This window comes from Flavobacterium phragmitis, from assembly GCF_900112575.1.
Lineage (GTDB): Bacteria > Bacteroidota > Bacteroidia > Flavobacteriales > Flavobacteriaceae > Flavobacterium > Flavobacterium phragmitis.
The window spans coordinates 1-57,671 of sequence record NZ_FOMH01000002.1 but is presented as its reverse complement, the minus strand read 5'-3'; the positions used below and the strand labels follow the sequence as shown (position 1 = coordinate 57,671).

Annotated in this window: 48 protein-coding genes (1 of these 48 running past the window's edge); 23 read left to right on the top strand and 25 right to left on the bottom strand. The window is 35.9% G+C overall.

Annotated elements, in window-relative coordinates; translation table 11 throughout:
- From BM289_RS03160 to BM289_RS03105, 12 genes are all read right to left on the bottom strand, one after another.
- On the bottom strand, positions 1 to 105 hold the 5' end (the start) of the coding sequence (locus tag BM289_RS03160) for a hypothetical protein (protein ID WP_091490786.1). Its footprint begins 531 nt before the window's first position; only the first 105 of its 636 coding nucleotides appear in the window; it begins with the start codon at positions 103 to 105; its stop codon lies beyond the left edge, outside the window.
- A gap of 10 nt (positions 106 to 115) precedes the next feature.
- On the bottom strand, positions 116 to 730 hold the full coding sequence (locus BM289_RS03155; RefSeq protein WP_091490784.1) for a hypothetical protein: 615 nt from the start codon (positions 728 to 730) through the stop codon (positions 116 to 118).
- Positions 731 to 746: 16 nt separating this feature from the next.
- A complete protein-coding gene (locus tag BM289_RS03150; RefSeq protein WP_091490782.1) occupies positions 747 to 1,430 on the bottom strand; it encodes a conjugal transfer protein TraI in 684 nt (227 codons plus the stop codon).
- A gap of 12 nt (positions 1,431 to 1,442) precedes the next feature.
- Positions 1,443 to 3,911 (bottom strand): TraG family conjugative transposon ATPase, encoded by a 2,469-nt coding sequence (locus BM289_RS03145; protein ID WP_091490780.1) that lies wholly within the window; start codon positions 3,909 to 3,911, stop codon positions 1,443 to 1,445.
- Positions 3,912 to 3,945: 34 nt separating this feature from the next.
- Entirely contained in the window at positions 3,946 to 4,563 is a 618-nt protein-coding gene (locus BM289_RS03140; RefSeq protein WP_208610226.1) for a DNA cytosine methyltransferase, read from the bottom strand.
- Between the two features lie 23 nt (positions 4,564 to 4,586).
- Positions 4,587 to 4,901 (bottom strand): DUF4133 domain-containing protein, encoded by a 315-nt coding sequence (locus tag BM289_RS03135; RefSeq protein ID WP_091491525.1) that lies wholly within the window; start codon positions 4,899 to 4,901, stop codon positions 4,587 to 4,589.
- A gap of 13 nt (positions 4,902 to 4,914) precedes the next feature.
- Positions 4,915 to 5,253, bottom strand: a complete 339-nt coding sequence (locus BM289_RS03130) for a DUF4134 domain-containing protein (protein ID WP_091490778.1) — start codon at positions 5,251 to 5,253, stop codon at positions 4,915 to 4,917.
- 126 nt (positions 5,254 to 5,379) lie between these two features.
- Positions 5,380 to 5,841 carry a hypothetical protein gene (locus BM289_RS03125; protein WP_143102031.1) on the bottom strand — a complete coding sequence of 154 codons (462 nt, stop codon included), beginning with the start codon at positions 5,839 to 5,841 and terminating at the stop codon, positions 5,380 to 5,382.
- Between the two features lie 248 nt (positions 5,842 to 6,089).
- Positions 6,090 to 6,284 carry a YqaE/Pmp3 family membrane protein gene (locus BM289_RS25825; protein ID WP_091490775.1) on the bottom strand — a complete coding sequence of 65 codons (195 nt, stop codon included), beginning with the start codon at positions 6,282 to 6,284 and terminating at the stop codon, positions 6,090 to 6,092.
- A 70-nt stretch (positions 6,285 to 6,354) separates the two neighbouring features.
- The gene (locus tag BM289_RS03115) at positions 6,355 to 7,491 is read right to left on the bottom strand and encodes a hypothetical protein (RefSeq protein WP_143102030.1); all 1,137 of its coding nucleotides are present in this window, start codon (positions 7,489 to 7,491) and stop codon (positions 6,355 to 6,357) included.
- A 78-nt stretch (positions 7,492 to 7,569) separates the two neighbouring features.
- The gene (locus BM289_RS03110; RefSeq protein WP_091490771.1) at positions 7,570 to 8,457 is read right to left on the bottom strand and encodes a helix-turn-helix domain-containing protein; all 888 of its coding nucleotides are present in this window, start codon (positions 8,455 to 8,457) and stop codon (positions 7,570 to 7,572) included.
- Positions 8,458 to 8,758: 301 nt separating this feature from the next.
- Entirely contained in the window at positions 8,759 to 9,442 is a 684-nt protein-coding gene (locus BM289_RS03105) for a hypothetical protein (RefSeq protein WP_091490770.1), read from the bottom strand.
- A gap of 335 nt (positions 9,443 to 9,777) precedes the next feature.
- Here BM289_RS03105 and BM289_RS03100 point away from each other — a divergent pair, with 335 nt between their 5' ends.
- Together BM289_RS03100 and BM289_RS03095 are read left to right on the top strand one after the other, a co-directional pair.
- On the top strand, positions 9,778 to 11,472 hold the full coding sequence (locus BM289_RS03100) for a helix-turn-helix domain-containing protein (RefSeq protein ID WP_091490768.1): 1,695 nt from the start codon (positions 9,778 to 9,780) through the stop codon (positions 11,470 to 11,472).
- 70 nt (positions 11,473 to 11,542) lie between these two features.
- Complete coding sequence (locus BM289_RS03095; protein WP_091490767.1) at positions 11,543 to 11,719, top strand: histone H1; 177 nt, start codon at positions 11,543 to 11,545, stop codon at positions 11,717 to 11,719.
- Positions 11,720 to 11,986: 267 nt separating this feature from the next.
- On the opposite strand, the gene BM289_RS03090 is transcribed toward BM289_RS03095, so the two are convergent.
- The 3 genes from BM289_RS03090 to BM289_RS03080 all read right to left on the bottom strand — a co-directional run bounded on the left by BM289_RS03090 (position 11,987) and on the right by BM289_RS03080 (position 15,335).
- The gene (locus BM289_RS03090) at positions 11,987 to 12,997 is read right to left on the bottom strand and encodes a hypothetical protein (protein ID WP_091490765.1); all 1,011 of its coding nucleotides are present in this window, start codon (positions 12,995 to 12,997) and stop codon (positions 11,987 to 11,989) included.
- A gap of 2 nt (positions 12,998 to 12,999) precedes the next feature.
- Positions 13,000 to 14,856 (bottom strand): AAA family ATPase, encoded by a 1,857-nt coding sequence (locus BM289_RS03085; RefSeq protein ID WP_091490764.1) that lies wholly within the window; start codon positions 14,854 to 14,856, stop codon positions 13,000 to 13,002.
- A gap of 257 nt (positions 14,857 to 15,113) precedes the next feature.
- Positions 15,114 to 15,335: a helix-turn-helix domain-containing protein gene (locus tag BM289_RS03080; protein WP_091490762.1), complete on the bottom strand. Its 222-nt coding sequence runs from the start codon at positions 15,333 to 15,335 to the stop codon at positions 15,114 to 15,116.
- 602 nt (positions 15,336 to 15,937) lie between these two features.
- Between BM289_RS03080 and BM289_RS03075 the strand changes: the two genes are divergently transcribed.
- The 3 genes from BM289_RS03075 to BM289_RS03065 are packed head-to-tail and all read left to right on the top strand — an operon-like array spanning position 15,938 to position 22,932.
- On the top strand, positions 15,938 to 18,862 hold the full coding sequence (locus tag BM289_RS03075) for a SusC/RagA family TonB-linked outer membrane protein (protein ID WP_244165311.1): 2,925 nt from the start codon (positions 15,938 to 15,940) through the stop codon (positions 18,860 to 18,862).
- 11 nt (positions 18,863 to 18,873) lie between these two features.
- Complete coding sequence (locus tag BM289_RS03070) at positions 18,874 to 20,265, top strand: RagB/SusD family nutrient uptake outer membrane protein (protein ID WP_091490759.1); 1,392 nt, start codon at positions 18,874 to 18,876, stop codon at positions 20,263 to 20,265.
- A 9-nt stretch (positions 20,266 to 20,274) separates the two neighbouring features.
- Complete coding sequence (locus tag BM289_RS03065) at positions 20,275 to 22,932, top strand: S9 family peptidase (protein ID WP_091490758.1); 2,658 nt, start codon at positions 20,275 to 20,277, stop codon at positions 22,930 to 22,932.
- A gap of 57 nt (positions 22,933 to 22,989) precedes the next feature.
- On the opposite strand, the gene BM289_RS03060 is transcribed toward BM289_RS03065, so the two are convergent.
- The 3 genes from BM289_RS03060 to BM289_RS03050 form a co-directional block, all read right to left on the bottom strand.
- Positions 22,990 to 23,256, bottom strand: a complete 267-nt coding sequence (locus BM289_RS03060) for a DUF6520 family protein (RefSeq protein WP_091490756.1) — start codon at positions 23,254 to 23,256, stop codon at positions 22,990 to 22,992.
- 89 nt (positions 23,257 to 23,345) lie between these two features.
- The gene (locus BM289_RS03055; protein WP_091490744.1) at positions 23,346 to 24,878 is read right to left on the bottom strand and encodes a MauE/DoxX family redox-associated membrane protein; all 1,533 of its coding nucleotides are present in this window, start codon (positions 24,876 to 24,878) and stop codon (positions 23,346 to 23,348) included.
- Between the two features lie 215 nt (positions 24,879 to 25,093).
- Entirely contained in the window at positions 25,094 to 25,381 is a 288-nt protein-coding gene (locus tag BM289_RS03050) for a hypothetical protein (protein ID WP_091490743.1), read from the bottom strand.
- 307 nt (positions 25,382 to 25,688) lie between these two features.
- Here BM289_RS03050 and BM289_RS03045 point away from each other — a divergent pair, with 307 nt between their 5' ends.
- The 4 genes from BM289_RS03045 (at position 25,689) to BM289_RS03030 (ending at position 30,871) form a co-directional block, all read left to right on the top strand.
- Positions 25,689 to 26,078 (top strand): plasmid mobilization protein, encoded by a 390-nt coding sequence (locus BM289_RS03045; RefSeq protein WP_167365380.1) that lies wholly within the window; start codon positions 25,689 to 25,691, stop codon positions 26,076 to 26,078.
- Complete coding sequence (locus tag BM289_RS03040) at positions 26,066 to 27,376, top strand: relaxase/mobilization nuclease domain-containing protein (protein ID WP_091490740.1); 1,311 nt, start codon at positions 26,066 to 26,068, stop codon at positions 27,374 to 27,376. The genes BM289_RS03045 and BM289_RS03040 overlap by 13 nt, the downstream gene beginning before the upstream one ends.
- A 17-nt stretch (positions 27,377 to 27,393) precedes the next feature.
- Complete coding sequence (gene mobC / locus BM289_RS03035; protein WP_091491524.1) at positions 27,394 to 29,379, top strand: conjugal transfer protein MobC; 1,986 nt, start codon at positions 27,394 to 27,396, stop codon at positions 29,377 to 29,379.
- 256 nt (positions 29,380 to 29,635) lie between these two features.
- Positions 29,636 to 30,871 carry a competence protein CoiA gene (locus tag BM289_RS03030; RefSeq protein WP_167365379.1) on the top strand — a complete coding sequence of 412 codons (1,236 nt, stop codon included), beginning with the start codon at positions 29,636 to 29,638 and terminating at the stop codon, positions 30,869 to 30,871.
- A 196-nt stretch (positions 30,872 to 31,067) separates the two neighbouring features.
- On the opposite strand, the gene BM289_RS03025 is transcribed toward BM289_RS03030, so the two are convergent.
- Complete coding sequence (locus tag BM289_RS03025; protein ID WP_091490736.1) at positions 31,068 to 35,336, bottom strand: NACHT domain-containing protein; 4,269 nt, start codon at positions 35,334 to 35,336, stop codon at positions 31,068 to 31,070.
- Between the two features lie 298 nt (positions 35,337 to 35,634).
- Between BM289_RS03025 and BM289_RS03020 the strand changes: the two genes are divergently transcribed.
- From BM289_RS03020 to BM289_RS03000, 5 genes are all read left to right on the top strand, one after another.
- A complete protein-coding gene (locus tag BM289_RS03020) occupies positions 35,635 to 36,405 on the top strand; it encodes an HNH endonuclease (RefSeq protein ID WP_091490734.1) in 771 nt (256 codons plus the stop codon).
- 160 nt (positions 36,406 to 36,565) lie between these two features.
- Positions 36,566 to 36,844, top strand: a complete 279-nt coding sequence (locus BM289_RS03015) for a hypothetical protein (protein WP_091490732.1) — start codon at positions 36,566 to 36,568, stop codon at positions 36,842 to 36,844.
- Positions 36,841 to 37,296 carry a PIN domain-containing protein gene (locus tag BM289_RS03010; protein WP_091490731.1) on the top strand — a complete coding sequence of 152 codons (456 nt, stop codon included), beginning with the start codon at positions 36,841 to 36,843 and terminating at the stop codon, positions 37,294 to 37,296. Before BM289_RS03015 ends, BM289_RS03010 begins: the two co-directional genes overlap by 4 nt.
- A gap of 134 nt (positions 37,297 to 37,430) precedes the next feature.
- Positions 37,431 to 39,662, top strand: a complete 2,232-nt coding sequence (locus BM289_RS03005) for an AAA family ATPase (protein WP_091490729.1) — start codon at positions 37,431 to 37,433, stop codon at positions 39,660 to 39,662.
- Position 39,663: 1 nt separating this feature from the next.
- Positions 39,664 to 40,605 (top strand): hypothetical protein, encoded by a 942-nt coding sequence (locus tag BM289_RS03000; protein ID WP_091490728.1) that lies wholly within the window; start codon positions 39,664 to 39,666, stop codon positions 40,603 to 40,605.
- 7 nt (positions 40,606 to 40,612) lie between these two features.
- On the opposite strand, the gene BM289_RS02995 is transcribed toward BM289_RS03000, so the two are convergent.
- Both BM289_RS02995 and BM289_RS02990 read right to left on the bottom strand, forming a co-directional pair.
- Complete coding sequence (locus BM289_RS02995) at positions 40,613 to 40,822, bottom strand: hypothetical protein (RefSeq protein ID WP_091490726.1); 210 nt, start codon at positions 40,820 to 40,822, stop codon at positions 40,613 to 40,615.
- A gap of 67 nt (positions 40,823 to 40,889) precedes the next feature.
- Entirely contained in the window at positions 40,890 to 41,264 is a 375-nt protein-coding gene (locus tag BM289_RS02990; RefSeq protein ID WP_091490725.1) for a hypothetical protein, read from the bottom strand.
- A 485-nt stretch (positions 41,265 to 41,749) separates the two neighbouring features.
- On the opposite strand from BM289_RS02990, the gene BM289_RS02985 reads away from it, so the two are divergent.
- The 9 genes from BM289_RS02985 to BM289_RS02945 all read left to right on the top strand — a co-directional run bounded on the left by BM289_RS02985 (position 41,750) and on the right by BM289_RS02945 (position 51,559).
- Positions 41,750 to 42,070, top strand: a complete 321-nt coding sequence (locus tag BM289_RS02985; RefSeq protein ID WP_244165310.1) for a single-stranded DNA-binding protein — start codon at positions 41,750 to 41,752, stop codon at positions 42,068 to 42,070.
- Positions 42,071 to 42,175: 105 nt separating this feature from the next.
- Complete coding sequence (locus tag BM289_RS02980; RefSeq protein WP_091490724.1) at positions 42,176 to 42,535, top strand: DUF7222 domain-containing protein; 360 nt, start codon at positions 42,176 to 42,178, stop codon at positions 42,533 to 42,535.
- 29 nt (positions 42,536 to 42,564) lie between these two features.
- Positions 42,565 to 42,918, top strand: a complete 354-nt coding sequence (locus BM289_RS02975) for a Cas9 inhibitor AcrIIA9 family protein (protein WP_091490723.1) — start codon at positions 42,565 to 42,567, stop codon at positions 42,916 to 42,918.
- On the top strand, positions 42,915 to 44,231 hold the full coding sequence (locus tag BM289_RS02970) for a PcfJ domain-containing protein (RefSeq protein WP_091490722.1): 1,317 nt from the start codon (positions 42,915 to 42,917) through the stop codon (positions 44,229 to 44,231). The genes BM289_RS02975 and BM289_RS02970 overlap by 4 nt, the downstream gene beginning before the upstream one ends.
- Positions 44,232 to 44,700: 469 nt before the next feature.
- Positions 44,701 to 45,549 (top strand): hypothetical protein, encoded by an 849-nt coding sequence (locus BM289_RS02965; protein ID WP_091490721.1) that lies wholly within the window; start codon positions 44,701 to 44,703, stop codon positions 45,547 to 45,549.
- 853 nt (positions 45,550 to 46,402) lie between these two features.
- On the top strand, positions 46,403 to 46,600 hold the full coding sequence (locus BM289_RS02960) for a hypothetical protein (protein WP_091490720.1): 198 nt from the start codon (positions 46,403 to 46,405) through the stop codon (positions 46,598 to 46,600).
- Between the two features lie 590 nt (positions 46,601 to 47,190).
- A complete protein-coding gene (locus BM289_RS02955) occupies positions 47,191 to 47,898 on the top strand; it encodes a hypothetical protein (protein ID WP_091490719.1) in 708 nt (235 codons plus the stop codon).
- Between the two features lie 8 nt (positions 47,899 to 47,906).
- The gene (locus BM289_RS02950) at positions 47,907 to 48,137 is read left to right on the top strand and encodes a hypothetical protein (RefSeq protein WP_091490718.1); all 231 of its coding nucleotides are present in this window, start codon (positions 47,907 to 47,909) and stop codon (positions 48,135 to 48,137) included.
- 179 nt (positions 48,138 to 48,316) lie between these two features.
- Complete coding sequence (locus BM289_RS02945) at positions 48,317 to 51,559, top strand: DEAD/DEAH box helicase (protein WP_091490717.1); 3,243 nt, start codon at positions 48,317 to 48,319, stop codon at positions 51,557 to 51,559.
- A gap of 158 nt (positions 51,560 to 51,717) precedes the next feature.
- Here the strand turns inward: BM289_RS02945 and BM289_RS02940 are convergent, their stop codons facing one another.
- The 4 genes from BM289_RS02940 to BM289_RS02925 all read right to left on the bottom strand — a co-directional run bounded on the left by BM289_RS02940 (position 51,718) and on the right by BM289_RS02925 (position 56,889).
- Positions 51,718 to 52,827, bottom strand: coding sequence for a hypothetical protein (locus BM289_RS02940; protein ID WP_143102029.1), 1,110 nt, complete (start codon positions 52,825 to 52,827; stop codon positions 51,718 to 51,720).
- A gap of 17 nt (positions 52,828 to 52,844) precedes the next feature.
- Positions 52,845 to 53,930: a hypothetical protein gene (locus BM289_RS02935; protein WP_208610225.1), complete on the bottom strand. Its 1,086-nt coding sequence runs from the start codon at positions 53,928 to 53,930 to the stop codon at positions 52,845 to 52,847.
- A 255-nt stretch (positions 53,931 to 54,185) separates the two neighbouring features.
- Positions 54,186 to 54,506: a hypothetical protein gene (locus tag BM289_RS02930; protein ID WP_091490714.1), complete on the bottom strand. Its 321-nt coding sequence runs from the start codon at positions 54,504 to 54,506 to the stop codon at positions 54,186 to 54,188.
- 7 nt (positions 54,507 to 54,513) lie between these two features.
- The gene (locus tag BM289_RS02925; RefSeq protein WP_091490713.1) at positions 54,514 to 56,889 is read right to left on the bottom strand and encodes a PHP domain-containing protein; all 2,376 of its coding nucleotides are present in this window, start codon (positions 56,887 to 56,889) and stop codon (positions 54,514 to 54,516) included.
- Between the last annotated feature and the right edge of the window lie 782 nt (positions 56,890 to 57,671).

Here is a 57,671-nt window from a genome sequence, read left to right as displayed (position 1 = left end):
TTCAATGTTGAGGATCAGCTGCTGTATCTCCGCTGACTGCGCATTTGCTTTCTCAGGGATCATTGAAAAGAAGATAATCAGCCCTAAAACCAGTATTTTTTTCATGATTTTTAATTTATAATCCGTAAACAGCATTTGTATTTTTAGAATCCTTTTTTTCTGCTGTCTTGGATACAGACAGCAGTCTGGCATCACTGCTGAAAGAAATGCAGAAATTGTAATCTTCCAGCATTGTTTCATGCAGCGCGTCAATACGTTCAATTCTCTGGTCTTCTTTAAGCTCTAGGCTGGCATCGGCAGTGACTGCCAGAAGCTGTTCCAGTGTATCGCTGCAGTTCTGCAGCAGTCTTTCAAACGAACGCTGAATATAATCCAGCTCGCTGCCGTGAAATAAGTCTGCTGTTTTTAAATCGACAGAAGTCCTTTTACAGATTTTGATTATTTTCAGCTGCAATGAAATAATTTCAGCGGTCTTATAATAGTTTCTGACTTTGGGATTAATTTTTAAAAGCGATGCGAAATAATCGCCATGCAGATTTAGCTCTCCTTTTTTGGCATCACCGATAAAATTGAGTCCTTTTGACACAGCGGAATATCCTTTTTTAGCATAATCGATATAGACCTGCAATGCTGCAATCTGAAGCAGGAGTTCCTTACGCTGTTTAGCCTGAGCCTGCATTCCCAGAGGGAAAATGATAAGCAGCGAGAATATAAAAAACAGTTTTTTCATGATGATTGTTTTTAAATTATGGAATTCCGTAAAATTGTTTTACTCTATTTGCATCTGCTTCCGTTTTGGCCCTTTGGAGGCTCAGCAGCATATTCTGCTGGTTAAACATCGTCAGGTCATCGTAATTGGCATCAATCTGGTCCCCGGCTTTATTGATTATTTCAAGTCTTTTCAGATCGCTCATCTGGGTTGTGAAGGATTCCAAGATCAAAAAGATCTGGTCAATATTCTTTACGCTTTCCTCCAGTATTCCGGTGTAGACACGCTCCATGTACTCAATCTCACTTTCTTTAAAATGGGTGTCTCTTTTAAAAAGGTTCCAAGCTCTTTCATATTCTTCGACGAGTTTGGCCTGCTTCTTTGTAATATCTTTTATCCTCTGGTAATAGGTGATAATGGATTTTACTTTTGCCAGCTCTTCATAGTATCCTTTATAGAGATCTTTCTGTTTCTGCGTCCAGTCTGAGATTTCGTCCAGTTTTAATTTAGAGAGTACATTTTCGACTTTCTTTTGTGCGTTCTGCAGCCATATAGTTTTATTCTGCAGTTTCTGGATCCGCAGATCAATTGCTTTAATTACTTTTTTGGTTACTGCTTTTACTATTTCAAGGATGGGCAGCGCTGCAGTTTTTTCAGCCGGTCTTGCCGGTGTGCCGATAAGCAGCAGGCAGATCAGGCAGGCCGTGATTTTTGTTTTCATTTTTCTCTTTCATTAATTTCCATTTCGTATTTCCTGAGCCATAGCGGCAATTCCCTTTTTGACGTCACCGCTGAATTTTTGGGCGTACGCGTTCATTTTTACTTTCTCGCTTTCCTCAGTTGTATAGGCAAGATATTCCTCCAGCGACACCTCTGTTCTGTAAACCTTTGAAAGCATTCCTCCCAGAGAGATAAAAACTTCTTTGTATTTTCTATTGGGATCATTGGCTTTATTTACTGACAGCACGAGTGCTTTTTCTTTATCGGTAAGTCCGAGAAGTTCCTGGATTTGGTCAAATTTATTCTGGTACTTGCTCTGGTCCAGCAGGATTTTGCAGTCACTGTTGTTGATGATGGCCTGTTTCACCACAGGTGAAGAAATAATATCTTCAACCTCCTGGGTCACTACTATGGCTTCCCCAAAGAACTTGCGGACGGTCTTGAATAAATACCGTAAATATTCTGCCATCCCTTCCTTGGCAATAGCTTTCCAGGCTTCTTCAATTAAAATCATTTTTCGGATGCCTTTCAGCTTGCGCATCTTGTTGATAAAGACTTCCATGATGATTATGGTTACCACTGGAAAAAGAATCGGATGGTCCTTGATATTGTCGAGTTCAAATACTATAAATCTCTCCTTCAAAAGGTTTAGATTTTCGGTTGCATTCAACAGATAGTCAAACTCGCCGCCTTTGTAATAAGGGCGCAGCACGTAAAGAAAATTGTTTACGTCAAAGTCTTTTTCTTTCACCTTGTCGCTTTCCAGTATGGAAACAAAATCATCTTTTAGAAATTCATAAAAACTGTTAAAGCAGGGAAAGACAGCAGCATTAATTTCCAATTTTTCGTAATACAGCTGAAGTGCGTTGGAAAGTGCCACATACTCGCTTCGGTTAAAGGTTTCATCATCTTTTTTCCAGAGTGCAAGAAGCAGCGTTTTAATGCTTTCTTTTTTCTCAGTATCCAGATTGTCTCCCTCTGAAATATAAAAGGGATTAAAACGGATTGGGTTCTTTTCGTCATAAGTGAAATAGTAGCCGCTGACCATATCGCAGAGCCCCTTATAGCTGTGACCGACATCCACCAGTACAATATGGGTTCCCTGTTCATAATAGCTTCTGACCATATGGTTGGTAAAAAAGGACTTGCCGCTTCCCGAGGGCCCCAGAATAAATTTGTTTCTGTTGGTGCAGATTCCCATTTTGACGGGCTCATCGCTGATATCCACATGAACCGGTTTTCCCGTCAGACGGTCGCCGAGTCTTATTCCGCAGGGACTGAGCGATGATCTGTAGCCGGTTTCCATATTCAGAAAACAGACCGCCTGCTCGGTGAACGTATCAAAAGTGTCATTCATAGGAAAGTCCGCCGCGTTTCCCGGGATTCCCGCCCAGTAAATCTGCGGGGCTCCGACAGTTTCCTGCTTCGCTACCGCATCCATCTGGGCAAGGGCAGAGGATACTTTGTTTTTAATATCCTTAAGCTCTTCTTTATTGGTGCTCCAGCATAACACATTAAAATGAGCCTTAACGGGAAGCCTCTGCTGGGAAACAGCTTCATTTAAAAAGTCATTCGCTGCGTCCCTTGCAATCATATTTTCCCTGCTGTAGGCGGACAAAGACTGAAGCCTTAATCTTTTGCTTTCCAGCTTTTGGATTGTTTTCTGCGCATCTTCAATAAACAGATACTGGTTATAAATGTGGCTGCAGGACAAGAGCTGGCCGAGAGTGGAGGCAAAGCCGACACTGAACTTGGTTTTATCCGTCGAATAACGGTCAAAGTTGATTCGTGATCCGCATAACGCTGGCAGATCAGCGGCATCTCCCAGGGTAAAAAGCTGGCAGCGTTTGTCGCCCACTGATAAGCCTTCATCAAATTTGATATCATTAAAAACAAATGAATCCTCCCTTTCAGATAAGAAACAGTACTTTTCGATTAGCCCAATTTTTCTGCTCTCGCTTTTAAGCGCTTCATTTTTCAGACGTGTAAGCTTAACAAACCCACCGTCTTCCATAATTCTCTTAAACTGCCCTGTACAGTCAGTAAAATCCTGTAGGAGCTTTTGATCCAGCGTCTCTTCAGGAACTAAAGTATTCCTTATAAGACTTGAAAATAACGAACTGGAATTTTTTCTCCCCTGCGGTTTCTTGGTCAGCATTATATAGCAGGAATGCTCAAGAAAGGGTCTTTCATTAAAATAACGTTCACTGCTTCTGGTTAAAAAACTGCTGTCATCTCCTGTGAAATCAGCTTTATAGGCACTTTCTAAAAACCAGTCCTGTTTATGGAAAACACAGAACTTTGGAAGAACTTTAATGGCTTTAATCCATGATTGGTGAAAAGCTTCATACTCCTGATCGGATAAGGTAAAAATCTCAGGCAGTTCCGCTTTAAAAACTATTGTTGCATCTCCCTGTTTTGATAAAATGCAATCATGTTCCACTGCCATAATGGGCAGTATTTCCTCCATCTCCTTTTTCATCTTTTACGTATTTTGCTTATTGTTTAACAGCTTATTACTGCTGCGGGAATATGCGGCTTTTTGCCGTTTCCAGAATATGCAGTCCAAGTTTTGGATTCACGCAGTTGCGGAGAATCTGCCTTTTATTCTTTAGTTTGAATTCCTTCAGGCTGAATCCTAATGCTTTTTCAAGCTCAGGAATCTGCGCATGCCTGATCTTTATCTCTGAAAGACTCTCAATTGCAGGTATTCTGAAATTTGACCAGAATAAATGGCGGTGCAGTACTGCATCCGGCTCAATCAGAGGTTTATAATACGGCTTGACATTCTCAACTGCCCAGCAGCACGAGGCATTATGTTTTAGAAACAGTATTTCCTGATAAAGCCGCATATCAGGGTAGACTGGGACTGTGCCTCTGAATCTCACGCAGATATTCTGCCTGAAAGAGGAGTGCGACTGGCAGGGCGGAGAAGACCAGATAAAATCAAATTTGCGAAAATGATCTAAAAGATACTGGTGCGCATCGCCGGCTATTACATTGTCATCTGGAAATCGCTGCGCATATATCGAAGCCAGCAGTGGATCCAGCTCAACAGCCGTGACTGATACATCTGTCCAGTTTTTCCTGTTGCCGCCAATTCCGGCATATAAGTTCAAGACTTTCAACATCATAATTCATATTTAACGTTCTATGGCTATAGCTTTATAAATGCGGCCCTGCTGTACGTCTTGATACACTTCGGAACCTGTTTTGCAGCCAGCGCTTTCATCATGCCATGCTCGCCATACTTATTGCTCATCCTGTAGATCTTGAATACAAGAAAACCGCCTGCGATGCCTATTAGACCAACACATATCAGCGAAGGAAGGCCGATGATATAAAGCACGGCAAAGAAAATCATAAGTGTAACTGCGCCTCCGCCCAGATACCAGATGTACTGCGCCTTAAGACCTTTGAATTCTATGCTTTTGTTGATTCCTTTGTTAATCTGGTAAACACTGCTGCTCATGACCATTTATCGGCTAAACGCCGAAAAAGGATTTAATTACCGTTGCCACCACAACTAAAAATACACAGCTTCCAAACCAGGCAGCAGCAACTTTTCCTGTATCGGGATCTCCCGCATTCCATTTCTGATATACCTTGACAGCGCCTATAAGGCCGAGTATGGCACCTACTGCATACATGAGTTCAGTGCCCGCATCAAAGTAACTTCTCACTTTCTGGTTCGCTTCATTAATGCCGGCTACACCGTCCTGCGCGTAACCGATTCCGTTAACTATCAGCAGTAAAAAAGACGAAGTGATGAGCACTTTATTTTTTCTGCAAAAACTCTTTAATTTCCATCCACATTTTTTCATCGCACATTATTTTAAAAGTTATTCCGTTATTAAAAAACAGAGGAATACCGCCGTTACAGCTCCATTTCATTGTCACATCAAGCCATACCGCACCAGAGAGAACGGGGGTGATTCCTCTGCTGGATTTTAGAAAACCGATTCTTCCCAGAGACTGTCTGCCTCGCTTAAAGTCAAATGCAGAGCAGGGTATTTTTCAGATTCGGAAACAATCAGTTTATTGATGCTTTCTCTAAGTGAAGAAATTTTCACATAAGGATATTCTTCAAGAAGCATTCTTAAGTAGTTTTGAAGCTGTTCTTTTGATAAGCCTTTTTCTGCACTTTCTGCAGCAGCCTGCTGTATACGGTTTGAAAGCTGTTCTGCATCATCTAAAGTGTCAAATGATTCCGAGAAGGATTCTTTTATTGATTTTGCTTCCCTTGTATTTTGAATATTTTTTTTGAAAGAGGGGAGTTTTAGTTTCTTTTCCCCTGAGAAGATTTTTTTTAAATCTCCGCTGTAAAATTTCAGTACTATAAATAAATACCAGATTATTACCGCTGTACCCATAACAGTCAGATAGCTGTTCCATGAAACATTTGTAAACATAGTTCTCATCATTTATCGTTCAACATCATCTCATCTATGTAAATCATTATCAGATTGGATATGATTTATTCTACAGTCCAAAGGAACAATACAAATACAGTCTCTGCAAGTACAACTTTTTTGTTGTACCCTTTTGTACCCCGATCGGCATCAGCAGAATTAGGCATTCACTAAAAAATAGTAATAAAAAAAAGCCGGAGAAAGGGGTATTTGATTCTCCGGCCTTATGGTATAAGTCTTAAAGCTGTCTATTTTCTCATAGCTTTTATCAATTTGGCATTTCGTTTATCTGCTCTTGAATTCTGCAGGGAAATAACGGCCCATATTGCAGCAGGGAGCCAGCCGATCAAAGTAATCTGAAGAATGAGACAGATCAGGGCAGTAAAAATCTTTCCTCTTAAAAGAAAGGAAATGCACGGAAAAAATATTGCGATTAATGTCATATTCTATGAGTTTTAATTATTTGTCGTTAATAGGCTGGATTGTTACAAAGTGATTTTATATTTTCGATTTTCAGTAAGACCGGATTTTTTTAATCATTTTTTCCAGACCTGCTATAGCAGTTTCTTTGTCTTTTTCTTCCGCATTATATGATTTGCTTCTGACCGATTGATAGGATAGATCTTTTTTAAAAGCGGTAGAGAGGTAGGGTATAATCGACTGGAAGACCAGATTCATAGAACGTGCCTTAATTAGCCTTGATTCATCCGCTGCCCTGAGAATTAATCCCAGCTGATCTGCCGAGAGATCGCATTCTACTTTTTCTTCTATTGATTTTGATTTTGCCCGCCGGACAGAAGTCCCTAATTCCTTTTTTTTCTCCCAGTAGGCAATTTCATTCTTAAACCAGTTATCTAAAACAGGTTTGATATTCTCCATGCTGGGATCAAATGTTATTTTCTCATTGGAAGTGAGATGATTAAAATCTTTATAATAGAGAAGAAGCAGTTCAAGCCTGAAAGCAGATTCTTTTTCTTTATCAATGTTTTTTAAAATTTGTTCTTTAATTAAGCTGATGTATTTTCTGCAGTTGAAATTCATAGCAATCAATATCTGGTCAGCTGTTCCAAAAATGGTTTCGCCTTTAGGATTATAATCCTGATTAATCAGAGCTTTTAATAAGTCGCGCTCATAGCGTATCTGCCGGAAAGTAACTTTATTCTGGGTTTTGGATTCAATAGATTCTGTAAAAGCATCAATTACGATCTGGATTATCTCTTTGTCCCTTTCATTTTTCGCTGAGAAGGCTTTGAGCTTAGTTAGTTTGACTTTTAATTCTTTTCTGGAAACAATCAAGTAGGTTATGGGTACTCTTTCATCCATGCTTAAATAATAGGTAAACCTGTTTTCTATAAAAGAAAGCATTTCATCCAGCACTTCAATCAGCTGCTCAATTAACTGTGAAAGCCTGTTTGTTTTTAATTCTTTAAAATTTTGATTTTCGATTACAGTATCCAGAAGAAATATTAAATTAGAGTGATACTTGCGCACTAGAAGCCGGATCTGTCTTTTCCTGAACATTGCGAAAATTTCATTTTTGATAAGCACTTGTATTCGCTGCGATTCTTTCTGCGCATTTTCTGAAATCAAATCAAGATCTTTTTCTGATAATGCTGAAACATTTGTTTTTTTCGGATTTAAAGTCTGCACTATCAAGGAATCTAACCATTCTAAAGGATATACATTACTCATAATACTTTATTTTAATAGCAGGCATTTAAACGAAAATTAAAGATTTTTAAAATTTTCAATAGAGTTTAAACGGTATTGAGATGGGGAGATGGAGGTGTGATATTTAAAGAAATCACTGAAATTATGGACACTGGCGAATTCTAATTCTTCAGCTATCTCAAAAATTGTCAGCTGCAGGTCTTCCAGCAGAACTTTTGCTTCGATTATGACTGCTTCATTAATAAAATCTTTAGCTGTTTTGCCTGTGGTATCCTTTATGATTTTACTCAAATAAGCAGGAGTGATAAAAAGGGCTCCCGCATAAAATTTTACCTGATGCTGTTTTCTGCAGTGAATGGATAAAATGGTTAAAAACTGTATAGTGAGGTTTTCTTTTCGGGAAAAATTCAGCATGGTTCCTGAAGTATATTTTGAATATATAATTTTGAGTTCATAGAGAAACAGATTAAAGCTGATGCGCTGCAGATCATTAATATATCCATTGTTTTTACTGTCTTTATTTACAAAGTAAATCAGCTTGTAGATCATGGACAGAACCAGATAATCCTTATCTTCAAGATTTATTCTTAAAGGTTCTTTTCGGACTAAAAAGTAAAAGGAATCCACCAGTTCTTTTCGAAGGGTGTTTTTAAATGCAAAATCGGAGGAAAATGTAATAATATAAAGCTGGAGCTTATCTTCTATTTCCATTAATGTGCAGAAGGAGTTTTTTGGAATAATCAATAAATCATGCGCCGTTAAATCCTGCACAATTTCTTTGAGCTTAATTTTAAACCGGCCCGACTTAATAAGCAGTATCGATAGGTTGCTGGCGAGAAATGACTCAGTTCCGGCTGTTTTAACAATATATTTTTTTATGATATGAATGTCTAATCCCTCGACTGACTGGTCTTTAAGTTCAATATTTATTATATCTTTTATCATGGTATTTTTAACTTAAGGAGATAAATCAGTTTTTTATTTAGGGCTTATCGCTAAATTTCTTTTTTATTAGTGTATAGAATAAATGATAGAGGTTCAGAAGCGTGGCAATGTAAAACAGATACGCCGGACCTCTTGTCCGCATGGATTTTTTTTCTCCGCTTAGTAAAAAGCCGGTTATTTCATCATAGCTGAATAGCACTATGATGAAATACAGGCTGGCAAGATTAAATAGGACCAGAATTATATAAAAGATGGTGAGCGGTTTTATTTTAGGCATGATCATTTTAATCTTAATTTGATATTAGTTGATGCAGCTGCCGAGAAGCGCAATTATTGAGGTCAGGGCAGATTCTTTTACGGTAAAAAGAATTTTGGCCGGCCTGCTGCCCACAGATGTTTCCCAGTCCCTGTCTTTTCTTTCTTCAGCCGAATAAAGAGAATATCTAGAAATAGAGGCGACCGTCAGGATAGTTTCTGTTTCATCCAGATCCAGAATGCTGTCTGTAAGAATATTAGATTCATAATCCGTAATATAATTGTAAGTGATAGTGAACTCTTCCTGCCTTTGAATAATGAGATTTTGAAGAAAATCAATCAGGCTGGCTTTGGCATAAGTCCCCATCGTGCTTCCCTGGATAATGAGAATCATATTATTATCGGGATCTTCCATAATAGACTCTACTATTTCATCTGTAAATTGTATCAATCGGCTGTTTTTGTAGCTTTTTGTTATAGGTCTTTCACTAATGAAATTGATCTGGTCAGCGAGTTCTGAATAAGAATTTGGAATTTTGTTTTTTTCGTAGAAAGCATTGAGCTTCTCGTAAATTTCTTTTCCTTTTTTATCATAAGGGTTATGAATGTTTTCAGCCGGCTGATGCTTTTTCTCTGCCGGCAGCTCATTTTCAGCTGCACTGAAATCAGAATCGGAAGAGCATGAAATAACAAATAGTGAAACTGTGATGCATAATAAAATAGTTTTCATGATTTGGTTTGTTTGAAAGTGAATGAGAATTGCTTCTCAGTTCTTTTCATCCGGATAAGCAGAACTTTTATCCAGCGCCCTGCTGGACTTTTTTTGCTTTTGAATTCACGACAAAGCTATTAGGCTCAAATATTGAAAACAACCCTATATCTGTGGATTTTAGGTATTTATGGTATGGATTTTTGGAAAATCCACACATCATTTTGTGTTAATAAGTGTTTGTAATACAATTGTTTGTGTTATTTTTGGGTTAAGTTAAAGTAAAATTATTCCGACAGCTGTGAGGAAGTGCTTCGGGATTATTCCAGGCGCATTATCCCCTAAATATATGTATCATGAATAAACAGAATTTACTTGTATTACTTTTAATTTTCTCAAATCATGCATTTACGCAGCACTCCCGTTTTAGTATTCCTGACTCATTGAAACACAAAAGTTACGGGTACTTAGATGACAGGATTTATGAATTGAGGAGAGACAGTTCCAAGGCAGCGGTTTATCTGTTCACCTATATCAATAAAGCGAAAAATGAGAAAAACTGGAAAGAACTGGTTAACGGATACCACAACCTGCTGCATGAGTCTCCCGATAAATTGCGGCCTGTTTATGCCGACAGCATGATATATGCTGCCAGGAAGTCTAATGATGATGCCCTGATTGGATCGGCCTATCTTTCCAAAGGAATAGTATTTTACGGCCGAAAGGATCAGGAAAAAGCGATGGATAATTACCTTATTGCCAACAGTTATATTTCTAAAACAGATGATGCTTACCAAAAACATAAAGTAAAATATCAGATCGCTTTAACCAAGCTTTACATTGGTTTTTATGAAGAGGCGATTTCACTGCTTCGCGAGTGCGTCGATTACTATAAGGACCGCAGCACAAGGCCGTATTTAAACTCGCTTCATACCCTTGGGCTCTGCTACAATAAAAATGGGAATTTTGGGCTCTGCACTGAGACTAATACACTAGGAATTAATGAATGCCGCAGGCTGGATAATCTGGAAATGATACCTTATTTTATGCATTCACAGGGAATTAATGAGTTCTTTTTGAAAAATTACTCAAAGTCGATAAAAGATATCGAATCATCTCTGGAAGCAGTTAAAGAGAATCGTGATTTTGCAAACGAGTCAATTGGGAATTTTTATATCGGAAAGAGCTATTGGGCGCTTGACAGGAAAGCGAAAGCTGCAGCGTATTTTCAGATCGTGGATAGAATTTTCAAGGAGAAAAACTATCTCCGCCCTGATCTGCGGCAGTCTTTTGAATTATTAATAAACTATTACAGGCAGAAGAAAGATTTAGCTTCACAATTGTATTATGTTGAACAGCTTTTAAAGGCAGACACTCTGCTGGTGGAAACCAATAGATATATAGTCGGTAAAATTCATAAGCAGTACGATACCAGAGAGCTGTTGCAGGAAAAAGAAAATCTCCAGCGGCAGAGCGAAGATCTAAAAGAGAAATTGGAAAGGGAAAAAAACTACGATCTTATTTCTGTCATAGTATTTTTATTTATGCTGATTATCATTACAGTGCTTACGTACCGCTATTACAGGAACAGAAGGCTTTACAAAAAGCGTTTTGAAGAGTATATCACAAAGTTAGAGCAGAATAAAAATAAGCCAAAGAATAATGTGCAGAAGCTGCCGGCTTCAGATATTAACAGCGGTACTGCTGCTTTGATATTAAAGCAGCTGGAAAAGTTTGAAAAAGAAAATAAATTTTTAGAAAGAGACTGGAAACAGGGAAGCCTTGCAGCGTATTTTAACTCCAACTCAAATTATCTGGCAGGCATCATCAAACAGTATAGAGGAAAAAGTTTTTCCGAATATATAAACGGTCTTAGGATTGACTATATAATAGCACTTCTGGAAAACGAAAAGAAATACAGGAGTTATTCCAATGATGCTTTAGCCCAGGAAGCCGGGTTCAGCTCCACCCAGCGTTTTGCCAATGCATTTTTAGCTAAAATGGGCATGCCCGCAGTCTATTTCGTGGAACAGATGAAAAAGAAAAATTAGTAAGCAGCTTTAATTAGGATTTGCTGATGAAGTTATTATTTTTGCCGTGTAATTATAAAAAACAGAAAACATGAAAGATTTATTAGAAAAAATTAATGCTGAGATTGATACTTTTAAAACGGAATCCGATTCGCTTGCCGAAAAAGGAGTGAAGGCGGCGGGAGCAAGAGCCCGTAAATCATCTTTGGAAATTGAAAAGCTTTTAAAAGAGTTTAGAAAAGTTTCTATTGAGGAGTCTAAGAAATAAGTATTGCTTTTGGTCTCCTGCTGAGAGTAAAAGGTGGAATAATGGGGCTTTTTGGCCCCATTGTTTTTGATTATTGTGTTGTGGGCAGCTTCTCCCGCTTTGCGCTGCAATCTTTTGTGCCGAACTCCGGCAGAAAAGGATTTCCGCTGCAATCGGGGCTGGGAAGAAAGATTATGCTTTTTATATGTTTTTAAAAATGCGAATATTTGGACTAATAGGACAAATTCGTTTTAGCTGTTAAAAGCTGTTATCATTGTTTCCATAATATCATATTTTAGTTATTTTAAAATTGTTATGTGGGACGATATCAGTAAATACTAAATCTTTACCTTTTTTCCAATAATGTAAATGATATTCATAATCAACATCTCTTCTCCATGCCGAATAGCCTTTATGAGATATTTGATTGCTTCCTCCGCTTTTTCCTTCTCTCAATTCATGAGTATCCTTCATGTTAATACTCAAAATTTCCTCGCAAATTGATCTATTCAATAAATTGATTTTTCCTTCATCTTTTTGAAAGTTCAATGCTTGAACTGATTTAAAAAAGCTGTCATGTAATGAAAAATTAGGTTTACTTTCACCGTAGATATAATTATAGGCAGGATCAATCTGGAAAATGTTGATGTAAATAGCCATTCTTATGCAGTCATCAGTTTGGGCATTACTCCAAATTATTGCAGGTTCAATTTTTGAGCAAAATACGTTAAAATTGGTAAAGTGTGAAAATTCGATATTTATTGTAATGGGTAAATCAATTTTATATGAGGAATCTACTATTGAAATAAGTGCATCAAACTTAATTGTAGGCGTTAGAATATCGTTTGAAATTATAATATTTTCGGCATCATTTTTTTGATTAATTATACAATCTATTTTTAAAATTGTAGCTAACTTCTTAAATATATGAGTAAAATCTTCATTTCTATCTTTTAAGGCTAGAAGATTATCCTCATCAATAAGTATATCAGATATTTTACAATAATCCTCAAGTAATGGAAGTTTATTTAGGATAGAATTTACAATTTTATCAATTTCCTCTGGTTGTATGTAGTCAATGTCGTATTTGTCCACTAACTCCTTTATATTATCAATGTATGGAAACAAGTTGTACTTAAATAAAACTTCAAAGGTTTCGCTAGGTTTAAAAACACATCCCCAATTTAAATCTATAAGTTTTTTCCAATCAACGAGATTCTCAATAAATTCTTCTAGCTGTTTTTTAGTTATTGTTTCCTTATTTAAAGAGAAAACATATGGGTCAATAAAAAAATTCATATTTAATTCTCTTGTTCTTTTTTTCTTTTCAGCATTGCTGCTTCCAACATTTTCGATGCAAGCTTTTCACTTTCATCGAAAAATCCTTTAGGCCAGTCTTTTATAACACCATATTTGTTAATTCTTATTTCACTGTAAGTTGATAGAGAATTTTCTTTTTCTACAAAGTATAATATCGAATTATTAGACAATGATTCTCCATTGGAAGTAGCTACTAAATAACGCAATCTATTTATTAAATATTCACTATGTGTTTCTACTATACATTGTTTATCCAGAATATTTAACGAAATAAAGAAATCGGCTAAACGAGTTTGTACTTTAGGGTGTAAGTGAAGTTCAGGTTGTTCGAAAATTAATGTTGAATCAGAATTAGCTAATAATGATAAAACTAAAATTGGTAATACTTGGCTAACTCCCACACCAACATGTGTTAAATCTTGAAAATTGTTTGACGAGTCAGTTGAAACAGTTAATTCATGACCTAATTTACCTTTATCAGAAGTTTTGTAATCTGTGGCAACTCCTAAATAAATAAGCCAATCTAAAACTGCATTTTGAAGAGTGACTTCTTTTGCTGACTTATCTTCAGTATTTTTTTCAAATTCTGATGAAGGTATATAAGTTATCATTGTATTTTTATGAACCTCTAGAACGGCGGCTGTATTTTCTCCTTTGAAACCAACATCAGTTGAATCAGCGTATCCTTCTAAAGGATAAATTGCCTTAGGTTCATCTCTTAAAGGACCTAAATATTTTAAATTTCTTTTAAAATAGTTTTCAATATAGTCAACTTCGGGTAGATGCAATGGTAATGTTCTTACTTTAATGTATTTATCTGATCTAATTTTACTGAAGATTTTTTCAATTTCCATTTTCTTTTCTTCAAATGAGGTAACTATTGTCCTTTGAAAATACCTATTGCTTAAACATTTTTTTAAATTTTTTGACGTAAAGTTGGTTTTTAAAGTTTTTACAGAAGCCCTAAAACTTTCTACTATTCGCTCGTTTTGTGCTTCATCGACAATTTTTGTGTTTTCAACTAAATCTATAAATATATTTAAGATTAGTGCTTGAAATTCTTTATTTAAAATTATATCAACATGCTCAATATGATCAAAATCTATGTATGGAATTTTACCTTCAAGTGTTTTTAAAATGTATGCGATTTCTGTATCAAGCTCATTATATACACCAATAATGCTGTAAGGAAGAAAATGCAACAAATTGACGCCGATAAATTTCACATCCATCGGTACTCTATAGTAGCGGCTAGCTGTTCTTGATTTTGGAGAAATATCAACTTCAAATTCCATCGATTGTTTGTCAATATTTGATAATGTATTAATTTTAAATTCTGATTGTCGCTCCTCAAACGTTTTGCTAGATCTTTTAATATTAATTTTTTGTTTAACCTTATCATTTAATTCACTAGAAATATTGACGCTGTTTAAAATTGGATTAAGTTGCTCCACTTGATTACTGTTTGCGGAAAAACTGAATTGTAAGTCAAGTTTATTGACTTCTTCATCATAAGGAAGCATATATCTCCTGTATGAGGACTCATTTAAATGGCTATTTTTAGGAATTAAGGAAAAACCTATTTCTATATCTTTTTTATCTTTTTCATTATGTGAAAGAATATCATTAAAATTTCCAAATTTTGATATATGTCCATTTAAAATTACGGATCTTGAGGTGACAGAGTTTTGTATTGTCTGAGCAGTCAAAAGTAAACTTTGGATAATTGTACTCTTTCCTGAACTATTTGCACCTGCAAAAATTGTAAGTGGTTCGAATTTAAGTTCAGTTTTTTTTGAAACGGATTTAAAATTTTTGATTGTCCATTTTGTTATCATATTCTATATTTTTGGCCTATCTTTTGTATCTGTCTAAGCGCATAATACTAAATAGAAAGTATTTAGACAGACATATTTAATTTATTTGTGACATTTAAAGTTAATAAATTTGAAACCATTTATGGTTTTCTTTACGGTTTTCCTGAATACTATTTAAATTTTGAAAATTAGACTATCTCAAGCAAATTTAATTAGGTATAATTACCCTTTTTTTTAATTTAAATAAAAAAGATGCCTAAGCATCTATTTATTTATTCTTAAAAAAAATCTTTTATATTAACCTTTAAAGCTTTTGCAATTAAACTTAGTGTTTTCACTGTTGGATTAGTTTCTCCTCTTTCTATTCTGGCGACCTGATTTACTGACATACCAATTTCTACAGCTAATTTAGATTGAGAATATTGATCCTTTTCTTCTCTAATTTTCCTTATAGTAGCTCCGAGGTTAATTTGTACTTTATTTATTTCTTTTTCTTCCACATGTTAAAATTGCAGTATAAAAAAATATTAATCATACACATATATGTGTAGTTGTTAGTTTTTTTTATTATATTTGTTTTTGAATTTATATATTTGCGATTCTTCACATAAAAATATTTGAAGCATTCGCTTAGAATCTCGACTTGAAAACTGGAAATTTAGAAGGAACGAGAGGATAAGTAAGATGCTCACGCCTTTGGCGTGGGCTCACTTATTGTTCCTCGGTATTTCCAGTACCTCAAGTCAATAAGCTGAGTCCCACGCCTTTTTTATGCTCAAAACTCTCCAGTTATTCTTAGCGATATCCTTATGTTTTTGCTTTTAGTTTTCGCATTATGAAGTCGAACGTTTAAACATTTGTGCAAGTGAAATAAATAATTCATCCTACTTATGATCATTAAGTCGTTTACTTGATGCATAAAAAATGGCCCTCAGCTGCAGCGACCAAACTAGAGCAGAGGACCTTAGCTAATCAAATCCATATTTAACTAACCAATCCCAATATTATGAATTATTCTTCATTTTACAAGGATGGGAAGGCACTTTATTGCATAATTTTTTCATGCATACTGCTGTCATTTTCATCTTCATTTGCCGGAAGTTTGAGCCGGATATCTAAGTTTCCCTTTCAGGAAATTACAATCCAAGGAACCGTTACAGATGGAAATTCACCGCTTCCAGGAGTCTCCATCGCAGTTAAAAGCAGGGCAGGATCATCTGCCATTTCAGATTACAGCGGGCAGTATGCGATAACTGCAGATTCGGGCGATACCCTTGTGGTTTCTTTCATCGGGTTCAAAAAGGCTTTTATCCCGGTGCAGGACAGAAGCAGAATAGATATTGCGCTGCAGTACGATACTACTACATTGCAGGAAGTAAAAGTAAATGCAGGTTATTATTCCGTGAAAGAAAGCGAGCGCACCGGAAGCATTGCGCGAATTACTTCTAAAGATATTGAAACACAGCCGGTGACTAATGTGCTTGCCACAATGCAGGGACGAATGGCAGGTGTCAGCGTGACGCAGACTACAGGTGTTCCGGGCGGAGGTTTTGATATTAAAATCAGAGGCCAGAACAGTCTCCGCTCTGATGCCAATGCGCCTTTATATATTATTGACGGTGTTCCTTATGCTTCAACCCCTATAGGATATAATCAGACTGCAACTCCATATCCGACTGTTACAAGCCCTTTAAACAGCATCAACCCGGAAAATATACAGAGCATTGAGGTTTTGAAAGATGCGGATGCCACTGCTATTTACGGATCCAGAGGTGCTAATGGAGTGGTGCTTATCACCACTAAAAAAGGGACTGCAGGCAAAACAGTATTTACAGTGCAGGCATCAACAGGAACTGGAAAAGTAACCAGATTCATGGATCTGATGAATACCGAGCAGTATCTTGCAATGCGAAGAAAGGCTTTTGAAAATGACAAAGTTTCTTACCAGACTCGTGATTATGATGTCAATGGAACCTGGGACCAGAACCGTTCCACAGAGTGGCAGAAAGAACTTCTTGGAGGCACTGCACTAATCAGTAATATAAGCGGATCAGTTTCAGGAGGCTCGGAGAAAACACAGTTTCTCTTGTCAGGGAACTACTATACTGAATCGACAGTATTTGTGGGAGATGCACTTTACAAGAAAGGAGGAAGCCAGTTTAATTTAAACCATCAGTCAGATAACGGCAGGTTTCGTCTGAGTTTTTCTGCCGGATATAATGTTCAGGATAACAAACTGCCTGCATTTGATTTTACAAGCGATGCCCGGAATCTGGCTCCAAATGCGCCTGCTCTTTATAATGCTGATGGAAGTCTGAACTGGGAGAATAAAACGTGGAATAATCCTCTGAGGAATCTTAATGCGGTTTTTAAATCAAAAACAAATGATTTAGTTGCCAATACGGTGCTTTCATACGAGATATTTTCCAATTTTTTTATAAAAAGCAGTTTTGGTTTTACAAACCTTTCTACAGCAGAAACCAGAATTTCGCCTTCCACGATTTATAATCCTGCAAATAATATTACAAGTGCCAGATCAAGCATTTATATGAATAACACTTCCCGATCTTCATGGATTGCAGAACCGCAGCTAAATTATTCAAAAGATATTGCACAGGGCAGTTTGGATGTATTATTGGGAGCGACTTTTCAGAGTCAGAATTCGGCCAGTCTGTACCAGACCGGTAACGGATTTGCCTCTAACAGTCTTATCTATAATCTGGCAGCCGCGTCTTACGTTACCATACTGCTTGATGATGATACACAGTACCGCTATCAGGCATTTTTTGGGAGAATCAATTACAACTGGCAGCAAAAGTATATACTGAATCTAACGGCCAGAAGAGATGGTTCAAGCCGTTTTGGTCCGGGGAATCAATTTGCTCTTTTTGGTGCCGCAGGAGCAGCATGGCTCTTCTCAAAAGAGAATTTCCTGAAAGAGAGTTCTTGGCTGAGTTTTGGAAAACTCAGAACAAGTTACGGATCAACTGGAAATGACCAGATAGGGGATTACCAGTATTTGGATACGTACACTGTTTCGCAGACATCCTACAACGGAACAGCAGGCCTGCAGCCTTCCAGACTTTTTAATAAAGATTTTGGGTGGGAAATAAATAAAAAATTTGAAGCAGCTCTTGAACTTGGCTTTCTTCAGGATCGAATTTTCACAACTGCCTCATGGTATCAGAACCGTTCTTCAAATCAGCTGACCGGGATGCCGATTGCAGGCACAACAGGTTTTACAATCCTGCAGGGCAATTTGGATGCAGTGGTAGAAAATAAAGGACTGGAACTCACACTGAGAACCGTAAACGTAAATGCAGGCAGTTTTAACTGGACAACCAGCTTTAATTTGACATTTGCAAGAAACAGGCTGGTGCGATTTCCAGGGCTGGAAAGCTCCTCCTACAGCCAGCAGTACAGAATTGGAGAGCCTCTAAATATTAGGCTGCTATATCAGTATAAAGGAGTTGATCCGCAGACCGGCGTTTATCAGTTTGAAGATCTTAATGGTGACGGGAAGATATCTTTCCCCGATGACCAGCAGATAGCCGCGGACCTGAACCCAAAATATTACGGAGGACTTCAGAATCAGATCAGTTTCAGGAATTGGAAACTGGATTTTCTATTCCAGTTTGTCAATCAGCAGAACAGATCCTATTTAAATGGTCTTGCAGGGCAGATGCTCAACCAGCCTGTAAGAATGTCCGACAGCTGGCAGGGGCTTAACGATCAGGCAGTCTATCAGCTTTACACCTCAGGCACGAACAGCGCTGCGGTAAACGCGAATTATTTCTACAGCAGGAGCACAGCCAGCAATGAGGACGCATCATATATCCGTCTTAAAAATATTGCGCTTACCTATGATCTTCCCCTGAAATTGAAAGAGACGCAATGCAGACTTATGCTTCAGGGGCAGAACCTGCTTACTTTCACAAAATACAGGGATGGCGATCCTGAATTTACCACTATGGGATATCTGCCGCCCTTAAAAATAATGACTGCCGGCATACAGCTGACATTTTAAATCCGAAAATCATGAAAACACAATTTTTTATATCCTTCAGAGTTTTTTTTATTGTAATGCTCGCTTTTGCTGAGGTATCATGTGATTCATTTGTAGAAGTGGATCTTCCAGAATCGCAGCTTACCAGCGAAGGGGTTTTTAAAGACAATGCGACAGCAGATGCTGCACTTTCTGATATTTATGCAAAGCTTAGAGATACGGGAATATTAACCGGAGCCAATACAGGTATATCAAATCAGCTTGGAAATTATACAGACGAACTTATTGCCTTCGGGTCGCCGACCAGCACTACGGTCAGCTTTTTTAATAATGCACTTCTGCCGTCTAATTCAAATGTGGCCGATTACTGGAATAATTCCTATAATCAGATTTATGCGGCAAATGCAGTTTTGGAAGGTGTGGCGGAGAGTACCGTTTTTTCGGCAGAGAATAAGGCAAAACTGCGGGGAGAATCTTTATTTATAAGAGCTTTGGTTCATTTTTATCTGGTAAATTTATTTGGTGACATACCCTATATCAAAACTACGGATTATACTGCCAACGCCTATGTGACGCGCCAGCCCTTGGATGATGTTTACAAAAATATAACTGATGATCTACAAAATGCAGCTGATCTGCTTCCTGCGGCCTACAGCAGCACGGAAAGAATCCGTCCCAATAAATATACAGTTAAGGCACTGCTGGCAAGAGTCTATTTGCACAGAGGGTTATATGCAGAAGCTGCAAACGAATCTTCGGCCGTTTTAAACCAAAGCAGCACCTATATATTGAACTCTGATCTGAATCAGGTTTTTTTAATCGGCTCCAAAGAAACCATCTGGCAGCTAAAATCAGCTGTTGCGGGACAGAATGCGCAGGAAGGCGCAACCTTTATATTTCTTTCTGCTCCCCCAGTGCTTACCTCTCTAAACCCAGACTTATTTAATTCTTTCACTTCCGGAGATCTTAGAAAAAACAGCTGGATTAAAACCGTTATGAATGGGAATACTCCTTATTATCATCCTTATAAATATAAACAGCAGGACTTTACGGGAACTTCCAAAGAATACTCTATTGTCTTTAGAACGGCAGAGCAGTACCTGATAAGAGCTGAAGCCAGAGCGCATCAAGGTGACTTAATAGGCGCTAAGGAGGATCTCAATAAGATAAGACATCGTGCGGGACTTGGCGATACAGCAGCCTTAACTCAGAATGAAATTCTTCAGGCGGTGCTTGAAGAAAGGAAATATGAGCTTTTCACAGAACAGGGGCATCGATTCTTTGACTTGAAACGGTATAATAAAATTGATGCCGTTCTTGCAGCAGTTAAGCAGGGATGGAATACTACCGACAGCCTGCTTCCAATACCACAGAATGAACTGAGTGCAAATCCAAACCTGAGACCGCAGAATCCAGGATATTAAACCAAATTTATGATAGCCTATTATAATTATAAAAACTTTTTTTGCACTTTTTTACAGCAGACTCTGACAGTTGCTGGATTTTTATTTTTTTTATTTATTTTGCCATTAGTAGCCTGTCCCTTATGGGGACAGGAAGGGCAGAAAGAGAACCTGCTTCCTAAAGATTATGATAAATGGGGGCGTCTGCTTCTTGAAAAGATTTCACCTGACGAACGCTGGATAAGTTATAAAATGATTTATGAAAACGCTTCTGATACACTTTTTGTCAGAGGCATTGGAGATAATAAAATCTATAGTTTTACAGGAGCAAAAAAATCTGCATTTACTACAGGAGGTTTTATCTGCTTAACGGACGGAAACCTGCATCTGCTTGATCTGGCCAAAGGTAAAAGTGAAATCATACGATCAGTAAAACAGTTTGGGTATCTGAAGTCATCAGATCTAATATTAGTGCTGAAATCTGAAACAGAAAAAAAACAGACCTTACTGATTCGAAATCTTGAAGGCAGACTAGTAGACAGTATTTCGAATGTAATAAGCTTTTCAGTAAGTCCTGATGAAAGTAAAATGATTTATACTGAAGCTGACGGTGATAGAAAGATTTTAATGCTGATGGATTTAAAGAGGAATTATAAAAAGAAGAACGTATATGAAAGCACATCCTCATTCACTAATTTTGCATGGAGTAAAAATAGTAAGGCTTTCGCTTTTAAGAGCAGGCCTAAAGGAGAATTAAAGTGCTCGCTGCATTATGGTCTTGCGGATCTGAATAAACTCTATACCATTACCTCTGACAGGCTTGATTTTGATCAGGAAGCTTTTATTACTGATGAACAGGTGAGAAATCTTTCAATTGCAGATGATGGCAGCAGGGTCTTTTTCAATTATAAATCAGTCGATAGTGAAAACACACCTTCGAGTTCAGATGTTGAAATATGGAATGGCAATGATAAACTGGTCTATCTTGAGAAAAAAGTAATGGGAGAGTTTAAGGCTTCGGCAAAAACAGCGGTATGGAATCCTTTTTCCAATAAAGCCTTTCCTTTATCAACCTCTGAACTTCCAAAACTTATTTTAAACGGAGACCAGAAGTATGCACTGCTGTACGATCCGAAGGCATATGAACCGCAGTGGGAAATGGACAGCCCCATTGATTTGTTTTTAATCGATACTCATTCAGGAGAGAAAAAAATATGCGTAGAAAAACAGTCGGCCGAACTGGGAACAACAGTGGTTTCTCCATCGGGAAAATACGTCGCCTATTTCAAAGGCAAGAACTGGTGGATCTATAATATCAAAGCAGATACTCATACCGATATTACTAAGAATATCAATTCAAGCTTCAGTGGCAAAGTAGAGCAATTAGTGCCTGAAAGCGTCTATCGCATAGCCGGATGGAGTCTTCAGGATAAAGAAATTTTAATTTATGATGAGTTTGACATTTGGGCAGTGAGATGTGACGGATCTTCCTATAGAAGACTTACAAATGGCAGGGAGAAAAAAATCAAATTTAGCATTCCTGAATTATTAAATTTTCCTTTGCTGCGTTATGCTGATAACGTTCCTGTTACCTATAACTATGATATTGAAAAAGAGCTGCTGCTAAGGGCAGAAGGTTATGACGGAATGACCGGCTGGTTTAAATGGAATCCCAGATCGGGAGAAGAAAAGGTAATTTATAAAAATAGATTTAACGATCAGCTTTATTATAATCCAGAAAATCAAAAGTTGATCTTTACGGAACAGGATTATAATGTTGCGCCACGGATTGTTTTACGTTCAAAAGAAGGCAGTGAAAGTCTTATTTTTCAGAGCAATCCCCAACAATCAGGTTTCCTTTGGGGGCATTCCCAAATGATATATTATAAAAACACAAATGGCAGAGAACTTAGAGGCGTGCTGATTTTCCCTGCTCATTACAATGCAGATAAAAAATATCCTATGATTGTCCACGTATATGAAGAGCTGCACGGCAGGATACATAAATACGTTAATCCGTCACTGTTAAACAGCACTGGCTTTAACCATACGGCTGCATCTTTGGAAGGTTATTTCGTATTTCTTCCGGATGTTATTGCGGAGCATGGAAAACCTGGCGCAGCCATAACAGATTGTATTAAGGCAGCAATTGGAAAAGTCATTGAGATGAATGTTATCGATCCTAAAAGGATTGGGCTGATCGGCCATTCATTCGGAGGCTACGAATCTTCATACCTGATTACCCAAACCGATCTTTTTGCCGCGGCGGTTTCCGGCAACGGAATTTCTGATTTAGGCACCATGTCTCTATCGGTCAGCCGATCGTCAGGAAAGCCCGATATGTGGAGATTTGAAAAAGACATTTGGATGTTGGGAAAAACACTCGTGGAAGCTCCGAAGCTTTATCAGCTTAATTCAGCTGTGTATAATGCGGATAAAGTGAAAACGCCGCTGCTTTTATGGGCAGGAAAAGAGGACCGGCAGGTTGATATGAGACAGAGTATGGAATATTATCTAGCCCTGAGAAGATTGGGCAAGAAAACGATAATGCTGCAGTACCCTGAAGAAGACCATGTCCTTTTTAATAAGCAAAACCAGATGGATTTAAGCAGAAGGATAATGCAGTGGTTTAATTATTATTTAAAAGATGATTTTTCGGCGGACTGGATAAAAAAAGGAACTGAATAATCAAAAAACAATGCAGTTCCGAGAAGAACTGCATTGCTCTTTTTAATAAATTAAACATTAATTAGATGGTTTGAACAATGTAACATTACAATTACCTTGGTCATCTTTACCAAAAGCTCGTTGACCGTCAGTGTGCTGGCAAATTTCATTTGGATTTGTATCACACTGGACTGCAATATTACAGTCGTCATTTTCATCAAGTACATAACCTAATCTTGGTGTAAGGGTGCTTGATGCTTTCTGCATAGAGGTCGTCACAAACGCTCCTGAGATTCCCAGTACAGCTACTGCCATAGGAATCATTTTTTTAAAATTAGTTTTCATAACTGAAAATATTTAATTAATTATTGGACCTACTTTTTTCTACAGGTTTTCAGTCTCCATTCCTGATACCGGCCGATATATTTTTGATGTCATTTTTCTTTTGATTTGACAGAGTTAATTTCGTTCTTTAAAAGATCGCGGAGTCTGTAAATTCCCAGATTGGTGCCCATGATTGCATATAGGTAATCTGACGTTACAAAGAACGAACTCATTTTTTTATTATCGATTTTATATATTGAAAAGCTCATAAGATAGGATTTGGTGTTCAGGTCGTAGACATCAATTATAAAGGACTGTTCCCATAGCTTGTCGCTTTCAAAACGCCCGGAAACTTTTGAGTTGACAAACAATAGATTTTCGCACACAGCCGTGTAGGCATTCACTGTAAGCGCCGGTGCAGATAGCTTTCTTTGTGTATTGTTTTTGAGATGGGCTACCTTTATTTTCGCCTTTGTAGTTGTGTCAATTGTGTTTGCTGAATATTCCAGATTTCCATTGCTGTCAATTACAATGTATTGATTGCGATAATAGTAGGTGTAAACAGTTCTGTTTGCTTTTTCATCGAACAGCAGCGTGCCGTCGGTGTCAAAAATGCCGTCAATCTGCTTTTGCAATAGGCGGCTGTTGTATTTTATTTTAGAGCTTCTCGTTTCGTCAAAAATTCCTATCGAATGTTCAGCATTTCTGCCGTTGCTTGATCTAAGAATAATTTTTGTTGGATTTATTGGTTCTGCCAGCGTAAAGTAGGGCATGCCTGTTAATTGTCTATTTGCTTTCCAGTCAGATTTGGAACCTGTAAAAACTGCCGGTACGGTACCGTCCATTAAATAAAAAGACGAGTCCCTGATTCTGATTTTTACCGAAGAAAAAAGAATTTTCTTTGAATCAAATATTATCTTTATAGATTCTCTTTCTTTAGTTTTTTTCCCGATAGCAGTGATATGAAGAGGATTGCTGTAATTGCCCAGATATATTTTCTCCCTGTCTGATCCTGCAAAGTAATAGGAATTATATTTAAGATCGATGATAGTGTCCTGTACTATGGGATGTTTAGGAAATCGTCTTATAAATGGATTTTTGTAATGCATGATTTTTTCTGACGACAGAAATAAAACAATAACTATTATTATGCTGAATATTATATTTGATGAAATGTAAAACCATCGCTTTTTTCTGTTGGTCTGATTGCCGTTTGTTGTTTTGGAAGATGGAAGCATTAGTAAAGAGGCCAGGGCAAGTCCAACAAAAAACAGATTGAAAATGAGGTGTACATTCCAGCTCATTTTTTCTAATATTCCCCCGCAGGAGCAGGGCACAAAAGAACTGAAGTGGAGCATTATAAAGATATAAGATGAGAACATTGACATCAGGCTTAACGAAGCATATAATCCAGCGGTTCTGAATTTAGGAATCATCAGCATTAATGAAATTAATAATTCAATAGCGATAACCATATAAGATATCCAAATGGCATAGGAACTTAATAACGGGGACTGGCCAAGCTGAACCTGAAAATTTTCGAAATCGAGAAGCTTGGTAATCGCTGCATACGTAAATAATAATACAAAAAGCAGCGATGTTGTTTCTACGAAAGTATTCTTTAAACTGACTTGTAATTTCATAACTTGAAAATTTGCATTTTCTTTTTCGGTTTTGACAAGATGGAAAAGAAAAAATGATATACAAATTTAGAAGCATGATTTTATAAAACTGTTATTAAAATCAAGCCAAAAGTTCTGAAAATCAAGCTAGTTTTATTTCGGAATGTAATAAAAAAGTGTCCATAGAAATATTAATACTTTATGGACACTTTAATGCATTTTAAAACGACGGATTATTACTTAAAAGCCAGGCTTAAAGTCTGAAGTTTATGATTCAGCTCCACCAGACTGGCTTTCTGAAGACATTCCTCCGAGATGTTTTTCAAATCGGTTAAACTTTCTTCTGAAACAATTCCCATAAGATTTGAATCGTCTTTTTCCAACAGCAGTCCCTGTTCGATAAAATAACTAAGCAACAGTACATTTTTTCGTGAAATTTTCAAATCAATCTTCACCGTCTCACTCATGCCGGGGATACTTAAAACCGTATCAAATACCTTGGCAACATCACTTTTTGTAATCATAATTGCAGCATTTTAAATTAATATTCAACTGTGGTAAAGGTAATGAGCATATTGCTGATTCTCATGGACATAATATAACCATGACAGGCTTAATCCAAAGCGCTTAATTAATTTAGCTGGATAAATTAAAATTGAGTAAGCTAAGGGGATGGATATCTTAAAAATCTGGAAAGATTGCCACTTTCCTGCAATCGGCAAGATGTCCGTTTGTTAAACAACCGAATCTTGCTGCCCCTTTACTCGGAACTCGTGGGCAGTGAAACTTCAAGTTTAAAAATGTGTGAAGAAATAATGAAAAAGCTAAATGATGGAAAAAGAAACTTCAAAAAGAACACGGATTGTGGGACTCCGTTTTACCCCTGAAGAGTATCAGAAAATAGAACGGAAATGGAAAGCCAGCACCTGCAGAAAGCTCAGCGATTATATACGGATGCATTTGTTTGATAAGCCCGTCACTGTAAAGTATAGAAACGAGTCGCTTGATGAATTTATGGCTGAGGTTATAAAGCTGAAAAGCGAACTTAACTCACTTGGAAATAACTTTAATCAGTCTGTAAAAAAACTGCATACCCTGCGGCAGATTCCAGAGTTTAAAACATGGATTTTAAACTCGGAATTCGAGCGGAAAATGCTTTTGGAGAAGGTGGAGGAAATTAAAATTCACTTCCAGAAAATCACTGAAAAATGGTTGCTGTAATCAAAACAGGATCTTCAGTGCATAATATTTTTAACTACAATGAAAATAAAGTTAAAGAGGGAATTGCAGAGTGTATAGGAGAGGGAAATTATCCTCTGGAAGCAACAAAGTTAACTGGTGCGATGAAGCTTAACAGACTTCTGAAACAGAATGAACTTAACACTAATGTAAAGCGGAACAGCGTGCATATTTCACTGAATTTTGATCCCTCTGAATCTGCATTATCAAATGAAAAGATGCTTGAAATAGCATCGCAGTATATGCAGAAAATAGGTTTTGGAAACCAGCCGTATCTCATTTACAGGCATTATGATTCGGGACATCCGCACCTGCATCTGGTGTCTATAAAAGTTCGTGAAGACGGCAGCAGGATTGATATGCAGAATATAGGAAGAAACCAGTCTGAAGCTGCACGAAAGGAGATTGAAAAAATGTTTGGCTTGATTCAGGCTCAGGAAAACAAAAATACCAGACATGAACTTATCAAACCTGTTGTGCTTTCAAAGATTAAATACGGCAGAACAGAATCAAAAAGAGCTGTACAGTTGGTTCTTGATCATGTGCTTCCAGCATATAAATACAAAAGCCTCTCCGAGCTGAATGCAGTCCTGGGGCTTTACAATGTAAAGGCGGACAGGGGGGAGGAAAATTCAAGAATATTTAAGATGAACGGTCTTGTGTACAGAACGCTGGACGAAAATGGAAGACCGATAGGAGTTCCGCTCAAAGCAAGTGAGTTTTATAATAAACCGACGTTAAAATTTCTGCAGCATAAGTTTCAGGAAAACAATAAAACTGTTTACCAAAAGAAAAGAATTGCTAATGCTGTTGACTTGATACTTTTAGGCAGAAGCGTTTCGCTTTCTTATTTAGCTATGCAGCTAGGAAAGGAAGGAATAGAAATGGTTTTTAGAAAAAGCGAGCAAGGACAGCTTTATGGGATTACTTATGTGGACCACCTTTCAAAATGTGTTTTAAACGGAAGTGATTTGGGAAAGCACTACAGTGCCAAACAGATAGAAGAACGATGCAGCTTGTCTTTTGAAAATGGAAAAGAAATGATCATTACTTCTTTGCCAGAAACATCCAAATCTAACGAAGGTTTTCAAACCGAAACCGATAAAGAAACTTTTTTTAATGACCTGTGGCAGCAAATGAATGCTCTTGATTTCAAATCTGCTGTTGAAAAAATAGTAGAAGTGCTGACCAGAATTGAGAATGATACTTTTTATGTTCCCAACCAGCTTAAAAAAGCATCAAAAAAGAAGAGAACTAGGAGACGTTCTAATAACATATAAATCTAAAGAAAATGGCTATGCAGACAGGAGAAAATGAACAGGCGTTGAGAAAAATATTGGATATGACAAGGTTGATCAGTATCATTATTTTAGGATTGCATTTTTATTATTTTTTTTATGAAGCTTTTCGAGAATGGAAGCTTGTAAGCGGATTTACCGATAAATTATTGGATGGTATTTTCCGGACCGGACTGCTGAGCAGCTTTCATAAATCAAAGCTTTTTTCATTGTTTTTTTTGGCTATTTCGCTTATTGGCGCTAAAGGAAGAAAAGATGAAAAACTCAATTACAGGACAGCCCTTATTTATATGGCCACAGGCATGCTGTTGTATTTTTTAAGTATCGGCTCGCTTTATCTATTTTGGGATGATATTGAAAAGACATTACTGTACTTCATCCTCACATCAGCCGGGTGGCTTCTGATATTGTCAGGGGGAACTCTGTTCTCGCGGATCATCGCAAAGAGGCTTAATCAAAAAGATATTTTTAACAGGGAAAATGAAACTTTTCCTCAAGAAGAACGACTTCTGGAAAATGAATTTTCCATCAATCTTCCGGCAAAATATTACTTGAAAAACAAGCAGCGCAGCAGCTGGATAAATATTATAAATCCCTTCAGGGCAATAATGGTTCTCGGTACGCCGGGATCTGGAAAATCGTATTTTGTTATCCGCCACGTCATAACCCAGCATATAAAAAAAGGCTTCAGCATGTTTGTGTATGATTTCAAATATGATGACCTTTCAAAAATTGTATACAATACATTTGAAAACAACAAAAAAGCTTATAAAGTATTGCCTAAATGCTACTTCATAAATTTCGATAATATCATGCACCGATGTAATCCGCTGGACCCTCAGAGCATGGAAGATATAACGGACGCTTCTGAATCGGCACGGACTATTATGATGGGGCTCAACAGGGAATGGATCAAAAGGCAGGGAGACTTTTTTGTAGAGTCGCCGATCAATTTTTTATCGGCTGTAATCTGGTATCTAAGAAAGTACAAGGATGGTGAATTCTGCACACTGCCTCACGTAATTGAGCTCATGCAGATGGACTACGATGATCTTTTTACGCTGCTTCGGACAGAGAAAGAAATCGAAGTCTTGATAAACCCTTTTATTAATGCATACCTTAACGAGGCGACTGACCAGCTTGAGGGACAAATTGCTACTGCGAAGATAGCCATGGCAAGACTTTCTTCTCCGCAGTTATACTATGTTTTGTCAGGAAATGATTTTACATTAGACATCAACGATCCCGAGAATCCCAAGATAATCTGCATGGGCAACAACCCTCAAAAAATACAGATTTATGGAGCAGTTTTATCTTTGTATGTAAACAGGCTGGTGAAGCTGGTAAACAAAAAAGGGAAAATGAAATCCAGTCTAATTTTTGATGAATTCCCAACCTTATATCTTAATAATATGGACAGCCTGATTGCTACAGCAAGAAGCAATAAGGTGGCAACGTGTCTTGGGATTCAGGACTACAGCCAGCTTCGTAAGGACTATGGCCGGGAACAGGCGGATGTTATTATGAATATTGTCGGAAATATTATCAGTGGACAGGTTACAGGAGACACTTCCAAGCAATTGTCCGAGCGCTTCGGCAAAATTCTTCAGGACAGGGAAAGTCTTTCGATCAATAGTTCAGACACGTCGATAAGCCGCTCAAAACAATTGGAATCCGCAGTGCCGCCATCGAAAATCTCATCGCTGAGTTCAGGTGAATTTGTAGGTATGGTTGCCGATGATCATGACTGTAAGATTCAGCTCAAAACTTTTCACAATGAAATTATTAACGACCATGAAGCGCTCCAAAAAGAGATAGAAAATTACAAGGAAATACCTCCTGTTCGAAAACTAGACAATGCAATGATCCAGCGTAATTACCTTCAGATTAAGCAGGATATTCAGGATATAACTGACTCAGAAATGGAAAGGCTGCTGAACGATCCCGCACTTGTCTATTTAATATTAAAAAAGCAGCACAAGTAGCAAAGTTAAAGGACAAAACTTAAATCTAAAACAATGTGGCCGCTGTAATCAAATTATGGTCCATGGCTCATTAAAGCACTAAATATAATATGATTGTATTGGTAAAGTTGCTCTATAGTTTACGACGGGTTTTTAATTAAGTGCAAGGAATTTTGTTGTTTTTGAACTGCTGTTTTTTATAAAGAAAAAAGTGATATTTTTGAGTGTAATTCATTGTAGATAAGTGATGTATGTAAATTTGTTTTGTAATTTAATTATGCAGCATGCAATAGACATAAACGGAAAAAAAATTCGTCCTGCTTCTTCGGGACAAATAGCCTTCTGCGGTTTCTGCGGAGAGAAAGTGCGTGGAAGATGCGGTGAAATTAACATCTGGCATTGGCAGCATATCAATAAAGTAGATTGTGATTCGTGGAAGGAGGGGGAAACTGAATGGCATCGGGCTTGGAAGAGCCGATTTCCATTTGATTGGCAGGAAACAATTATAATAAAAAACGGAGAAAAACACATTGCCGATATTTTCACAGATGAAGGTCTTGTAATTGAATTTCAAAATTCCGCAATCTCTCCTTCAACAATTGCCGAACGGGAAAAGTTTTATGGCAAAATGATCTGGGTTATAAATGCAGAGAGTTTTAAAAATAATCTCGTTACCGAAAATGTATCAGAAAAACATCTGGCAGAAATCGAGAAGAAATACGCTGTCAAAAGAATTCATCTGAAAAAATACGATTCCATTTCGCTGGAGAGTATAAAGAAAAAGCCTAATCTCAGGACCGCAGAAATTCAGATTTTGATAGATAATTTAAATATGTTAGAGTCTGTCACTGCTCCTTTTACTATCTATAATAAAAATGCACATACGTTTGCAGAACAGATTATAAATATCTGGCAGAATGATAATCTTTCGGTAGATCCGTCTCTTATTAAAATTATCACTGATGACGCACTTATCAGCAAGAATGCGTTTTTAAGGTTAAGAGGTGATTTTAAACTGAATAATTATCATTTGGATTTACCCGGAAAAACCAGTTCCGAAATTGAGCAGCTTTATCTTGAGCGTAAAAACTTGTTGGCGCAGCGGGAAAGTCTAAAGGCATTATTATTCGAAGAATTGAAATCTGTTGCCTCTAAATACTTAAATCTGGAAGGAGAAATTACTCACCTTAAAAATGTATTGTCTTTTTTGAATATTGAGAAAGATGCATCCGATAAAGAGCTGCAGAATCTTAAAGCTGAAATCGACTATTACATCAATACAAACCTGCAGATACTAGAAGATGCTTATATTGAAGAAAAAAATAATAATATCAAGGATAAGGACAAGCTGAATTTCATTTGGAAACGTGAAAGAAAAAGCTGGCTCACAGCTTCTGCGCAGATTTATTTTGACCTTGGTGATGGCAGGCTGCTTTATAAGCATTCTGATAATAAAGTTATCTATATAACGCTTTCTGATTTTATCAGCAGATTTAATCCTGCTGACAGCTAGTCTTGTCTGTAAGAGAAAAATAATAAAGCTCAGATAAGATTTTATTGTTTTTTCAACGGATCTGTCTGATCTAGAGCTGAGTTTTGTAGACAGCCATTTGTTAATGCAGGTCTTTCTATCCAGTGCATCAGGTATAAAGTAAAGGTGAACTAAATAGTTCACCTTTTTTATGGAATCTTTTCCGTGATTTTAGGCATTAATTGATGAATAAAATTCTGTTCTGGTCAATTATTTTTAAGACCTGTGCAATCTGGTAGGGTTTTGACTTATGGCTGTAATGGACATCTTTGATTTCATTCCTAAGCCTGTTCAGATGAAACAAATCAATGTTTTGTTCCTTCAGCGACTTTACATTTATGACGTCCAGGAGTTCCAGTGCCTTTATGCAGGTCCTCTCGTCATTGGCCTTGCAGATATTGACAATAGTCTCCAGAGATATTCTTAAAGGGGAATAATGGTCACCAAACAGATCTCCTGCAGCGGGCGATGAAAGGCAGAGTTCAAAAACTGCAGCCAGCATTTCCAGTGCCTCGGGATTGCTGAAATTCTGCCATTCGTCTTTATGAAAAGCAAATTCCCCTTTTGCATTCCGGTCGGTCTGGTCTTTTAACAGTTCATAATATCTGGCAAAGCCATGCTTGTAGTTCAGTCCGATCAGCTTTCTTACCAGTTCTTTTTCCGTATAGATATCCTGTTCCAGAAGACGTGAATAGTTTTCGATCAGAAAATCGCGGGCATCATCATCATGCCCCGTCTTTTTTAGGATTGATATGATGCAGTCGTATAGAGAGCGATTGGTCTCCCTTTTGTTCTCTGCATTATATTCCAAAAATTCTTTCAGCGTGTCCAGATCGCTGCTGAAATAATCCTGAAGGATCTCCCCGGCATAATAGTAGTGGCCATCTTCGAGGAAAGTATAGATCTTTGATTTTAAACCTAGTGAGGATACATCAATTTCAATACCGTTCAGCTGGCAGTATTTCAAATGCTGGCAGAAATTTGCTGCTGAAAGAACTCCGTTTGACAGGTTGTGAAGGAGGCGGTCATGGACTTTTTCGATCGGCACAATTCCATCCAGAAAGCCGGTCTGGATGCCTTTTTCATGGGAATGGATCCAGAGCATATCCAACAGGAGTTCCTCGTCCAGATGAAAACGGAAAAACTTTTGAAATTTATGAATGGCCTCAAAGACAGCGTAATCGTGGCTGTACCTGTAATTGCTATCTGCAGTTCCCTTGATAAGGTGCTGCGAGTAATATTCTTTGCTTGAAGGCGTATTTTCTGCACACCAATTTTTGATGTACAGCTTTTGATCTTCCGAAATCTCGATTTTGTTGTTTTTTTTCTCCTCTGGAAGGCTGTTTAGTATATCCTGTATCAGGTTTGGTCTAGCCTTTTGTATTTCTCTGCTGACTCCGGCCTTGCCCAGTTTTGCCGTTCCTGAGTAGTTGTCTCTCAGGATTTCATACAAAAGCTGTTTGGCATTGCCGGTGACTTTTTTCTGCAGTTCAAAATCCTTATAGTAGCGGTGGTAGAACTTGTCAATATCCTTATAATTTAATGCTGTTTTGCCCATATACTCATAGAGAATGAAAATCTGCCTTTCAATTTCTGCATTGTCAAACAGGACATTAAAATTCTTTTGGTCACGGTTGCGCATGTATTCATTATTTTCATTAAGCTGTTCGTGGGTGCATTTTTCTTTGAAGATATAGTGGGTGCGCGATTCTATATAATCTTCAAGTTTCTTGCTTAGATCAAAATCCCTGTGGCTGAGCACATTTCTGAACTGATGCAGGAATTCCTCGTTCACGGATCCCGAGAGGTATTTTTGAAGCACTTTTTCAAAATCATCCTCGATTATCACTTCAGCCAGAAAATGCCTGTCACCGGAGTTTCCATCAACCGAGTCGAGCACTAGATCAAATAATGGGGTCTGGATGCCGCACGATTCAGCTGTTTCAAGAAGCAGATCATCATCATAATGATTTGCTTGGTTGTTTATTACCGCGTTTGAAATTATCCTAATCAGATCTGCATGGTACTGCTTATTGGATTTGAAAAAGTAATTGGCATATGCCCAAAACTCTTTTTTCAGACTGTCCTTGAACTGGTGGCTGTTGAGTTTCTCAATTGAGAAGGCATAGATTTTAACCAGTACCGGACCGTTGTCGATTCTAGTGAACAGGCTCAGGATAGTATCCTTGGTTGAAACAAGGGATCGATATTTAGCTTTTGAATTCCATGGTTTGGTGCCGATGGCCTTGTCAAGGATTTCCAGAAAATAGTCGATGTTCTCAACAGCAGATGCTGCAGGAGTGCTGGAGATTATCGAATAGACGATTTCCTTTTCATCCCTGTTTTTAAGCATTGTTATGATCTGGTTGAAAAAAACGGGATCTTCATTAATATTTAGGCTTTTTGTAAGCATTATCGCATCCTGCACCAGATAGACATAATCGTCTTCTGCGGAATCGTTCTCTTTTATGATTGCTGTGACCAGTGCTTTTATCGGTTCAAGATAGGAAGAGGAAATGCTCATGTATGACAGAAGCTTTAAGGCAGACATTCTGGCTCTTCTGTGGATGGCTGTGTCTGCCGCCTGCCGCATCAGATATTCTATGTTGGCATCGCATTGGCTGAATAATGCTGTGCTTTTAAGATCCGCAATCCAGAGGTTGTCCTCAACGCAGTTTTTGACGAAATAGTCTTGCAGCGCCCTGCTTTTTGTTTTATCGGTAATACGGTCTGAATCTGCATTGAAAAGAAGTTCGAAATCATTATCAAGCAGCCATTCGATCAGTGCATCGTATAGGGTTTCATCCGTTATGAGGTTCAATAGGAACGTTACCACGTTGTGCCAAGTGGGATGTACCTTGTCCGTAGCCGCGTCAATTTTTATTATTTGTATGATTTCTTCAAAGTCCAGTTCCGAGAGAATGCTGGCTACAAAATATTCCTGGATGTTTTTAAGTACAAAACTCCAGCTTCCTCTCATGTTTTCTTCTAAAAAGGAGTTTTTGGCAAGTCCTACTTCATCAATCTGTGCTACCCGTTTAATTTCTGCAGCGGTTAGGAATGGCTTCTGCATCGCTTCCAGCGCAAAAGCGATTTTCTGGGTGCAGCTTATGATGCGCTCACGGTCAAAGCTGATGTCGTTTTGGAATTTATCAGCCTTGTCTTGATCCAGTCGTGAATTGACAAATTCCCTTATCAGCATCGCTTTGCTGGTAAGAATCTTTTTATGGGTCTTGTAATAAATGCCGATCAGATCCAGATAAAAAGGATTTTCGAGGATTTCCCTGTTTTTGTAGATGTCGAATGTATTGTGCTCCCGAAGATCCAGCCCATATTTTGCTTCAAGGAAAACAAGGGCACTGGAAACGCCTACTTCGTTTAAAAAGTAGATGTCAAGGCCTTTGATGTCCTTAATGTATTTTCTGTAGATATTGGTCCTGCAGCTTATGATGAATTGGATGCTTCCATTTTCAGATGATTCATCGTTCTGGACAATAAATTCCCTAAGCTTGCTGCTGAAGTCGATGATATTTTCGATTTCATCGATGCCATCGAAAATGACTGCCATCTTTGGGATGCGCCTAAAATCTGGCGGCAGAAAATCTTCAATCCTGCACAGCGTAGTAAAATTCTTTAATGATCTGAATACCGGAATTATCTCTGTGTCCTCTCGCGTGCTCCAAAGACGGGCTGCAAGCTGACGAAGTTCCGACGTTTTTCCGTAACCGGGATTGCCCAGTAAAATAATTCCTTTTTTATTTTCACGGATCTCGGAAAGCAGCGTTTTGCTGTTGGAAGAAGCGCGGTAATAGTCATATTCCTTCTGCTGGTTTTTCCTTAAGTTTCTTTCGATATGAAAAGGGGCTGTCTCAATGCCCTGAATATATTGCTGTTTGTCGGATTCATCTAGTACGATCTTCTGCAGATTTCTGCTTGAGAAGATGTATTTGTCAAATTGATTCAGGATTTCTTCTCTTTCAGTTTCAGAGAGAACTGGAGGCTCTTCGTCATATGCCTTTCTATAGATTTCAGGATAAAGGGAAAAATATTTCTCCACATCTGTTTCCGGAGTTAAAAATGCGACACGGAAATGCCTGTTGGCAAGGTTTTCCAAAAAAGGTTTGTTTTTGGTTTCCTCAAAAATATTGGTAAAGTTTTTTCTCGGCGAGATGAAAAGTGCCAGATCGATCTTCTCATGAGAAGATGCAAGCTGGGGCAGTTTGATCATAGCGTCGGTATAATTCAGCTCCGTAGTATAGTCCTTGCATTCGCTGTATATCAATCTGCTTATATATTTCTCATTCACGATTTCAACTGCATTGTCGTAGCCGTACTGTGTACCTGATAATTGGATCCTTTTGCGGACAACCGTAAATTTTAGTTCCTTGAAAATCTTGTCAAGGAACTCCAGTGCAAGGATTTCTAAATCTCCTCCTTTTTTTGACATGAGAAAAGGTAATGTTTAATTACAAATATAATATAAGTGTAAATTACTTGTTCCATTTATTGTGTAATTAAGTAATTTTTCTAGATTTCTTAAAAGTGCCTTTTTTAATAAATTTAAAGAGTTAAAATGTAGAATCTTAATATTTGTTTAAAAAAAACAGTAAGTTTCTATTATCTTAGTTTCTTAATAAATGATTTTAGAAGTAAAATGTTTTTTAGATTTTTAGTAATCTGAACTAAGATTTGATTTTTTCAAATCAGCAGCAGTTTTGAGGTATATAATTAGTTTAAAATAATTTATGGAGAAAACTTGCCTATGGTGCAAATTAAATGATAATGAAACTACGTTTAATAAAAAAGCCCACACAATACCTAAATCATTAGGAGGTCAGAACTATAATCAAACAGTTTGCGATAATTGTAATCATTTTTTCGGAAATGCAACGCCGGAAAATCGATATTCTATAGAAACGGCACTAAAGGAAACCTTTTGTATTACGCGTCAAAGATTTCTTTCTGGATTGACTCAAAAAAGAAAGGTAGGAAAGTTTAAATCAATATTTTTCGATGTTAAGGAGAGGAATGGTAAATTAAGATTGGTGCTTAATAAATCTTTTCTTTTTAAAACTGATTTCCAGCAGCAGTTATGCAGGAACTTTAAAAGAGGTCTTGTAAAAATGTGGTTTGAAGAGTTTGACAGACAGTCTAAAACAAATGTCGGACATGATGATAAATATGATATTATCAGGGATTTTTCCAGATATGATGCAGGAGATTTGCCGGTTATATATTTTGAACGCAGATATGGGCTCTTCCTTTTTACAAAACGTGAAGCTGAAACGCCTACTCTCATATTTAACAGAATGCTTTATCTACATGAAGATGAAAAGTTTACGGAAATTGAATTTTTAGGCCATGTTTTTGGTTTTCCAACCGCTGAATTTACAAATGAGGAATTTAAGTTATATTTAAAAAACAGTATGGATAAGAAAAGAGACTTTTTTTTAAATGCAGTTTTATTGGATAAATTAATGGATATTGATTTCACGCTGAAACTTTTGGATAAATAATATTTTTCTAAATCCTCTTTTGGAATGGATAAAGTTTAAGTTGTTTCTCATTTTTAATTGTACTTTCGCTTTTTCAGAGATATAAGTTTATTTATATTATTTAAACCTATTTTGAATAATGATTTAGACTGCTTAATATACCTTTCAATAAGCATAAAATATGATTTCATTAAAAGAGCTGTATAAGATTGCAAAAGATGAATTATCGGATATTCTGCCTGAGGATAATTGCGATTTTAGATTAGAACAAGCAGAATATAATTCGAATGATAAATTTTGGGAGATAGTTGTTTCATTTTTGACTGAAAACATTAATAAAAGCAACTCTGCTTTTGCCCAATTGGGGCAGAATCTTCCATTTGAAAGAGTTTACAAGAAGTTAAAAATTAGTGATGAAAGAAAGGTTTTAGGCTTTTACATCTATAAACCGCAATCATGATTCTGATTGATACAAATTCGCTGGTTGTTTTACTTATTGGGCTGATCGATGAAAATTTAATAGAAACGCATAAGCGGACTTCTATTTACACTAAAAAGGATTTTCAAGATTTGCTTTTAGTAATTGAAAACATTGAGGATTTGATAGTTTTGCCTAATATATGGACTGAAGTTGATAATCTTCTCAATAGTTTTTCAGGAAATTACAAATGGCAGTACATATTAAAAATAAAAGAGCTTATATCTATAACTTCTGAAAAATATTTTTCTACCAACCTTGCAGTTTCCAGTGATTATTTTATAAGTTTAGGTATTACTGATTCATTAGTATTGGAATTAGCAAAAGAATGTAAATTTATTATCACATCTGATTCTCATCTGTCCGATATCGCAGCATCACAAGGAATAAAAGTTTATGACATGATTCGTAAGAGAAATGAAGAATTTCAATAAGCAGTATAATTATGTCTTTTAAACAAACTGTTTATACAATTTTAAAGTTAATCATTTAACAGCCTTTGTTAGCTTTAAAATAATTACAATGATTAGAAAAAAAACAGTCTTATTAAAATAATTCTTATATAGAAATGAGCAAACCAGCACTGATTCTACAATTACAAGAAAAATTAAAAATAGAGATAAATTTATCGGTAACTGCTGATTTTTTTGACTTTGCAAATAAAAACACATACAAAATCGATGAAAATGGAGAAATTGTCTCTTTAAATTTGTTTCAAAATAAAATAGCAAATATTGATTTTATCAGTGATTTTAAAAATCTGAGAGAGTTGGATTTGAGAAATAACCCTATTAGAAATTTTATGCCCTTGCAGGATTTAGAATATATTGTACAGCTGGGATATCATAATCATCAAATAAATAGCCAATCATACATAGATAATTTCATCCAAAATGAAATTTTTGATATGAGCAGGCATTCCTCAAAAATAGCAGCTGTCTATTTTCACGGTCATGATTACTTGTTTGATAAACCCCAAATAATTAATCTGGGTGGGAGAAATATTTACAAAGTAAAACATTACGGTGAAAAATCGGTCGAATTGGAGTGTGTTCCAAATCCATCATATATTGAAAATTTTTTCGGTGAGGATATAGCTTTAGTCTCAGCTATAGTTGGTGAAAATGGTACGGGTAAAACCAGCTTAATAACTAAACTTTTTAATCAATTGATACCTGTTCGGATAGGTAATGAAAAAACTGTGTTTTTTATAATAGAGCAGGATGACAAGATATTTTTTTATTCTTATTTTGATTTAAATGAGTTTAGGATTCATTCAGAATTTGAAGCTGAAATTAAAAAATTCCCAATATATGGATTTCCGATATACTTTTCGAATTACTTAAGTGACAGTAAAATTGAAAAAGACAGAAGAAATTCATTGAATTTATCGTTGCTGAATCAAATATTAAATAGTGGTAATTCAGAAGAAAATATTATTGCAAATTCGAGTTTTTCTTTTCTACTATTTAAAAATACACAATTAAAAAGATGGATGAAAGCTCTTTCAGATACAGAAGTAAAAAAAGTTTTGGAGGAGTTTTCATTACCCGTTTTTAAGGATATAAGTGTCAATTTTTATGGCGGTAGATACGAAATTAATAATTCTGTCAAAAATTTTCGCTTTGATATTGGCGATTATAAAAATAGAGAAAGGTTAGAACTTGAAACAGAAAATGCATTAGTAGTATTAAAAAGTATTCGTAGTTTTTTGGAATCGAAAATATCTCTGATCTCCGAAAGCCAGTCGGATAATAATCAAATGATTGAGTTTCTAGTTCTAAAGTTAATGCAGTTTATAGATCATCTTATCATTAGTCCTAAAAAACAAAATATTTTTCCTAAAATTGAGAATGCCGATAATTTTAATAATCTAGAAGATCTTAAAAGCAGTATTGAAATATTTGAACTGCTACAAAATAATTTTTATTTTCTTGATAATAATTTCAGAAAATCGGATAAAGAAATTCCCTTTGATTTATTCTTTGATTTTTCAAAAAATATTGAGAGGATAATTCTTGATTCTGAACAGATAATATTGGATGGAAGATACCAAATTATTGTGGATTTTGACTCTGCAAAGAGTATTTTGGATTCGTATGAACAGCTTTATTTGAAACTTGAAGAGTCCTTTAAATTAGATAACCATCAGTTTATTGCATTTTTCCCCAATATGATTTTAAGTTCTGGTGAAGAAATGATTTTAAATCTTGTTTCTCTGCTTTATGATAATAAAGAGATAGATACAAATGTTAATCTGCCAAAAATTTTGTTTTTGGATGAGGCAGATTTAGGTCTTCATCCTAAGTGGAAAAAGATGTTTATCAATACGCTGATAAAGATTCTGCCTAAAATCTTTTTAGGAATGAGATTGCAGGTTGTTTTTACCACACATGAGCCTTTAACATTATCTGATATACCAAATAATAATATTGTTTATTTAAAAAAACAAAATGGAAAAACAATTGTTCTTGATGATAGAGAGAAACCAAAAAAATCATTTGGTGCGAATATAACTGATTTATTGTCAGATTCTTTTTTTGTTGACAATGGATTAATGGGGGATTTTGCAAAGGATAAAATAACCAGTATTATAAATTGGCTTGCTGATGAAAATAGAAATTTTCAGGATGCTCAATATTACAGGAAGATAATAGAGATTATAGATGAGCCGTTATTAAAATACAAGCTCAAAGAAATGTATTTTGAAAAATTTCCCGAAGATTTCGACAGGGAAAGAGAAATAGATAGATTGACTAAATTGGCGGACGAATTAGGTTATAAGATTCAAAAAAAATAATATGCTGGCATTAAATTTAAATCCTGAAGCATTGCTGTTTCATCATAAATTGATAAAATGCTGGCTTTCGAAAAAATTAAAAGGGAACAAAAATGCCAGTAATCGGTATGGCTATAAATGCGAAGATGAAAATTGTGAAATCTGTAAAATTGATATGCACAAAGCCTCTCTGCCTAAAGCTTTTGTTGATTTTTTTACTTCTGATAAATTAGATGAATTAATAACAGGTAAGCCGGAAAGGCTGATTGAGATTAATCAGGAATATTTGAATTTAGGTGTTGATCACCAAACAGTAGTAAAACTGTTTGTTAAATCAGGTTATGAAAACTGGTTTCAGCCTATTTTTGGAAAGAAGCTCTTAAACTTCATTAATCAGGATACCTGTACCTATTGCAATAGAAATTATACCTTGCAGACCGTGGTAAACAGGTCTAGAGCCCAAATAGATCACTGGTTCAGCAAAGAAACTTTTCCTCTGCTGGCATTATCATTTTATAATCTGATACCCTGCTGTCCTACATGTAATCATGCAAAATTAGATGAAGTCGTTAATAATGATTTTGCTCATCCCTATACTTGTATCGAAGAAAATCAAAAATTCACCTTTAGTTTTAATTATGTATCTCTCAATGAAGATTACGATATAAAGTGTAAGGTTGATGAAAATTCAAAAATGGATAATACTTTAAAAGGTTTTAAAATAAAAGAGATTTACAATGCACATTCGAAAAAGGAACTAAAAGACCTGTTAGAATTAAGATACAAGTACTCGGATAATTATATAGATCTTTTAATAAATAAAACTTTTAATGGATTAATGTCAAAAGAAGAAATATACAGAATGATCTTTGGTATAGAAATTCAAGAACAGGACTACCATAAAAGGCCATTTAGTAAATTTAAGCATGACATTATAAATGAATTACTGGATGTTAATGATTAGTTGTTTTTTACAGCTGTTTTTGTGCCATATCCAGTTGTGCCCACCAGACAGCTAAAGGGCAGATAGTTCCCAGAGCTGTTGTTTTTTCATTTTGATTAATGTAATGGTCCGGATACAATAGGCCAGTATAAATACCAATTAATAATAAATTATGATCCCTTTCAACAAAAACGGGACCGCCTGACATACCAGGTGTTGCAGGACCATCTATTAACATTTCTCTGTATCGGTCTTTTATTTGGTAGGATGCTATAAAACGGGTTATTACTATTGGTGTGGGCTGTTCAAGCCCCAGCGAGCTGTAACCGTAAGGGTAGCCGATTATATGGATTTTTTCTGCCAGAAAAAGGATCTTTAATAATGATGTCGTCTTTTGTAATGATCTGCAGATCGGAAACTGATAGGCTTTTGGGAAGCAGCAATTTAACTAGGTCATGCATAAAGGGTACTTTTATGCCTATATTATTTAGTTCATAATTTGGTAAATCCTGTTTTTCCTGAATCCAGACAGGTAGATTCTGCTCATCGTAGAGAGGGAGTATTAAATTCTGGCTTCCTGAAACAAGTTCAATACCTTCACGAGGATTTTCCTTATTCTGAAGATTAATTTCTAAAAATTTCCTGTTAGGCAGTCGCCTTTGAATTTCAATATTATGCATATTGTAGCTCGTAAGAACATGCCAGCAGGTATATAAAAATAAGTTTTCTCCTTCCTGTACTATAAATCCGCTTGCAAAAGCGTTTTTATTGGTTCTTTATTCTCATCTAAACATTGTATATGGACAGCTTTCATCATCAAAAAGTGTCTCTGCGCTTCTAAAGTTGGCTTATACATAAGTCATTTTTTGTTTTTTTAAATATACAATAATTGACTTGATTTTGGATTCTCTCCAGCCGCAATAAATTTTGTTTTCTGATAGGGCTGTTTTCATTCGAAACGGATAAAAAGGCAGCCAAGTTAGCGTGCGCCGGATCCTGCAGGCGCATAACGGCCCTGCCGCCCTTCGGGACTTATAGCCCTCCGTATCCTTGATGCCCGCTTTATTGCTGCTTTCTTTTTTTCCGTTTTTTCTTTTGAAAACAATTTTTGGGAAAGGCAGGGGAAAAGAATTTTAAAACATTAATCATTTAAAATTTAGAAATCATGGAAATCACAGGACGATTGACAAAGGATGCGGTTGTTGCCAAAACAGCCAAAGACAGAGAGGTGGTAAATTTTTCAATTGCAGTCAACGACAGCTACAAAGCCAAAGGAAGCACCGAAGCGGTAAAAATAGTAACCTACATAGACTGTTCCTATTGGCTCAGTTCGGGTGTTGCGCAATGGCTCAAAAAAGGCGCAATGGTGGAACTTTTCGGACGTGTGGGAGTGAGCTCCTATCTCAATTCGGAGGGCAAAGCCGTGGCAAATCTTACTTTTCACACAAGCAACATCAAAATACTGGTGTTTGTCTCAGATGCGTAAGCCCTGCAGGCGCAGTCAGCTCCTGCAAAAAAGAACGGAAAAAGAGCAGCCTGACGACCTGCCTTTCTAATCCGAATCAAATGTATAAGCCTAAAGAAATGAGTTATGAAAGCCTTGAAAAAATCAATATACGCCGAGTATGATGTTCACGATGCATTCCAAAAGATAGTTCTTTTGGAAATGCAGTCTTATGACGGAACAAAGAAACAGCAGCTCAAAGCATTCCTTGAAGATATGCAGAGAAGCGGATGCATCAGCGGTATGATATCCCAATTTATCTATCATGCCGACTGCAAGAAATTCTATATCGAACATTTGGATGATTTGGAAGACATCAGAAAAGAAATCGAAGACTGCCTTGGGGAAGCGGTAAAAGACCGTTACGGTCTGCCTCACTACACTTTTATGTGCTGGCTCTGCTTTGAAGAGTACTGTTATGACATCTATAGAAACTCTTTTGAATAATCTTTTTGTTTCATCTTAAATCTTCCCTTATGAAAGCTTCAGAAAACTTTAAGACCGCCCTTGCAGACGCTGTCTTTGCAAAGGACTTCTCCAAGGAATCCAAAGACTTGGAAAGCTGCTGCAATTACATTTTTGGCGAGGTAAAAAAAACAGGACTGTGCGCCTTTGACAATCAGGAAATATTTGACATGGCGGTCAGATACTACACCGATGACAGCATCGGACAGCCTCAGCCCTTTAACTGCAAAGTTGTGGTAAAAGAGCCTGCTGCGGCTGACTTGTTTACTTCTGCTCCCGAAGTTCCCCAGAATATCGTTGTTGCAAAAACGGCAGTCATTGCTCCCAAAGCCGAAAACAAAACCTTAACGCTTTTTGACTTATGATACCCAAAACCATCGTCGAAAAGCAGATTACGGCTCTGAGCGAAACACTTGCACCCGTGACCCAAAAGATGCAGGTTTGGGCAGAGAAAAATATTTTTCTTAAATGGGGCGTGCTTTCAAGGGAGAAATTCCACTGCCTTGACTGCGCGTACTCCTGGAAGCCTGATGCACAGAAAGCATCCTGCCAAAAGTACATCAACTGCAGTGCGTGTAATGGAAAGCTTAAAATGCACCAGTGCAATCAGGTGCATTTCAAAGAAATTGAGTATTTCGCCGTTTTGGATAAATGCGGAGGATTTCAGGTGGTGCGCATCATCTGTTCGCACAAGGATATGAAAAAGAACTGCATGCCGGCATACTACCACAAGGAAGTGATGCAGCATTGGATAAACGAGAAAGGGGAGGCGCGCACGCTTTCTCTCGGCACGAACGTTTTTTCGCAAGCCTATGATTCTTGGAAATACTATTCCCCCCTTGAAATCCGCCCGAAAAGTTTTGAAAGCTCTCCCAAGTACCGCATCAATCCCTATAAGGTCTATCCGTCTGAAAAGGTGATTTCCGTGCTGAAAAGAAACGGATTCAAAGGAAGTTTTCACGGTATCGCTCCGCAAATTCTTTTTACTGCCCTTTTAAAAGATTCGCACGCTGAGACGCTTCTAAAGACAGGACAGACCGATTTTCTTGCCTATTATTTAGTTTCGTACTCACAGCACATCAGGGAGAACTGGCAGGCAGTCAAAACCTCCGCCAAGAACGCTTACAAGGTAAAGGACTTTTCACTTTGGGAAGATTACATTTCCCTGCTCAGATGGTTCAGAAAGGATTTGAATAATGCCGATTTGGTATGCCCTGAGAATTTGGAAGAGGTGCACGACAGGCTTGTGGAGAGAAAACGCATAATCCAAAGACGTCAGCATATAAAAGAGCTACGCCAAGAAATACAGCAGGCGCAGGTTGGCTATGAAGAGCAGAAGAAGCAGTTTTTCGGATTGGAGTTCACGCGCGAGAATCTTTCTATCTGCGTTATGGAAAGCGTGAATGATTTTCTTGAACAGGGCGATATGCTCCGCCACTGCGTATTTACCAATGAATACTACAAAAAGAGAAACTCCCTTATCCTTTCGGCTAAATTCGAGAACAAGCCAGTGGAGACCATAGAGGTGGCGCTTCCCTCGCTTGAAGTTCTGCAGTGCAGGGGAGACAAAAATAGGGTCTCCCCGCACCATAAGCAGATTTTAAAGCTGCTGCATCAGAACCTCTATCAGATTAAAAAGCGCATAAAAAACAAAAAAGAAGAAAGAGCCGAAATTTAGTTTTCGGCTTTTTTTATGCTAAATGTCGGCGAGCAGACACTTATAGGCGGGGATATTGCCTCAGGGGTTCAGGCTTAATTCCGAAACAAAGTTCGGGAAGGAAAGGCGGTTCGCTGAAAAAAATCCCTCATAAATGCAGGCGGAGAAAACCTGTTTTATTGCGTTGCTTTTTTCGCTCGCTTTCTCTTATATAAAACTAATTATTTCGATTCTAATAAAAGTATTGCAATAGTTATAAAACAAAAATCTGGATTAAGTACTTTTTTTATCTTTTAGTAGTGTAATAATTTATTATTTTATAATGCTTATCTATCTATAGTTACGAGTATACACGCTAAATAGTAGGGCTTATACACAAGTTACCAACATGCCATAACCGACATTAATCGATAGAATATAATTTTTTAACATTTATAGTAAACTGTTAAAACTTTTCAGCTAATTTTGCGCCTCAAATTTTCTGTTTATTATGACTGTTGATATTTTCTTTTTACTTGGTTATTTCATCGTTATCCTTATCTTTTGGGCAATTCCTTATTTTAGAAACTTTCTGGAATCTCATAAGTCAGAATTATTGACAATTTCTTCGGGTTATATTTTCTTGTTGGCCGATGTAAAATCGGACGATAAAACTATTGTAATGTTTGGCAAAAATTGGGAAGAATTAAATACTTTTTTAATAGTTGTAGGCCTTGTTTTAGCATTCATAAGTATTGTACTTTCTTATTATGAAAAACAAAAACAACAATCTTTTGAAACGATTACTACAGAGTTGGCCAGTACAAAGACGAAACTAAAGAAAATTCAAGAAGAATATAAAGAACTATGTAGTGAAAACATCAAGGAAATATTCTCAGACTTTTTGTCAACTTCAAACGGAAATGGACGCGTAAGTTTGTATAAACATGAAGGAACAAATTTTAAGTTGTTAGGAAGATATTCAAACAATCCCATTTATAATAAAGAAGGGCAAGAAACTTATTCCGATTCTGAAGGTTTTATTGCAAAGGGGTGGCAGAATAATAGATTTGAAGTTCACTCTATACCAAATTGGTCAGGAAAAGGTGCTCAATATAAATCACATGTTAAGGCACTTTGCAATATAACCGATGAACGTCTAAAAAAACTAACGATGAAAAGTAGATCATTTTTTATTTATCGTTTTAATAATAATCATAATGCTGGTAATCCACATGGAATAATAGTCTTTGAGAAAATGAATGATTCACAAATTCAAACAGCTCTTATTGATGCAATCTTCCAGAATCATGAGGCACAAATTATTTCGCTTTTAAAAAATATGAAATCCTTATATTAACTGGCCAGCGTGTAACAGAAGTTTTATCGATTAGCTGGTTTTGTCTTAAGTGGGATATAGTCTGAACTTTACAATTTCTTATTGCATTTTTATTTAACTTGCCGCTACTAAGCCGAGCGGCAGATCGATATGCCACATTTTAACTTAAATCGCGTTATAGTAATAAATACAATGAATGATAATACTTTTAAATACTGAAAAGTAAAATATAAAACCAATTTCAAAACTAAATATTGAAAACGTTTATAAATTTAAACCATTCAAAGATTAGAACTTCTTCTTCAAAGTACTTTCTAAACACAGTTTTAAGTATAGGTTTAATTTAAGTGCATCGATTCTGCACCCAAATTCGATTGTTGACTTTTATTATTGCGCAAATAATTAAAGAATAATGAATTAACATAAAGTAAGCTACAATATTGCTTTTTTTAGCATTTTATACCTATTATCTATCTAGTTATAAACAATATTATAGCTCATGTACGTATTTCTCCAAATAATTATTTTTTGCTAAAATTTATTAAATATAAAACATTCTTAATGTTTTATATTTAATAAATTTTAGATGGATTTTTAGAAATAAAATTTTCTTAAATCCTTTTTTTAATTTTTCTGGCAGGTGTTGTCTATGGATGTTTTTCTTTAATACTCATCAATTAGTGTTAATTTAAAGTCTTTAATCTGATTATTTTATGATTCATAGTTTTTTTTTTGTTTTTGTTTTTTATTTTATTGATAATCAGGTATTTGTAAGGTTATTTGTTATTGGTTTAGTTCCTAAATTAGCCATGTAATTTCTTCGATATTCTCCTGTTATTTTCATGGGATTCGAAGAGCTAAACGTAAAAATATAATGAAGAAAACTACCAAAATCATTTTATGTTTCTTTACTGCAGGAGTGCTGTATTCATGTGGATCTAAAAACCTTTCCAAACGCTATACAAATGTCTGGAAGGCTCCGTTATTTAGAATTGCAGAAACTCCACAGACTATGGTACAAGTTGGTTTAACAACTAAAAACGTTAATAATCCCCCAGCTGCCCTACGGTAAAATACAACATATTAAGTTTATCCGAAGGAGGGCAGCAGGCTTATATAGAAAGCGCTAGGAGTATCAGTAAAGATAAAAAAGCTTTCTTAGAGATTATAAATAGTAATTTTAATTTTTCGGCAGAGGAAAAACCTGCAATTAGAATTATTCCAAAGACTATTGTCAAGGCTTTTATTTTTGAAATCGATAAACTTCAGTATCAGCCAACTGATACTGAAAATCCATTTAATTCAGGAGTCACAATTTTTAATATACCCGGTGACCGAATTGCCTATTTGGAACTTGATCTTAAAATGGCAGAAAGCAGTACAGTTGTTTTTAATTCATGGGATACATACAGTTCTCGGTATTTAACTCAGAATTTAGGAAAAGTTACAGCTTCACAAAACTGGAATGCATAGTTAACTGCAAGTGCAAATGCTGGCGGTTAAATAGCTCTTAATACTAGTAATTCAAGAGAAGGATCCGATAGTAATAAAAATACATCAGGTGTAACTTTTGTAAACACAGGAACAGCAGCGTCAGATACCACTTCCAATGGAAATGAATTTATTGCAACGGATAAAGGGACAAACTCAAATGCAAGAGGAGTGACCGGTAGTGCTGGACTTGGCTTACGTGGAACGGTTGGGCATCAAAATAATTATGAGACATCTACTGAGCTGTTGGCAAGGCGGCTTGAGTTGACAGGTGCCTTAGAAAAAAAAGAACTTAAAATCCGTCAGGAAGGAGGAGTGCTGATTGATTTGAGCGGTAATGTGCAAGTGACTGTTGAGCTTCTAATTGAAGATGACTGGGCTGCTCCTGTTGCTCTCTGTAAATTCAGTAATTTATATACCAATGCAGTGCCAGTTTTACCTAAAGATATTGAGTTTAAACTGAAAACACTGATTTATCCAGATATAAAAAAAGATATTATAGCGACATTGGATTACAGCTTTCTTTACAGACAGATTATAAGCGGGCATAGGCATTTGCCAGAGGCGAGGCAAAAAATTAAGCTGAATCATGGATTTGTTAAAAATGCAGAGAATTTAAAACTGAAAAAAGCGCCTGTAACGCTATTAAAAGCACAGGATATCAAGCCTAAAATATATGAGCTTAAAATAGGGGATCAAATTTTAAGTTTTGACAATACTGCTCTGAAATTCGAAACCGTGGATGAAGCAACAGCTTTCTTAAGATATATAGGAGATCTAGTGCTTAAAAATATGGTAATTTCTAAGATAAATCTTAATGGTAATACTCTTGCAGCAAGCAGTTATGAAGCAATAAAAATATCTACTGTCCAATTATAAAAAAAACTATGGAAAATATTAATGAGATCTTAAAGGCTGTTTCTGAAGAACCAATAAGTTTAATAAATCAGCGTCTTTTGGAAAAGGAGCTGAAACTGGAAGTTTCAGCTATTGAGTTTATTGAAAAGATTGAAGATAAAAACAAGTTAAATGCAGAGGCAGGCCTCAATAAAGATTTTTTTAGGAAATGTCGAGTCCAGAATGGACAAGTACACTGTAAGCCAACTAAATTTTCATAATTTATTTTATTAAAAACAGGTATAAATACTTAATGGTCCTGTGTTCTTTTTATATAATTTCAACACCGATCCTAATTTGTCAAGTTATGGGCTTATTGCGCCAAAGTTTGTTTTTGGATTAATATGAGGACAATATGAAAATGAACATCTAAATTGTTTTTAATTTATAATAGTATAATATGACTTTAAAACTACCTAAAGTATCAAATTTAATTTATAAAAATAAAGGAAACGAAATCTGGCAGAGTTTTGCTTCCGAGTCAACTCTTGATAATATTGAGATTGTAAGCGTCGTTCCTTGTATTATTAAATTCAATATGATCAATTACCATCTCACTAGCGATAAAGATTGGGTTGATAGCAATATTTCAGATTATGTTCTGCTTGTAAATAAGAAACCAACCCGAAAAGATCTGGAAAGCAATTCTATAATAATAAAACAATGGCTTAAACATCCCAGTTTTGTTAATTTATCTCCTAATGAGGTAGTAGAAACATGGACGGATAAATTTCGATTTGTAAAAGAAAATGAAAAGAAAAATATAAAGGGATTAAGGCCTCCACAAATTGGTGCATTGTATTCAATTTTATCTCATCTTCAAAATCCTGAAGAACGGGCAATAGTAGTTATGCCAACAGGAACTGGAAAGACAGAAACTATGTTGTCGGCTTTGATTTCCAATCAGTGTCAGAAGCTGTTAGTTACCGTTCCGTCAGATTCATTAAGAACACAGCTTTCAGAAAAGTTTATGACATTGGGGCTCTTAAAAAAGTATGGCATAGTTGATCCTTTATGCTATAATCCTATTGTTGGAATAATTAATACCGGATTTGACACAATTGAAGATCTTAAAGAATTTGTATCAAAATCAAATGTAGTAGTTTCAACGATGAATATTCTAACTGGTTTGGATAATTCTGAAAAGACACTTCTAAACGAATATTTTTCGCATTTATTTATTGATGAAGCGCATCATTCTGAGGCGAGAACATGGAAAGATCTAATTGATAAATTTGATAAGGAGAAAGTATTCCTCTTTACAGCTACACCTTATAGAAATGATGGAAAGAACTTAACGGGAAAGATTATTTTTAATTTCTCACTTAAAAAAGCTCAGGATCAAAAGTATTATAAAGAAATAAATTATCTGCCAATACGTGAATACAATCAAAAGTTAGCTGATGAAAAGATCGCGGAAAAAGCAGTTGGTCAGTTAAGAAAAGATATTGACGCAGGTTACAAGCATATACTTATGGCAAGATGTGTCAATAAGATTCGAGCACAAGAAGTTTTCCAGCACTATAAGAAATATAAGGAATTTAATCCTGTTGTGGTTTATACGAATGTTGCTGGATTATCGAAAAAAATTGAAGCTATAAAAAATTATGAGCATTCAATAATTGTTTGCGTAAATATGTTAGGGGAAGGATTTGATCTTCCCAACCTAAAGATTGCTGCTATACATGATGAAAGGCAGAGTTTACCTATTACATTACAGTTTATAGGTAGATTTACAAGAACTTCGTACGATAATTTAGGAAATCCAAGTTTTATCACAAATATTGCATACCCACCTATTCAAGAAGAACTAGATAGACTCTACTCTAGTAATTCTGACTGGAATTTAATTTTACCTCGTTTAAGTGCAGATGCCACGCAAAAGGAGATGAATATTAAAGAATTTTTAGAAAATTTTAAAAATCTAAATAATTCTAATATTTCATTTCAGGAAATAAATCCAGCAATGAGTACGGTAATATTTAAAAATATTTCCAATACATGGAATCCGTCAAACTGGGAAAGCGGTATAGCTAGCATTGAAGATTATGAACATAAATTCAGCGACACAAATGGCAGTGATACACTTGTCATAATCCTTGGTAAAGTCGAAAAAGTGGAATGGGGTAATTTTGAAACGGTAAAAAACTTAGGATGGGACATCATTATTATACACTGGGATTTAAGACCAGGGATTAATAGAGTTTTTTTAAATACATCATTTAAAAACTATTCTTCAACTTCTTTGATGAATACGATTTTTGGAGAACATAGTTTAAGTCAGATTACAGGCATGAATGTCTTTAGAATTTTTCATGATGTCAATAGATTGTCCCTCTATAATGTAGGCACTCGAAAAGGGATTGGTGAAGACATTACTTTTCAGTCTTATTTTGGTAAAGGGGTTCAAGATGGGATTAAAGAGCTTGAGCAAGGCAATCTTATTAAAAATAATATTTTTGGTGTTGGTTATAAGAATGGAGAAAAAATATCTTTAGGCTGTTCCGTAAAAGGAAAAATATGGTCATATCAGAGAGGTAATTTAGATGAGCTAACCAAATGGTGCAGATCAATAGGCGAAATAGTAGAGGATAATGATATTGATCCTAATGTAGTCTTACAACATACTTTGGCTATCAGTAAAATTTCAGAACGTCCGAAAGTAATGCCTATGTTGATTGATTGGCATCCAGAAATGTATGAATTTTCAGAAAGCAGATATCAAATTCATATTGAAAGAAGCATTTATGATATTTCGACCTCGGAGTTAAACTTAGTAAATCCAACTATTGATCAACCTATAAGATTTACATTAGATACAACTGACTATTCTCTAGAATTTGAGTTTCAAGTAGGGCTGGATATTAAAACTAATGAGCCCTATTATAAGATAATTCAAATTTCGAATACAGATTGCAGTGTATATTATGGAAATAAAAAAGAGACTATAACAGAATTCCTTAATAAATTAACTCCAACAATTTGGTTTGCGGATGGTTCTCAGCTTTTTCAAAATCTTCATGTCCAATTAAAGGAGAAGTCAAATTTTATTCCAGTAGATAAAATCATTGCAAATAATTGGGACGGGATTGATATAAGTAAAGAGTCTCAAGATATTGCGCCTTACATTCAAGATTCGATACAATATAATTTTATAAAAAAAATTGAAAATGATTTTCAAATCATCTACGATGATGATGGTAAGGGAGAAATTGCAGATATAATTGGAATAAATGATTCTAAGACTCAGATAGACGTGCATCTGTACCATTTAAAATTTGCCAAACATGGGCTGGTTAATAACAATATTGAGAACTTTTACCAAGTTTGCGGACAGGCGCAGAAATCACTAAAATGGAAGCACAGGAAAGGTAGGGAATTTTTCAATCATTTATTTAGAAGAATTAATAAAACTCTCAATGGCAATAGCTCAAGTAGACTAATTAAAGGTACTGAAGAGGATATGGACAATTTATTAAATCAGGCAAAGTGGAGTAAAGAAATTATTTTTCATATTTATATTGTACAGCCATCATTGAGTAAGGCAAAAGCTTCAGAAGATATTTTATTGTTATTGGGAAGTGTTTATCATTATTTGCATACGGTAGGTAATATTGAATTAAAAGTATATACAAGTGATTAGAAGCAATTACCTTAATATTTATGTTTTGATGTTTTGACTGTTTTTTCTGTAGTGGTTTGGGGAAATTTTAGTCAACTCAATGTAAACTGAACACACTATAGAAGGATCGGTAAAATTTGGAGTATTTTTTTATAAAAAAGACCATTCAGTCAGCACTGCTAACTGATAATTTTTTCGTCAAGTTTTTCAATAATTTTCACGAGGGCATCAAGGGATTTATTATACCGGGAAATCAATTCAGTCATGTTGTCCAGCACATAATCTTTTTCCGAATTTACAGCACGCAGATCAGTATACAAAATAGAAATGGATGATGCCGTCTGTAATATGCGGTTATCCTTTGTAAGCTTTCCCAATTCCATCATTGCCGGATCTAAAAAATCCACCCGCATCCTATGTATATTATAATTTGGATTTTGATTTAGGTGTGAAATAAATCGGAAGTATAAATCGAAAAAAGGTTTGTACTGTTCATTGCTGTATAATTTCTCAGTATCATTTGCAATCAGGTATTTTAGACTGTTGATCTGAATATTTAATGTATCCAAATCCTGATTTAATTTCTTTGAAGTTGCAGAAATGCCATCCTGAAACTCGTCCCATTTATTATTCAGGTGCTGAAAGTTATGGTTCAGCACATCAATAAAGCCGTGTATGTGATTTGAAATCTTTGCAGCTTTATTGTACTGCTCCTGAATTCGGGCTTCACTGCTGAAAAGCTGCTTATGCCAGGGAGATTTTGTCTTATTGTCCAAATAATCCATAAGATCATTTTTATCCAGCGAAGAAAATCGGTCATTGCTAATGGTTGTCATCAATTCCAGAGAATCGTAGCTCCATTCTCTTTTGGCAATGCTGAGCTTAAACTCCTCAATAGATTTAATCTGTTGCTTTATCGGCTCCTCTAATGTTTTTAGTTCAATGCTCCATCTCTTTCCGTTTTTTTTGATTTTCTTTCTATTTGTGTACCATTCGTAAAATCTGTTTAGGAAGAAACCGACAACTAAACCGGTTAACGTTGAAATTATGGGAATCAGCCTGCTAAAATTGATGTCTGGTTCTTTTTCTTTCACAATAACAATTTGTGTGGCTGGATCAATTGGTTTCGGGACATTGCTCAATTCAATCTTAACGGTATCGATTCGTTTCCTTTGTGGTGTCATTTCGGTAATCGTTGCCTTAGATTCTGATGTAACGTTGCTGTAGGTTTGTCCCGGTAAAGCGGCAAATGATGCGATGATCAAGACAGTAATGTATAATTGCTTCATAATCATATTACTTTTCGTTAATACCCGAAAATATTTATTTTATCGGGGTTTGCAAGATAATTGCTGGGAGTGTAGGAAAACTGATGCTGGATGTTATTTTTGAAATCAATAATGCCGTGATCGTACTGCGTTTGAAAAATCAATTTCGCAACTGCATCCTGAATCTTTTCGATAAAAGTCATGTAATATACGGGATTAAAAAAGATATTGTCGGTATGAGCTGCAAGAATCATGGTAATGTCAGATTTTAAATTATTCCTGCTGCGAAGCTGTTTTCCTAAATTCTGGTACAGATGCCGATCCTCTTTAAAATAGCTTAGAATGAAGTAGGTTTTATTTTCCTTCTTTTTTGGGAGCAGCGTTACAAAGACATTTTCCATTCTATCATCAGAATGAGAGATTGCGCTACCTTGGAAATCAAAATCGAGATAAAAGGAGGAGGATGCGGCAATAGGGTAAAAGAATGGCAGTTCAAACACTTCGCTTTCGACCCTGGAATAATCTTTTTGCTTAATGGCTTTGTCAAAAATCTTTTTATTCTCAGTGATATCAATCTGTGACTGATCGCCAAAATTTTTTGAAATGGATAACTCCAATTTTTTATGACATACCATTACAAATCCCCGGTATGCAAATAAAAAGTTCTGTTCTGGGGACTTTAAGTATGTAAAGTTTTCTATCGGGCGGAAAATGGAATCATGATTATTGCAGAAACCCATGAAAGTGGAAGCGGAGTTTTTCTGGAATTCCCTGCTGACAAGCTTTCCCTTATCAAATTTGTATGATAATACCTTGCCATTCTCGGCTATTTCGCTTAAAATTCCATTGTTCTGTATGGAATGGGCAGCTGTAACAATAATTTCTCCATTTTCGTTTAGGTTGCAGGTCGACGTATCAGCATCCGGATGCCAGCAGATTTTGCTGGCTCTAATACCTCTTTTAATCACCTCTTTCTGGATTGCGCCGTATTTATCGTGACTGATATCTGTTAGATTAAATTTATCAAACACGCTGTATGTTGCTGTATTTCTCATCCGGATAGGAGGAAGACTTTTTGCAGTCTGCATAAAATCATGGTAGTTAGCAGAATTGAGTCCTCCCATTTGAAAATCCCTAATGACTTCAAAGGTCTTTTCAAAATTGATTTGAGGATTTTCTAAAATTTTCAGATAATTTACCATAAGTTTTTTTGCATTTTTTCTTGTTTAAATATATGCACAATCATGTATTTGCTGAAAAGAAATACCTTAAAAAAAATATTTAATAATAACTAGAAATGGCTTTTTCAAATTCGGACCCCTCTTTTACTCAAAAAGGACAGAAAGTTAGCCTCGTTATTTTTTTTTGACATCGAGAGGTTAAAAATCGTCATCTTCATGCATGATTTCATCCTCAGTTATGATGTTTTGATTAAAGGATTTATATATGTCGTCGAGCGTTTCCTTGACTAGTTTTATTTTAGAATCACTATCAGCTAAGGAGTGCACATCATCATACTGGATTTCCAGCTTGGTATCCAGTTCAAGCAATGCAGTCAGTTTTAAGATCAATGGATTTAGGTCGATATCTGCAGTTGTTGTTAAATCGACCGAAGGAAATGAAAGCGTTCCATCCTGCGGATCGAAATTAATTGTGACTTTGTCCTGCTCTATTGTATTGGTTACTATTATGTTGTGCATAGCTTTATTATTGTATTATTTTTTTAATATTATATTTTCTGGCTCTCTGTTCAAAAATGTACTGGCCGCCATCCAATACATTGCAGATTTCCTTTTGGTGGTCTTTTTCCTCAAGGACGAATTGCTCGTATTCGATAATATTTTCAGTATTAGTGCACATGATAACGTTTTCTGCGTCTCCGTACACCACAATGGATGGATTATGTGTGACCAGGAAGATCTGTTTTTTAAATTTTAGGTCTCTGATCAGGTTGATAAGTTTGTCGGTAATGAATTTGTTGCCGAGATTGTCTTCAGGCTGGTCGATAAAAATGATTTTCGAATGGCCGCTTCTCAGAATTGTTTCCAGATATTTCTCAGAATTGTAGCCCGGAGAATTATTCTTAGAGGTGCTTTCCTCGGAATACTTGAGATATTCGGTCGGCTTATCAAATGATTCTAATATGCCTTTAATATTTGTATAGGTTTTTTTTGCCAGGTTTTCAGCAGAATTTTCGTTTAAGTTTTTTATTTTTAACTCTCCAAGCGCAAGCTTTATAAGGGTTTCATAAAAATTCATGCTACTGTGTACGCCGCTTATACCGTCAAAAATTTTTCCTTTTAAGCTTTCGGTGCTTTCCACTTCCAATACGACGCTTACTTCGTCATTTATGGCAATTTCCTGGACTCCTCCATAGGTATAATTTTCGAAAAGGAAACAGTGGTCGCGAATCTGCAGTGCAATGTCAAATGCCTCTTTAATATTATTTTTAAGGAGTGCCAGCCTTTGATTAGATGCTTCTTTTTCCCTTCCCTTTAGATCAAGATTAGCATTTTTGCTTATGATGACATTCTTAACTTCTTCAATGAAATTTTCTTTTTTGCTGTATTCGCTTTTTAAATTCGCAAAGGAACCTTTCTTGCTTTCCACCAGTTCTCTAAAGGCCGTGATTATGTTTTGTTCATCATCGGTAAAGGTCCAATTCTCATTGACCTCGAATTTTGCCGTGTTATCAAGTAGCATATTGATGACTTCGTCTGAGCTTCTAAAAGAGTCATTCCTGTTTTCAATGTTTAAAATAGTTTTGAAAATGTAGCTTGAATCCAGAATAGAGATAATGTCTTTATCGTGAAAAGTGAAATTGGAATTTAAAGCATCATATAATTTGCCATAAATTGAAGTTAGATCATCGATAATATTTGTTAGATTCTGTTTTTTGGTTTTGAAAAACTCTAAAGCAGTCCTATAGTTTTCAATTTCTCCAGATTCGTTGATCAGGTCTCGTAATGATTTATTTTCAAAGTAATTTACAATATCTCCCTGATTAATATAGATTATGTCATGTGTATTGTAGCTGATCATGTTCTTGTAATCGTTATCCAGAAAACTTTTGACGTTCGCATTGCTTATATTTATCCCGTATTTCTCAATCTGGCTCTTTCTGTTATTTATCTTTTTTCCTAAAATATTAAATAAAAGACTTTTGCCGCTTGAACGGCCTCCGATAATTGCATTCAAGTTTGGGCTGAAGGTTAATGTCGTATTTTTGATAATAGGACTGTCAATAAATTCTATGCTGTGTAAGAAATTGTCAAACCTTTGTAAAACCTCTACTTCAGAGAACTTCTTGATCCTAGACTGTGGATCAATGAATGCAAATCGGATGGATTCAAATGATGGTTTTCCTTTTATGCAGTAAAACTGATGGTCATCTCCATCTTTATTGGTGCAGGGATAACTATTGCAGTTATGATTGTCTGAAAAATTGATGTAGGGAATATCATCTTTTTCCTTAAAGTCCAATGTTTTTATTCTGTCGAATCCTTCATTGTATATCTGTCTGGCGCTTTCTTTCACTTTTTCGAAGGCGCTCGGCATAAGAAGCACCATCTGCTGGCAGAGCTTCATATCATAATTTTTATAAGGGTCTAGGATGCTTTTTGTATTCCCAGCATGGGGTATGAAAAAGAAATTTAAATCATTGAACAGGTCATATAAATCGTCAATAACAATAGTCCTGTCAAGCATCGCAATATTTTTTTTTGCGTACAGTTCTTCTATTTTATGCGAGATGGCCTGAACGCTTTCGAAATCGTTATTTTCAAAAATAATGACACTGTGATAGGTGATGGGTTTGCCGGACTCAGGGACCTCGATATCAAACTCGCATCCGATAAGCAGCTTTGGATCGCCCTCGATATAATTGTCGTAATAATCTTTGTATGCATCAACATTTATAATGTTGTGATCAGTTAATGAAAACAATTTTACATCGTTATCAATTAATTTTTGCTTTAGTACCTGTATGTCGAAATTTCCCTGATAGTCATTTGTTTTAGTCTTTTTGCTAAAATCGGTATGAATATGTAAGTCAACTTTAAACCAGTCAGAGTATTTTTTCATTGTTTTGATATTTAGTTAGCACTTTCCCTATACAAATTTTGAATTTTAATATTAAAACTTTTTATGGAAAACCATAATATGGAAAAATTATTCCAAACTTATAGTTTAACATCCATAAAATCATGAGTATAAATACTTATTTTGACCCCAAAATAATAGTGTTAACTATGAAATCAAAATTAAAAAGCACTTGCGGATACAATGGCTCCGCATTTAATTTCTTGTATTAATAGTGTTTAAAAGGTTTTATGAAATTATTTATTAAGGAGTTAATAAAAAAGTGTAGTTCAAATTTTTATGCATGTAAAATTTGAGCGGTTTTGAAGATAATCAAATTAAGCTTTTAATTAATAGGTGTGTTGAAAAACGGGAATATAATAGAATCATATCTGCTAAAATCCCTGTATTTACTGATATTTAGATCTTAATATTTGATTTTTAGTAACTTATATCTTTTGAGTAGGTTTTGATTAATTAAGTCTTTTTTTAGATTCGGAAACTTTTGAGATCCAATGAGTGGACAAATCTTTAATTTAGTAGTATTTTTACTGGTTATTTTGTAAAATTATTTGTACCTTATTTGTACCATTGCTTTGTTAGGTATTGATTTATATGGGATGTTAGTTTTGAAGAAGTAAAATAATTTACTCCGTAGAGACGCACCGCAGTGCGTCTTTGCAAATGAATATTGAAAACCGAGTCAGAAATGACTCGGTTTTTTTTGTGGGCTTTGGTTACGATTTTAAACCCGACAGGTTTTCAAAACCTGTCGGGTTTGCTAT

Coding starts and splice junctions, on each gene's coding strand:
- BM289_RS03030 (WP_167365379.1), top strand. CDS start 29,636: ATGCAGCATGCAATAGACATAAACGGAAAAAAAATTCGTCCTGCTTCT.
- BM289_RS03140 (WP_208610226.1), bottom strand. CDS start 4,563: ATGATGTTGAAAGTCTTGAACTTATATGCCGGAATTGGCGGCAACAGG.
- BM289_RS03050 (WP_091490743.1), bottom strand. CDS start 25,381: ATGATTACAAAAAGTGATGTTGCCAAGGTATTTGATACGGTTTTAAGT.
- BM289_RS03055 (WP_091490744.1), bottom strand. CDS start 24,878: ATGAAATTACAAGTCAGTTTAAAGAATACTTTCGTAGAAACAACATCG.
- BM289_RS03145 (WP_091490780.1), bottom strand. CDS start 3,911: ATGAAAAAGGAGATGGAGGAAATACTGCCCATTATGGCAGTGGAACAT.
- BM289_RS03015 (WP_091490732.1), top strand. CDS start 36,566: ATGATTTCATTAAAAGAGCTGTATAAGATTGCAAAAGATGAATTATCG.
- BM289_RS03005 (WP_091490729.1), top strand. CDS start 37,431: ATGAGCAAACCAGCACTGATTCTACAATTACAAGAAAAATTAAAAATA.
- BM289_RS03020 (WP_091490734.1), top strand. CDS start 35,635: ATGGAGAAAACTTGCCTATGGTGCAAATTAAATGATAATGAAACTACG.
- mobC (WP_091491524.1), top strand. CDS start 27,394: ATGCAGACAGGAGAAAATGAACAGGCGTTGAGAAAAATATTGGATATG.
- BM289_RS02960 (WP_091490720.1), top strand. CDS start 46,403: ATGAAGAAAACTACCAAAATCATTTTATGTTTCTTTACTGCAGGAGTG.
- BM289_RS03100 (WP_091490768.1), top strand. CDS start 9,778: ATGAATAAACAGAATTTACTTGTATTACTTTTAATTTTCTCAAATCAT.
- BM289_RS03090 (WP_091490765.1), bottom strand. CDS start 12,997: ATGAATTTTTTTATTGACCCATATGTTTTCTCTTTAAATAAGGAAACA.
- BM289_RS25825 (WP_091490775.1), bottom strand. CDS start 6,284: ATGACATTAATCGCAATATTTTTTCCGTGCATTTCCTTTCTTTTAAGA.
- BM289_RS03105 (WP_091490770.1), bottom strand. CDS start 9,442: ATGAAAACTATTTTATTATGCATCACAGTTTCACTATTTGTTATTTCA.
- BM289_RS02965 (WP_091490721.1), top strand. CDS start 44,701: ATGACTGTTGATATTTTCTTTTTACTTGGTTATTTCATCGTTATCCTT.
- BM289_RS03065 (WP_091490758.1), top strand. CDS start 20,275: ATGATAGCCTATTATAATTATAAAAACTTTTTTTGCACTTTTTTACAG.
- BM289_RS03025 (WP_091490736.1), bottom strand. CDS start 35,336: ATGTCAAAAAAAGGAGGAGATTTAGAAATCCTTGCACTGGAGTTCCTT.
- BM289_RS02975 (WP_091490723.1), top strand. CDS start 42,565: ATGAAAGCTTCAGAAAACTTTAAGACCGCCCTTGCAGACGCTGTCTTT.
- BM289_RS02970 (WP_091490722.1), top strand. CDS start 42,915: ATGATACCCAAAACCATCGTCGAAAAGCAGATTACGGCTCTGAGCGAA.
- BM289_RS02935 (WP_208610225.1), bottom strand. CDS start 53,930: ATGGGAGGACTCAATTCTGCTAACTACCATGATTTTATGCAGACTGCA.
- BM289_RS03010 (WP_091490731.1), top strand. CDS start 36,841: ATGATTCTGATTGATACAAATTCGCTGGTTGTTTTACTTATTGGGCTG.
- BM289_RS02950 (WP_091490718.1), top strand. CDS start 47,907: ATGGAAAATATTAATGAGATCTTAAAGGCTGTTTCTGAAGAACCAATA.
- BM289_RS03135 (WP_091491525.1), bottom strand. CDS start 4,901: ATGAGCAGCAGTGTTTACCAGATTAACAAAGGAATCAACAAAAGCATA.
- BM289_RS03095 (WP_091490767.1), top strand. CDS start 11,543: ATGAAAGATTTATTAGAAAAAATTAATGCTGAGATTGATACTTTTAAA.
- BM289_RS03085 (WP_091490764.1), bottom strand. CDS start 14,856: ATGATAACAAAATGGACAATCAAAAATTTTAAATCCGTTTCAAAAAAA.
- BM289_RS02985 (WP_244165310.1), top strand. CDS start 41,750: ATGGAAATCACAGGACGATTGACAAAGGATGCGGTTGTTGCCAAAACA.
- BM289_RS03150 (WP_091490782.1), bottom strand. CDS start 1,430: ATGAAAACAAAAATCACGGCCTGCCTGATCTGCCTGCTGCTTATCGGC.
- BM289_RS03000 (WP_091490728.1), top strand. CDS start 39,664: ATGCTGGCATTAAATTTAAATCCTGAAGCATTGCTGTTTCATCATAAA.
- BM289_RS02995 (WP_091490726.1), bottom strand. CDS start 40,822: ATGTTAATAGATGGTCCTGCAACACCTGGTATGTCAGGCGGTCCCGTT.
- BM289_RS03130 (WP_091490778.1), bottom strand. CDS start 5,253: ATGAAAAAATGTGGATGGAAATTAAAGAGTTTTTGCAGAAAAAATAAA.
- BM289_RS03110 (WP_091490771.1), bottom strand. CDS start 8,457: ATGATAAAAGATATAATAAATATTGAACTTAAAGACCAGTCAGTCGAG.
- BM289_RS03040 (WP_091490740.1), top strand. CDS start 26,066: ATGGTTGCTGTAATCAAAACAGGATCTTCAGTGCATAATATTTTTAAC.
- BM289_RS03155 (WP_091490784.1), bottom strand. CDS start 730: ATGAAAAAACTGTTTTTTATATTCTCGCTGCTTATCATTTTCCCTCTG.
- BM289_RS03060 (WP_091490756.1), bottom strand. CDS start 23,256: ATGAAAACTAATTTTAAAAAAATGATTCCTATGGCAGTAGCTGTACTG.
- BM289_RS02930 (WP_091490714.1), bottom strand. CDS start 54,506: ATGCACAACATAATAGTAACCAATACAATAGAGCAGGACAAAGTCACA.
- BM289_RS02945 (WP_091490717.1), top strand. CDS start 48,317: ATGACTTTAAAACTACCTAAAGTATCAAATTTAATTTATAAAAATAAA.
- BM289_RS03070 (WP_091490759.1), top strand. CDS start 18,874: ATGAAAACACAATTTTTTATATCCTTCAGAGTTTTTTTTATTGTAATG.
- BM289_RS03045 (WP_167365380.1), top strand. CDS start 25,689: ATGGAAAAAGAAACTTCAAAAAGAACACGGATTGTGGGACTCCGTTTT.
- BM289_RS03125 (WP_143102031.1), bottom strand. CDS start 5,841: ATGTTTACAAATGTTTCATGGAACAGCTATCTGACTGTTATGGGTACA.
- BM289_RS02980 (WP_091490724.1), top strand. CDS start 42,176: ATGAAAGCCTTGAAAAAATCAATATACGCCGAGTATGATGTTCACGAT.
- BM289_RS02940 (WP_143102029.1), bottom strand. CDS start 52,827: ATGAAGCAATTATACATTACTGTCTTGATCATCGCATCATTTGCCGCT.
- BM289_RS02990 (WP_091490725.1), bottom strand. CDS start 41,264: ATGCATAATATTGAAATTCAAAGGCGACTGCCTAACAGGAAATTTTTA.
- BM289_RS02925 (WP_091490713.1), bottom strand. CDS start 56,889: ATGAAAAAATACTCTGACTGGTTTAAAGTTGACTTACATATTCATACC.